Origin of the sequence: Bifidobacterium panos, assembly GCF_012932445.1 — a bacterium.
Taxonomy (GTDB): domain Bacteria; phylum Actinomycetota; class Actinomycetes; order Actinomycetales; family Bifidobacteriaceae; genus Bifidobacterium; species Bifidobacterium panos.
On record NZ_JAAIIJ010000014.1, the window covers coordinates 1 to 57,671 of the forward strand.

Here is a 57,671-nt window from a genome sequence, read left to right on the forward strand (position 1 = left end):
GGACGGCAAGCTGCCCCTGCCGTACAAGCCGGGCTACAAGTTCGACGGCTGGTACGACGAACAGGGCAACCTCATCACCAGCGTGGAGGATGCGATCGGCAAGAAGCTGCACGCCAAGTGGACCAGCATGAACGACGCGTTCGACCCGAACGGCGGCACCCTCCCGTCCGACTGGACCGGTGAGGACGGCAAGCTCCCTGTCCCGACGCGTGACGGCTACACGTTCGACGGCTGGTACGACGACGAGGGCAACCTCATCACCAGCGTCGAGGATGCGATCGGCAAGAAGCTGCACGCCCGCTGGAGCAAGGTCAACGCCCTGGCCTCCACCGGCGCCACCGGCCTTGCCGCCGCCCTGACGGCCCTGGCCCTGGCCGCTACCGGCTTCGCCGCTAGCGCCCTGCGCCGTCGCCGCTCCCACTAAACCGAACAACCGGCTGGCCGGGCTCAACCGCCCGGCCGCCGGCCGGACCGGGCCAGCGCCCGTCCGGCCAACCGGTTGACGGTTTCCGAAAGGCGGGGGACATGGGGCTCGCGCCCCGCGTCCCCCGCCTTTCTCTTCCTATCCCCAATCCCGGTTTTGCGTCCCTTGGCCCCCGCTGGCGGGGGCTGTCGGCCGCAGGCCGACTGGGGTGGTGCGGGCGTGGTCACGTGACTGGCGTGACCACCCCCAGTCGCGCATCCGCGCGACAGCCCCCGCCTGCGGGGGCCTCCGATCCCGATTCATTTGAGAAGACGAGCCGCGACCGCTCCCGTTTCCTGTCATTTCGACCGGAGGCCGCCAGGCCGAAGCGGAGAAATCTTCCAGCCAACGCCAATGTCAGCAAAGCAAGATTTCTCCACTCGCTGCGCTCGGTCGAAATGACAAATAAGTCGAAATGACAACAACCAAATAAGGCCGCGGCCAAAACGATACGCGGCCCTTAGCTCCCCGTGGTGTTGCGCGCTCTTCGCAGCAGCGAGCGGCGACAGCATCGCGAGCCTCGCGCAAGACAACGGGGCCTTCAAAAGTTTTTCAGTTCCCTGCGTATCAGGAAGGACGGCCGACAATGAATGAGCCGCAAAGTTTTACCTCGGGTCAGCGGGCGTATTTGTCGTCGTTGGCGGCGGTGGACATGGTGGACGCGTCCTCGCGCATCCATTACGCGGACTGGTTCCGTATCGAGTGCATGCGCCGCTACCGTGAGGGTGAGAAGCCGGTGGACCTGTTCCGCCAGGCCGGCCTTGATCCCAAGCTCGTGGGCCACAAGCGCATCGAACGCGCCTTCGCCCGCTGGAAACGTTCTCCCGAACCACTCCATCCCAAGCCGCCCAAACCCAAATCCCGCGACACCGTCGACCCATATGACCCGCGCGACCCCCGCGACCGCCTCATCGCCGCCCAAGCCCTGCGTATCCAACAGTTAGAAGAGGAAATCCGCTTCCTCAAGCGAGCGTAACCGCGTTTCTTGTTTTCTGTAAAGGAAGCGTAGAAGATGCCTGCAGGTACAGTAATGAATATGCAGGGCATATTCATCTCTTTTGAGGGCGTCGACGGCGTGGGCAAGACCACGCAGGTCGAGCGGTTGCGCGCGCATCTGGAATCCAAGGGGCGCGAGGTGGTCGTCACGCGCGAACCGGGCGGCACTGAGCTCGGCCAAGCCATTCGCCAACTGCTCTTGCACGGCGTCGGCGGTGAGAAGTCCGACATCTCCCCGCGCGCCGAAGCGCTCCTCTTCGCTGCCGATCGCGCCCAGCATGTCGCCGAGGTGATTCGCCCGGCCATCGAACGCGGCGCGGTGGTCATCACCGATCGTTATCTCGACTCCTCGCTGGCATATCAGGCCGGCGGCCGAGAGCTCACGCTTGAAGAAATCAAAAACTTAAGCCTATGGGCCACGAATAATCTGCTGCCCGATCGCACCTATCTGCTCGACATGGATCCTGCCTTGTCCCACGCGCGCTTGCAACACGAGCAGGATCGCATGGAATCCGCAGGCGAGCATTTTCAGCAACGCACACGTCAGGCCTTCCTCGACCTGGCTGCCGCCGAACCAAGCCGTTTCCGGGTCATCGATGCGAGCCAGGCAGTCGAAGATGTCTGGGCGCAAATCCAATCCGATTTCGATAATCCGACAGTCTTTCGTCAGGTTGCGCGCGACACCCCCAGCCAACAGGAAGGCGGTTCGGCAGCATGAGTGTGTGGGATTCGATTATCGGCCAACAGGCCGTCACCGATATGCTGTCGGCTGTGGCGGCGGGCGACCCGCGCAAAATCACGCAATCGTGGCTGATTTGCGGGCCTCCCGGCTCGGGGCGCTCCAATATGGCGCGCGCATTCGCCGCCGCGCTCGAAAGCCCCGACCACGGCCAAGGCGACGAGCCGACCCGCGCCGCCCGACATGTGCTCGCCGGCACTCACCCCGATGTCACCGTGCTCGCCACCGACAAAGTGACCATCGGCATCGACGAGGTACACGAGCTGATCACCGTTTCCGAACAGATGCCCAGCACGGCACCGTGGCGCATCATCATCATCGAAGACGTCGACCGCATGCTGGAGCGCACCACCAACGTGTTGCTGAAGGAAATCGAGGAACCGGCTGAGCATTGTATCTGGCTGCTGTGCGCCCCCAGCGCCCAGGACGTGCTGCCCACCATCCGCTCGCGCACACGCATCGTGAATTTGGCCGTGCCGCAACCGGCGGCCGTCGCGCAGTTCCTTGAAAACGAGGTCGGCGTGGACGAGCACATTGCCAAACGCGCCGCCCGCCTTGCGCAAGGGCATATCGGCATCGCGAAGCTCTATGCCACCGAGGAGCGGGTGATGAGCGAGCGCGACGAGCTGGTTGTCGGCGTGCTGAACCTCAACCGTGCCTCCGACGCGGTGCTGCTGGCCGGTCAGCTGAACGCTGCGGCCAAAACGCAGGCCGAAGACGACGTGAACCGTCAGGCCGAAGCCGCGCAGGCCGATTTCCGCCGCGTCAACGGGCTGGGCGAAAAAGACCGCATTCCGCCCAAGTTGCGTGCCGCGTACAACGCTCTTGCCAAAAAGGACGATCTCAAGCGCCGCGCCACCCGCCGCAGCCGTGACGTGCTCGACCGCGCGCTCAACTCCATCGCCAGCGTCTATCGCGACGTTTCGGTGTTGCAGAACAACGCTGAGGATTCGGTGGGGCTGATCAATTTGGAGAACCGCAGTGCCATCACCGAACTGGCCGCGCGCGTGCCGCGTTCCTTCGCCGTGCAATGCCTCGACCAGGTGGCGCTGGCCCGCAAGCGCTTGGCCGGCAACGGCAGCCCCGTCCTCGTATTCGAGGCCCTCTTCTGCGCCCTCATTCCCTGAGGCGGTGTGTGCAATTCGCAAATCCGATGTGGCAATGGGCGTCTCGCTTGGGCGCTCGTGTGCCGAGCAAAGCCTCGGCGCGTAAAACTCTATCCATAAAACCAACTGAACCCCAATCTTTCGACCGGGGCTCAGTATATGTATCGCGGCATTCGCCGTCTTGCGTTTTACGATACCACCGATCCCGAGATTCCCGAGCCGATAGCGTCTTTTAGAAAGGTGAAGGACGCAAAGTCAAGAAATATAATTACGATTATGCAAATCGTAATTTGACAAATCGTAATTTTAATAATTACGATTATATATATGACATTCATTGGCAGACGCGATGAACTCTCCTTCTTGCAATCCTGCTATACCAGCAAAAAGGCTCAACTGGCGGTCGTCTACGGGCGTCGGCGCGTCGGCAAAACCGAGCTGCTCTCTCATTTTGCAAAAGACAAGGAATGCGTGTTCTTCGCCGCGCCGTCCGCAACCAAAGAGGAGCAACTGGCGGCTTTTTCCCGCCAGATGTTCGCGGCTGGCGCCCCGGCCTCGAAATACTTGAGGCAATATGCCGACTGGGAAAGCGCCCTGGCCGACATCGTCAATCTGCCGGTCAAAAGCGGCAAACGCAAACTGGTGATCATCGACGAGTTCCCCTACCTGGTGCGCGCGGACAATTCCCTGCCGTCCATCATCCAGAATCTGTGGGATCACAGCCTCAAAAACGAAAATGTCATGCTCGTGCTGTGCGGCAGCGCGATGAGCTTCATCGAAAAGGATGTGCTGTCCGAAAAATCGCCGCTATATGGCCGCGCCACCGGCATACTCAAAGTGTTGCCCATGCCGTATTGGGATGCGGCCGATTTCTTCCCGAACTATACCGCGGCCGATAAAGCCCTTTCCTACGCGGTGCTTGGCGGCATTCCGCACTATCTGGCCGAATTCGACCCGGATGAAAGCTTGGAGAACAATATCAAACAGCATGTGCTGCGCAGAGGGTCCGCGCTGTACAGCGAGGTCGAGTTCCTCATGCACCAGGAATTTCGCGAGCCGGCAACCTATAACGCTATCCTGCAAGCCGTGGCGTTGGGAGCCACAAGGCTGAACGACATCGCGCAACGCACCATGCTGCAGTCTCAAGCCGTCAGCGCCTACCTCAAAAACCTCATTGAGGTCAACATCATCGAACGCGAGTTTCCCGTGGACGCGAAACCGGTGGAGGAATCGAAGTCCATGCGCGGGCTGTATCGACTGTCCGATAATTTCTTCCGCTTTTGGTTCGCGTTCGTGGCATTCAACCGCTCTGCGCTCGAAATGGGCGATATCGACGGCGTTTACCAATATGAGATCGCCGCGAAACTGCATGATTTTGCGGCCATGCCATTTGAACGGATATGCGCGGACTGGGTGCGCTTGCAGAACACAAAACGCAATCTGCCGTTCTATGCGAACGCCATCGGCCGTTGGTGGGACGCGAAGAGCGAAATCGACGTTATCGCAACAAGCAAGACAGGCGAATGCGTGTTGGCGGGGGAGTGCAAGTTCCGCAGCAAGCCGGTCGAGGCGTCCGTATTGCGTGATCTTAAGGAAAAAGCCTTACGAATCAAGGGATCGAAGAAGAACTACATACTGTTCTCGCTCAGCGGCTACAGTGCCGAGCTGGCAAAGCTCACCGACGAGGACGAAACGTTGCGGCTGGTCAGTGTCGAAGAACTGTATTCGGTGGAGTAGGCGCGGGTTGCAATCTTCGGGCGGCGATACACTGGCGGTATGAAGATTTCCGCTGATTTCACGGTCGTGCCAGACGACTTCGCCAAGGCGGCGGCGCAGCAATATCGCGTGGATGGCGTGCCCGTCATCTCCTTTCCGTTTTATATCGATGGTGTGGACTCGCAAGCGCGATACCTGCACTGGGCGTTCACCGACCCGGATTCGATTCCGGTGTGCGGCTTCGAATGGATTCACTGGACGGTGGCCAATCTGCCCATCGACGCGCTGATGTTCGATTTCAACGATTCGTATGCGCTCGCCATTCCGCCGGATTTCTCGCGTCAGATGCCCGCCATGATTCCCGAGGCGCTGCAGGGGCGCAACTCCTCGGCCTCCCAGTTCGTGGGGCGCGACGGCAATCCGGCTGTCACTATGCGATATAACGGCCCGCAGCCGCCGGACAAAGACCATGATTACTGCTTGCATGTGTGGGCCACGACTCAGCCTGTGCCTGGCCTGAACCAAGGTTTTTGGCTCAACGAACTCATGCACGGGTTGCGCGAAAAGGTTCAGCCCGTCGACCAAGGCGGCATGTTCGTCACAGGCAAGGCGTGAGCATTTTGGCTTCTCTCTAGCGGGAAATGACCCGCGAAACGGACGGAGGATGGCTGCCAGGGTCTGAATCGGATTCGCTTGCCGCTTGCCATCGCACCTCCCAGTTACTTCATGAAACCCCCTGTATCGGGGGTGAAACTCAAAAGAAAGGAAACCATGGCCTGCACCACGATTCTGGTTGGCAAGGACGCGAGCTACGACGGTTCGACCATCATCGCGCGCAATGAGGATAGCGCCAACGGCGAGTTCTGCCCCAAGCAGTTCGTCGTCGTCAAGCCCGACGAGCAGCCGCGCACCTACAAAGCCGTCATCTCGCACGTCGAAATCAAGTTGCCCGACAACCCCTTGCAATACACCAGCGTGCCCAACGCCGACCTCAAGGAAGGCCTGTGGGGCGAGGCCGGCGTCAACGAGGCGAACGTGGCCATGAGCGCCACTGAAACCCTCACCACCAACGAGCGAGTGCTCGGTGCCGACCCCTTCGTCGAACTCGTCGCCGCCAAAGGCAAGGAAGGCGAGGCGGGCTACGAACCGGAAGTGCCGGGCGGCATCGGCGAAGAGGACTTCCTCACCATCGTGCTGCCGTATGTGCGCACCGCGCGTGAGGGCGTCGAGCGACTGGGGGCGCTGCTGGAGCAGTATGGCACCTATGAGATGAACGGCGTCGCCTTCTCGGACGTGAACGAAATCTGGTGGATGGAAACCGTGGGCGGGCATCACTGGATTGCCAAGCGCGTACCGGACGAGGCCTATGTCACGATGCCGAACCAACTGGGCATTGACGAGTTCGATTTGGACGACGCGCTGGGGGAGCGACAGAACCACATGTGCTCCGCCGATCTGGGCGAGTTCATCGAGCGCAACCACCTCGATCTGGCCGTCGAGCCTGCCTCGCCGTTCAACCCGCGCGACGCCTTCGGCTCGCACTCCGACTCCGATCATGTCTATAACACTCCGCGCGCGTGGTGGATGCAGCGTTTCCTGAACCCCTACGACGAGGTGTGGGACGGGCCGGACGCCGACCACGGCCCCGAAAGCAACGACATTCCGTGGGCGCGCCAGCCCGAACGTAAGGTGACCATCGAGGACATCAAATACGTGCTGTCCGGCCACTATCAGGGCACGCCGTATGATCCCTACGGCACGCTGGGCGACGAGCACAGCCGCCGCAAGTATCGCCCGATCGGCATCAACCGCCAGAGCCAGCTTGCGGTGTTGCAGATTCGCCCCTACCGCCCGCAGGCGTGCCGCGCGATTCAGTGGATGGCCTACGGTTCCAACCCGTTCAACACACTGGTGCCGTTCTTTGCGAATGTCGACGCCACGCCGGCGTATCTGGCCGACACCACCACGCGCGTGACCACCGAGAACTTCTATTGGGCCAACCGCATTATTGCCGCCCTGTGCGACGGCGCGTTCGCCGACACCGCCAACGCCGTCGAGCGCTATCAGGAGAAGACCGGCGCAATGGGTCATCGCTTAGTCGCGGCCACCGACGAGCAGGCCGCGCGTTTGGTCTTCACTGGGCCGCAATCGGAGTTCGACGCGGATAACGAGAATGGCGACGTGCAGCCGATGGAGCCGAACGGGATCGTCGCCGCCGTGCGCAACGCCGAGGTGCGCCAAGTGCTCGCCGCCGCCAACCAGACCATGGCCAATCAGCTTAAAGAGGAAACCGACAAGCTGCTCGACTCGGTGCTCTACACCCGCAGCATGGCCATGAAAAACGGATTCCACATGTCTGATTTCTAAGCGTGCCGGTTTACGGGTGGTTTGCATGGAGGCGGTGTTCGTTACAATAAATCCGTCTTTCGTCCGCAAAGTTTTCGACTGCAAGGGGAACATGGTATGACTTCCATCGAGAATTTCACCAGCCAGTATGGGCTGGTCGGCAAGATTGATGCGTTCGGCTATCTCGACTATTTGAAGAACACGCCCGACGCCCCGCGCAAGCACGGCAAGGTCGTGCTCGTCACTGCGGACACGCCGCTGAAGGCCAGCCGAGGCGAGGGGAAAACCACCACCACCATCGCCCTGATCGATGCGTTGAACGCCCGTGGCATCGACGCGGCCGCCGTGTTGCGCCAGCCGAGCATGGGCATCACCGCCGCCGGCTCCAAGGGCGGTGCCTCGGGCGGCGGCAAGGCCTCGCTGACCCACCCGGAGTTGATTGATTGGGGCTTGTGTGGCGAGATGGCAGCCATTGCGGCCGCCCAAAATCTGCTCGTTTCCTTCGCGGAGAAAGCCGTTGACGAAGGCAAGCTCGACACGATTCTCGTGCCGCGCGTCTCGGAAGTGCCCTCCCGCTCGCTGCGCCAGATTGCAGTGGATCGCGGCAAGGGCGACGTGCCCGAGCGCGTGGTGCTCACCCCCACCTGCGAGCTGATGCAGATCGTCGTGCTGTCGCGCTCGATGGACGAAATCGCCGAGCGCGTCGCCAGGATGATCGCCGGCACCAAGGGCGGCAAAGGCGTGACTTTCGGCGAATTCGTCGACCTGTGGCGCATCACAAGCATCCTGACCGATGCCGTCAAGCCTGCCAAAACCGAAACGGTGAACGGCTCGCCGGTCTATGTGCATGGCGGCCCGTTCGCCAATGTTTCCATCGGCATCCCCACGCTGGTGTCCGTCGAAATGGCGTGCGCCCTGCATGACGTGGTGATCGTCGAAGCCGGCTATGGCACCGACGCGGGCGCGCAGAAGTGGCTTGACATCGCCTGCCGCGAATACGGCGCGCAGTGGCCTTCCGCCGCCATCGTCGTCACCCGCGCCTCCACCTGGCGCGACGACCCGGATCTTGCGTGGCGCTATCCATTCCACGTCAACCGTTTGGAGAATCTCGACATCCCGACCTTCCCGCTGATCAACCTGTGGGAGGGCGAAGACGACCAGGTTCCGACTTTGCTTGAGACGGCCGAGAAGTTGGAGTTCCGCAAGCCGGTGATTGGCAACCTGTTCCGCGACGGTGGTGCCGCGCTCGCCGACCAGCTCGACCAATTCATCGACGCACTCAAGAACGGCTCCATGCCGGCCGCGCCGCACAGCCATCGCGGCATGTCGGTGATTGAAAATGTCAAGTGGGTCGCCGAGCAGGCTTATGGCGTGCCCGCCGAGCGCGTGGTGCTCAAGGATGGTTTCGCCGCTTCACGTGACGAGGCCGTGGCGCTGTGCGACAGTGTCGGCGTCAATATGGCCGATCTGGCGCTGGTGGCGGTCAAGTCTCCGGCCACGATGACCGACGACGACCGCGCCCCGCAAGACGAGCGCACCGTCACGCTCAAGAAGGTCGAAATCCACGCGGGTGCCGGGCTGGTGCACGTGAACCTCACCACGTCGCTGACCACCCCCATGCCCAAAATCGTGTGAATCGAGGCCAAAAACAGGGGAAGAAACGGCCGGTTTCTCCCTATCTCGCTTATCTGTGGCAGCTATCAAACGAAACCCCGGTTATGGGCCTTGGAATTCCAAGGCCCATAACCGGGGTTTACCACGCCGGGCTGCCACAGATAAGCCAGATAGACCTTCGCACCCTGTCTATCGCGCGTTCCCGGCAAGCAAAGAACGCTAGAAATTGCCCCCATTCCAGCCCCAGTCGGTGGTGGCGGTGTAGCGGATATAGGTGCGGTCTTCAGGCACGCCGAGCTGCTCGCTCAGTGCGGCCATGATGTCGCGCGTCAGCTTCTCCCAAGCCGCTCCCGGCACCGATGTGCCGAACACATTGACCTCCACATAAGCCGCCGGCTTCGAGTCGTCCCCGCCGAAATAAATCGGCATGTTGTCCTCGAACGGGCACATCAGCCAGCCTTCCGATTTGCCGGGCACGGCGGTGATCGCCTTGCCATAAGCGGTCTTCAGCGCCTCGCGCTGTTCGGGCGTGGTCGTGACGGACACATGGGTGTGAATGACGGGCATAATTCCTCCTTGGATAAACGGATAAACGCCGACCGATGCCAATCGCCGGTGTTTTGTACAATCGGTTCGCTTCCAGTGTAGGTGCTCGTTCCGCGCGCTGCCATCACTCAAAGCAAGCGCGTCGGTCAGCCTTATGGTGTTGAATACCATCTGTGAGAAAACTTATCGCGCAGCTTATGAAATTCGGCATCGTGGGTGTTATCGCCTTCATCATCGACTGGGGTATTCTGAACCTCCTTGTCGGCGTGTTCCACATGCATAACGTTATTGCCGCGACCATTTCCTTCATCGTTTCGTTGATTTTCAACTATGTGGCCAGCATGAAGGTGGTGTTCAAGCACCGCGAGGATATGGCCCGCTGGATGGAAATCGTGATTTTCATCGTCGGTGCCGTCATCGGTTTGCTGATGAACGACGCGATCATCTGGGTCTCCACTTACGGCATGAACCACGATGCATTCGTCACGCAGAGCACCGAATATCTGATTCGCACCAACGTGGGCAAGCTGGTCGCCACCGTTGTGGTGATGGTGTGGAACTTCCTGACGCGCAAATGGCTGTTGGATGATACCCACACCAACGCGATGAACCGTCTGCGTTCCAAAGACAACCGCCTGACCGACGAGCAGCTTCAGGCCAAGTGGGAGAACAGTTTCTCCCATAAACTTGGCCTGTGGTCGCTCGAACACACCCCCAACGGCTGGCCGAAATAGCTCACGCGCCCACGCAGCGAACACACCGCGTCATGGGGGGCACCCCGCTGTCCGTCACACGCTCACGGCGGTGAGCAACGGCTGCTCGGTGGATTGCCTGATCTGGCGGAACCCGACGAAAGCCACGGCCAGCGCCACCACGGCCAGCGCCGTCACCACGACGAATCCGCCGTGCGACCCCATGCGGTCGATGAACACGCCCGCGATGGCCGAGCCGCACGAGCCGCCGATGGAGTTCATCGCGCCCATCCATGCCATGCCCTCGGTGAACCGCGCCGGCGGCACCAGATGCAGCATGATCTGGTTGCCGTTCACCCACGTGGGCGCCTGGCACACACCGATGATCAGATAGATGATCATGATCACCCACAGATGCTTGGCGAACAGGAACGTGCCGATGCCCAGATTCACCACGGTCAGGCAGAAATAGAAGCGCTTCCATAGCGGAATCATCCAGTTCTTTGCGCCATACACCAGCGCGCCGATCAGCGAGCTGAACGAGAAGCAGGCGAACACGAAACCCGTGTATTGCTGCATGTTCGCCTCCTTGGCGAATGCCACGATCGAAATGCCCGCGGCGGACTGGAACGCGCCCAAGCCGAACCAAGTCACGCACATGGCGATCAGGCCCGGCCCCCAGATGGATTCGCGCTTGCCCGTCTCGACATTGGCGACGGCCTGGTCGATGGCGGCCTGCACCTCGTCGTCGCTTTTGCCCTCCGCACGCGCGCGGTCGCGGGCGTATTCCACAGCGGCCTCGGCCTGAAGCGCCTTGGCTTTCGCGGCCTCATGCGCACGGTATTGCTTGCGGGTCATGCCGGCTTCGTTCGCCAGCTGCGTCTGCGATTTCGGCTCGGTCGTCAGTTCCGTCAGGAACATCAGCGCCCCGACGACCACGCACATGCCGGTGAACGAAAACGCGAGAATGCCTGAAATCACCGCGAGGAATGAGGCGAGCGGATTGCCGATCACCCACATGCATTCGTCGAACACACCGCACAGCGACAGCGCGCGATTCGTGCGCTCGCCGTCGCCTTTGAGCAACGTGGTCCAGCGCTGGCGGCTCATCGCGCCCCACGGCGGAATGGCGGCCATGAACGGCGTGATGCAAAACAGCACCCACTCCGGCGCATGCGCGGTGATGCACGAAATCAGCGAGCTGGCGGCCACCATCCACACGATGATGACGGGAATCGACACCTGCCGCTGCCCGAACTTGTCGACGAGCTTGCCCAGCACCGGGCTGACGGCGGCCAGCGAAATGGCTTGCACCGCGGACAGCGCCCCGGCCAGCGAATAGTTGCCGTAATAATGTTGCACCGAAATGGTGATGGTCATGCCCACCATCGGGAAGGGCATGCAGGCGATCACCGAGCCGATGGAAAAGCGTGCGGTATGCGGAATGCGCAACAACTCGGCATACCCGCCGAATACCTTACGCCCGACATCCTTCAATCCGGCTATCACTTGGTTGGACACAGTAACACCACGCTCCTTTCCGCTCCCGATTGGATGTCCCTCGTGCGCTTGGCGTCGCGCACGAAGCCCTCATCGAATGATGTGCATTGTCCATGGTCGCGCAAAGTCTGCGTCTGCGTCGCGCATATTTGCGTCAGAGCAACTCTACGTGTTCTTCCACGCGCGACACGCGGGGACGTGTGTTACTGTGGGAACGCCACACAGAATTTTTTACAGTGCGACAGGAGGGTTGCCGTGAGCGCGACCACAATCCATTTCGTCCGTCATGGCAAGGTGTTCAATCCCGACCATCTGTTGTATGAGCGTCTGCCCGGTTTCCATCTGTCCAATCGCGGCCGCCGCATGGCCGAAACGACCGGTCGCTATATCGCCGAGAACCCGCAGACGAACACGGTGAGCGCGGTGTTTTCCTCGCCGCTGGAGCGCACACGCGAAACCGCCGGGGCGATTCTTGAAGCCCTCAACCAAGTGCGTGCGGCGCGCGGGGAAGATTCGCTCGGTTTGGTCACGGACGAACGGCTGATCGAGGCGGGCAACGAGTTCCGCGGCACGCGCATCGGCTATGGCGAGGGCGCGTTGTGGAGGCCCGCCAACTGGAAGCTGATCGCCAACCTCTACAAACCCAGCTGGGGCGAGACCTACCGCCACATCGCGGCGCGTATGGACGATTTCGCCCGCGAGAAAGTGTCCGAATATCCCGGCCAGCAAATCGTTGCGGTGAGCCATGAATCGCCTATTTTCAGCTATCGGCACATGCTGGAGACGGGACACGCGGAGCATTGGATGTTCCTGCGCCGCACGGCGCTCGCCTCCGTCACGTCGGTCACTTACGACAACGAGAGCGGCCGCGTGCTGTCGCTCGCTTATGCGGATCCCGCCGCCGACGTGCAATAACGCCCTGTCGCCACTATGGTGGGGCGTGGAGATTTGTTCGTTTAGAAGCTGTTTCTATAAGGAGCATCATGTCGTTTGCGTTTGATCAGTCGGTTCTCGATTCGCTGGCCGCGCTGCCGTCCATGCGTCAGGCCGCTCAGGCGGGGCTGGATCTTATCGCGCTGTGGCCGTTGGGTGACGCCGTGCAGCTGGACAATGACGCGAAATACACCGAGAACTTGCAGGTGCGCACCACATTGGCGTTCGCCCGCACGCTCACCGGGCTGGACGTGACCATGCCCGACGCCGAATATGTCTATGAGGGTGCCGAAGCCATCCCCGGCCGGCCGCAGGAGATCGTCGACGCGTTGCTTGCCGCCGACGAGGCCTACGACATCATGGGTGATTACGCGGGCTCGCGCGATGCTGATCTGCTTGTGCAAGCCGCCGCGGCGTTGGGGGTCGATTGGTCCGATGCCGTGGCTGGTGCGGTGCGTGAAACGGTTGCGGATATTGAAGCGCAGATTGGGGCGGGGGCTATTGCATCTGTTTCGACTGGTGTGGCTGGGGCGGATGGTGTGGCTGGTGTGGCCAAGCGTTTCGCCGCGGCGCTGAGCGTGTGCGACGCGCTGTTGAAAATCGTCGCAAGTGACGGCGACGCGCATCAGGCCGCCATTGCCGCGCTGCCGGTGATGCTCTATGTCAACGAGTTGCGTGAGGAATGTGCGGTGCCGCGCATCTGCCTAACGGATACGGATATTACGGCGCTGGTCGAGGCTCGCGCGGGCGCATCGGATACGCTTGCCGCCACCGCCGAGATGATCGCGCCGCTGGCCGCCGCCGAATGGGCCAAGCACCGTGAGGATGTGCTGTGGGATCCGAAGGAAGCCAAGGAGCGCGCCAAGCAGGAGGATGAGCAGCGCAACAAGCAGGAGCTCTCCGCCAAGTTCGCCCACATCAAAGACTGAATCTTCGCCCCATGAAAAAACGTACGCTGACGACCACTCAGCGTACGAAGTTTCCGATAACTAGAGCGGTTTTGGGAATTTCGCACACTGAGCGGCCGTTAGCGTACGAAATTCCCAAAAACGACCGATTTATATGAAAAAACGCACGCTGAGTGAGTGTCAGCGCGCGTTTTTTCAGATGCTGCTTACTGCTGGTCCTGCTGCGGTTGCTGCGCATTGTTGTCGGCAGCGGGTTGCTCGGGCTGAGCCGGAGCGGTTGGTGCGGCCGGCGCGACCGGAGCCGCGGCGGGCTGCTCGTAATTCGCGGCCGTAGCGGCCGGCGTCGAGGTGTCAGGGGCCGTAGCGGCCGGCGCGGCATACGCGGAGTTCGGCGCATATCCCGCATAACCCGCATAATCGGCGGCTGGCATGTACGCGCCAGGCGCATAGCCGGGCGCAACTGCACCGGCATCGAAACGGGCGCCTTGCGGATTGCTCGGCAACGCCATGAACACAATGTAGGCAACCCACAATGCCAGCATCAGAATGCCGCAAATCAGCACGCCGGCACCACCTGTGGCCACGGCGCTGAAGAAAACGTTCGGGTTGTCGTACCCATGGCGATAGCTGTAGTAATAGTTGCTCGCGGCACCGGCAACCGCGACGATGACAATGGCAATCATCACGATGGCGAGCAGCGCATGCACACCGTAGTAAATGGCCAGCCACCAGCCCGGCTTGTTGATGTCATGCAGACGGCGAACGCTCAGCGCAAGCGTCGGCACGATGGTGGCGAGCCCCCATAGAGCCATGACGATGTTCTGCAGGGTGCTGAGCGCTGTATTAGAGCCGGCAGTGCCGTTAGTGGTATACACATTGGTGGAATCCAAAGAGAGCGACATGTGCAGCGTTTCCGAATTGCTGCCGGGGAAAATGGCCTGCAGAATGCCAAAGATCATGCCGACGGCAAGGCTGATCAGAACGGACCACAGTATCCACCACCAGAATTCGCTACGGGAGGCGCGGCCTTTGAACGTGGCGTACTTCTTCCAGAAGCGCACGAACGCTTCGGTGAACGGGCAACCATAATACGGCTGGTCCAGCGGCACGGCAACAGTCGGCGTGGTTTGCTGGGCGTATGCACCATCTTGCTGGGCATACGCATCGCCTTGCTGCGCGTATTGCTGGGCGGGCTGTGCGTAGACGGGGGTTTGTGGCACCTGATACTGCGGGGTAGCTTGATAAGCGGGCTGGGTGGTGTCGCCCTGCTGCGCGGCGGGCTGTTCCGGCTCGGGCGTGGGGGCGTTATTGGGATCGGACATCCGGTATCTCCTTATTTCAATTATCGACGAGAAACCTAACGTTAGTCATTCTCTCAGTTCCCATGGAGAAAATAAGCAAAAGAACTGGGAAGTGTCTGAAAGGGTGAGCGCTCGTCCCACTTGCGCGGCACAATGTTGCCTATGAGTGAAGCTGAACACATCAAACCCGAACTGCCCGAACACGTTCGCGTCCGTTTTTGTCCCTCCCCAACCGGCACCCCGCACGTCGGCATGATTCGCACCGCCCTGTTCAACTGGGCCGAGGCGCGTGCCACCGGCGGCAAACTGGTGTTCCGCATCGAAGACACCGACGCGCAACGCGATTCCGAGGACAGCTACAACCAGATCCTCGAATCCCTGCGCTGGCTGGGCATCGACTGGGACGAAGGCATTGATGTGGGCGGCTCGCATGGCCCGTACCGCCAGTCCCAGCGCACCGACATCTACAAGGACGTGGCCGCCAAACTGCTCGAAGCGGGGTATGCCTACGAATCCTTCTCCACTTCGGCGGAAATCGAAGAGCGCAACCTGGCCGCCGGCCGCCCGAAGGCCTTCGGCTACGACGGCTACGACCGCAATCTCACCGAAGAGCAGAAGGCCGCCTTGCGCGCCGAGGGGCGCAAACCGGCCCTGCGCATCCGCATGCCCGACGAGGACATCGCCTTCGACGACCTGATTCGCGGCCGCATCGAGTTCAAGGCCGGCTCCGTGCCGGATTATGTGATCGTGCGACCGAACGGCGATCCGCTGTACACCCTCACCAATCCGGTGGACGACGCGCTGATGGACATCAACGTCGTGCTGCGCGGCGAGGATCTGCTGAGCTCCACCCCGCGCCAGATTGTGTTGTACCGCTATCTGATCGAACTGGGCGTCGCGCATGAGATGCCGCTGTTCGGCCACATGCCGTATGTGATGGGTCAGGGCAACAAGAAGCTCTCCAAGCGCGACCCGGAGTCCAATCTGTTCAACCATCGCGACAACGGCTTCATCCGCGAAGGTCTGCTCAACTACCTCGCCCTGCTCGGCTGGTCCATCGCGCCCGACCGCGACGTGTTCTCGATGGACGAGATGATTGCCAAGTTCGACGTGCGCGATGTGAAAGCCAACCCGGCCCGCTTCGACCTGGACAAGGCCATTGCCATCAACGCCGAGCACATCCGCATGCTTGAGCCGCAGGGCTTCCTGAACCGCGCCGTGCCGTATCTCAAGCGTGACGGCGTGGTATCCGCCGACAGTTGGGAGGCGCTGAGCGACCACGAGCGCGAGGTGCTTTCCGCCGCGGCGCCGCTGGTTCAGCCGCGTGTGCGTGTGCTGGGCGAGGTGAGCGGCATGGTCGGCTCGCTGCTCAGTGGCGAGGGCTATATCGAGCCGGAGGACGAGGCGCGCAAGACGCTGAAGGATTCCGCCGCCGACGTGCTCGACAAGGCGATCGCGGCGCTGGGAGAGGTCGATGAGACCGCCGGGGGTTGGAAGGCCGAGCCGTTGCATGAGTTGCTCAACGTCAAGCTGATCGACGAGGGCGGTTACAAGCCGCGCTTGGCGTTCGGCCCGGTGCGCGTGGCCGTTTCCGGCCGTCGTGTGAGCCCGCCGCTGTTTGAGTCCATGGAGATTCTCGGCAAGGATCTCACGCTCGCCCGCCTGCAAGGTCTGCGCGAGCATCTGTGAGCCGGTCGTCCGCAATGCTTTTGGGATTGCGGACGGCCGCGACACGCCGGACTTGCGCCGATGGTCGCGCTCGCGTAAATTGGCTAGCTGTTGCGCGGTTCATCGCGCAATGAGTGAAAACTGAATATGCCCCCATCGTCTAGCGGTCTAGGACTACGCCCTCTCACGGCGCCAACACCGGTTCAAATCCGGTTGGGGGTACGAAGACGCCGCAACTGTTTTCAGTTGCTACGCCTGCCAATTGGGATGTGGTGTAATTGGCAACACAGCTGATTCTGGTTCAGCCATTCTTGGTTCGAGTCCAGGCATCCCAGCCAAGAACCCTCGCTGTCGCGCGAGGGTTTTTTTATTGATCCGACTATTGCCCCGTGGGCGGGGTCGAGTTGGTGGATGGGGTCATGGACTAGAGTGGTGTGCATGACGGAAATGCAGCATACGACCGAAGGAATGTCCGCGAAGCCCCGAATCAAACCAGCCGAAGAGGGTGACGACCGCCCGCTGTCTGTGTCCGCGCGCTTGGGACGGTTGCAATTCCACCATTCGGGCAAGTTCCGCGTGCTGCAGATCGCCGACATTCAGGATGGGCCGCGAGTCTGCGCAGACACCGTCTCACTGATTGCCGCCTCGCTGGACGCGGTGCGCCCTGATTTGGTGGTGTTCACCGGCAATCAGATCGCCGGCTACGATCGCGCTTTCTCCGGTACTTTCACCAAGCGCCATTGGAGCGGGACGAACTTCGACAACGAGGCGCTGGAACATACGCGCGGGCTGGTGCGCAAGGCCATCAGCCAGTTCCTAAAGCCCCTGACCGACCGCCACGTGCCGTTCGCCGTCACATTCGGCAATCATGATTTCCAATGCGGCTTGAGCAACGCCGAACTCGAGGCCATCTATTGCGAGTTCCCCGGCTGTCTCAATGCCCTCGAAGGGCAGGATGGGTGCGCGTTGCTGCCGAATCAGAGCGTCATGTCATGTGCCCCCGGCACTTTCGCCCTGCCGGTGACGGATGCCGAAAGCGAGAGTGTCGTTCTTGGCTTGGCGTTGCTTGATTCCGGTGATTACGCGCGTGGCGGCGGGTTCGCCTCTCCCAGTGCCGACGCGCTTGATTTCCTCAAAGTCCTTCCCGCGCGGATGGGTGTGAAAAGCTTGGTATTCCAGCATATGCCGTTGCCGCAGTATTATGATTTGCTGCAGCCCGCGGCCCCCACGGTCGCGTTCGCCATGCAGGGATACAGCCGCCATGCGGAGCAATATTATGTGCTGGACGAATCCAAAACCCAGCCCGGCGGCTATTTGGGGGAGGGCATCAGTTGCCCCGACCAGTCCGGTGAGTTCGAGATTCTTCAAAGTGGGTTCATTGGGGTGTGTACGGGCCATGACCACCGCAATGGGTTTGTGGGGACTTCGCAGGGCGTGCTGATGATCGCGACTCCGACGTGCGGGTTCGGCTCCTACGGCCCCGCGCCGGCCAAGCGCGCGACCCGCCTGATTGAGTTTGATATCCGTCACCCATACGAGCCGCGCACACAGCTGCTGCAATTCGGTGACTTGGTGGGCAAGCCCAGCTCGAAGAAGGCTTATATCTATGCGATGAACGCCAAGCCGCCCCAGGAAGGCGAGGGTGACGACCTGTTGCGTCGTCCCAGCCTGTGGGCGCGGTTGAGCAAGTTGTTGCGCAAGTGATAAGTAGCAAGTAGTAAGTAAGGGCAACGAGCAGGCTCAGCGACCCGAAGAAGCCTTGATGAGCGCGTCGGTCAGATAGCGCCCGGCTGCCATCACCAACGGGGCGTAACGGCGGCCCGGCGCGGTTCCCATGCGCCCGGACGGCCCGGAGATGGAAATCGCGGCGATGACCTGGCCGGAAGCGTTGCGAATCGGTGCGGAAATCGAGCACACGCCCTCTTCGCGCTCATTAACCGATTCGGCCCAGCCGCGCTTGCGCACTTGGGCGAGCTTGGCGGCGTTGAACTTCGCTTGACGTAAGCCTTGATGCAGGCGGTCGGAATCCTCCCAAGCCAGCAGGATCTGCGCGGCGGATCCGGCTTCCATCGACAGCATGGCACCGACTGGAATGGAGTCGCGCAAACCGGAGGCGCGCTCCACTGCGGCAATGCACACGCGCTGGTCGCCCTGACGCCGATAAATCTGTGCCGACTCGCCTGTGCGGTCGAGCAGCGTCTGCAGAATCGGCCCGGCTGCCGTAAGCAGACGATCCTCACCAGCGGCGGCGGCCAGTTCCGCGAAACGTGAGCCGAGCACGAAGCGGCCATGCTGGTCGCGCAGCACGAAGCGATGGCGTTCCAGTGCGATGGCCAAGCGGTGGGCGGTGGGGCGCGCCAAGCCGGTGGCGGCGACAAGCTGACCCAGCGTGGAGGGGCCGGATTCGAGCGCGTCGAGAATCTTCACCGTCTTGTCCAGCACGCCAACGCCGGAGTGGATTTGCGCGTTCCGCGTCTCGGCGGCGTCGGCTTGGCTGTCGGATTCAAAATTGCCCCGGGGGGTGTCGGTTTCAGTAGCAGTCATAATACGGCGATTATGCCATCTCATATAGTGAAATGCCAAATTTTGAAAATCAGCGCGGGGGTGACACATCTCAATATCTGGCCGCGAAAGGTTTGCAAAGTGGCACTGACCATAGGCTGGGTGTCACGAATAGGCGCGAGCGGATGATGTCGCGCACAACGTTCAGGAGGATGCCATGTCAACGACACTGGCCGAGAAGGTCTGGGCCGACCATTTGGTGCGTAAGGGGAGCGATGGTGCCCCCGACCTGCTGTATATCGACCTGATGCTGATGCATGAGGTCACCAGCCCGCAGGCGTTCGAGGGATTGCGCTTGGCCGGCCGCAAGCCGCGTCATGTCGATCAGCTCATCGCCACCGAAGATCACAACACGCCCACCGTCGATATCGACCGTCCGAACCCGGACGAGACGAGCGCGTTGCAGCTGACCACGCTGGAGAGGAACTGCAAGGAGTTCGGCGTGCGTCTGCATCCGCTGGGCGACGCCGACCAGGGTGTGGTGCACGCCTTCGCGCCGATGCTCGGGCTCACCCAACCGGGCATGACGATCGTGTGCGGCGATTCGCACACCTCCACCCACGGCGCGTTCGGCGCACTGGCTTTCGGCATCGGCACCTCCGAGGTCGAGCATGTGATGGCCACGCAGACGCTGAGCCTGAAGCCGTTCAAGACCATGGCCGTGAACATCGAGGGCGAGCTGCCCCAAGGGGTGACGGCCAAAGACATCATTCTCGCCATCATCGCCAAGATTGGCACCGGCGGCGGGCAGGGATATGTCATCGAATACCGCGGCGCGGCCATTGAGAAGCTGTCGATGGATGCGCGCATGACCATCTGCAACATGTCCATCGAGGCCGGTGCGCGCGCGGGCATGATTGCCCCCGATGAGGTCACGTTCGAATATCTCAAAGGCCGCCCGCACGCACCCGAAGGTGAGATGTGGGACAAGGCCGTCGCCTATTGGAAGACGCTTCGCACCGACGACGATGCCGTGTTCGACAAGGAGGTCACGCTGGACGTGGCCGACCTCGAACCTTATGTCACTTGGGGCACCAATCCCGGTCAGGGCGCGCCGATTGGTGCGAATGTGCCTGAGCCGGAGTCCATCGCCGACGAGACCGCGCGCAACGCCGCCGAACGAGCCATCGAATACATGGGGCTCAAGCCAGGCACTCCGATCAAGGACATCGCCGTCGACACGGTGTTCATCGGCTCGTGCACCAACGGGCGTCTGGAGGATCTGCGTGTGGCCGCCTCGATTATGAAGGGGCATCACAAGGCCGATTCCATTCACCGCGTGCTGGTCGTTCCGGCTTCCTCACGCGTGCGCCTGCAGGCGGAGAAGGAAGGGCTTGACCGGATTTTCAAGGACTTCGGCGCGGAGTGGCGCAACGCCGGCTGCTCGATGTGCTTGGGTATGAATCCCGACAAGATGGTGGCGCACGAACGTTCCATCTCCACTTCGAACCGCAATTTCGAAGGACGTCAGGGCAAGGGTTCGCGCACGCACTTGGCGTCGCCCGCCGTCGCCGCGGCAACCGCCATTCGCGGCACCATCTCGTCCCCGGCCGATTTGTAGAGTCAGCGGCAGTCAAGAAACATAAGGACTTAAATAGCAATGGAAAAACTCACCACCCTGACCGGCGTCGGCGTTCCGCTACGCCGTTCCAACGTTGATACCGACCAGATCATCCCGGCTGTGTTCTTGAAGCGCGTGACCAAAACCGGCTTCGACGACGCGCTGTTCTACGCTTGGCGACGTGACCCCGATTTCGTGCTGAACAAGCCCGAATACGCGAGCGGGCAGATTCTCGTGGCCGGCCCCGAGTTCGGCATCGGCTCGTCGCGCGAACATGCCGTGTGGGCGTTGCACGACTACGGTTTTCGCGTGGTCATCGCGCCCAGCTTCGCCGATATCTTCTATGGCAACACCGCGAAGAACGGCGTGCTGGCCGCGATTATGCCGCCGGAATCCGTCGAGCTGCTGTGGAAGATGCTTGAAGCCGAGCCGGGTCTTGAGATGACGGTGGACTTAGGAAGCCGCGTCGTCACCTGCGCAGATGTGACATTGCCGTTCGAGGTGGGCGATTACGTGCGCTGGCGTCTGATGAACGGTTACGACGACATCGACCTGACGCTGCAGCATGAAGGTGACATCGCCGCCTACGAGGCGATGCGCGCCGAGAAGTTCCCGTTCAAGCCGAAGACCCTGCCAATCAAAGCCGAGCCGAACGAGCAGGTCGTCTCCGCCCGCGACGTCGAATACCCGAATTGGGACGGTCCTCTCGCCGACAAAAGCACTATCTGAAAGCCGGTGAAAGTCGCCGGTTTCGCTTAGACTACCTAACTGGCGTAAAACGCCCGCGGATCCAGAGCGCTTCAAGCACAAGGCTTGAGGCACCGCGCAACGAACCATAAGGAGGATGCCGTGGCACTGACGGCTGACGAGAAGACTCAGATCATCAAAGAATACGCGACGCACGAAGGCGACACCGGCTCCCCGGAGGTTCAGGTCGCTCTGCTGTCCAAGCGCATCTCCGACTTGACGGAGCATCTGAAGGAACACAAGCACGACCATCACTCTCGTCGCGGCATGCAGATGATGATCGGTTCGCGCCGCAGTCTGCTGGACTACCTCAAGCGCACTGACATCAACCGTTACCGTGCGCTGATCGAGAGGCTCGGTCTGCGTCGATAATATAAGACTTCCGCCCGGGTGCCGCATGGTGCTCGGGCGTTTTACATACGCTGCCAACGGGGCAACATCACTTAGAGGCATGAGAGGACAGGCCGAAAGGTTCGGCCTAAACAAACAACAGGCCCGAAGCGAGGGGTTGACACGAGGAGCACGGCCAAGGGGCCGTAAAGAGGCGAATGTAAGAGCTGGCCCGGCTGAAGAGGGCGGTTTGTAGGAAAGAAATATAGCAATTAAGGAGAAACCCTATGGAGGGTCCCGAAATCAAAGCAGTCGAAGCCGTTATCGACAACGGTTTGTTCGGCAAGCGCACGCTGCGCTTTGAAACTGGCCGTCTCGCCCAGCAGGCGGACGGCGCCGTCGCCGCCTACTTGGACGACGACACGATGATTCTGTCCACCACCACCGCCGGTTCCAGCCCGAAGGAGAACTACGACTTCTTCCCGCTGACGGTGGATGTGGAGGAGAAGATGTACGCCGCGGGCAAGATTCCCGGCTCGTTCTTCCGCCGCGAAGGCCGCCCGAGCTCCGAAGCGATTCTGGCGTGTCGCATTATCGACCGCCCGCTGCGCCCGCTGTTCCCGCACACGCTGCGCAACGAGGTGCAGGTCGTCGAGACGATTCTCGCCGTCAATCCGCAGGATGCTTACGATGTGGTGGCTCTGAACGCCGCCTCCGCTTCCACCATGATTTCCGGCCTGCCGTTCTCCGGCCCGGTCTCCGGTGTGCGTTTGGCGCTGATCGACGGCCAGTGGGTCGCCTTCCCGACGTGGGATGAGCGCGAACGCGCCGTGTTCGAGATCGTGGTGGCTGGCCGTGTGATTGAAAACGGCGACGTCGCCATCGCCATGATCGAGGCGGGCGCGGGCAAGAACGCCTGGCACCTCATCTATGACGAGGGCCAGACCAAGCCGGACGAGACGGTTGTCGCCGGTGGCCTTGAGGCCGCCAAGCCGTTCATCAAGGTCATCTGCGAAGCGCAGAACGAACTCAAGGCCAAGGCCGCCAAGGAAACCAAGGAATTCCAGCTCTTCCCGGAATACACCGAGGATCTGTACGCCCGCATCGACCAGATCGCCCACAACGATCTCGACCAGGCCCTGACCATCGCGGAGAAGCTGCCGCGCCAGGATCGCATCAAGGAGATCAAGGAAGGCGTCAAGGCCACGCTCGCCTCTGAGTTCACCGATATGGACGAGGCTGAGAAAGACAAGGAAATCGGCAACGCCTTCAAGGAGCTGCAGCGCCAGATCGTGCGTCGTCGCATCCTGACGGAAGACTACCGCATCGACGGTCGTGGCCTGCGGGACATCCGCACCCTGAGCGCCGAAGTGGACATCGTTCCGCGTGTGCACGGTTCCGCCCTGTTCCAGCGCGGCGAAACCCAGATTCTGGGTGTCACTACGCTGAACATGCTCAAGATGGAGCAGCAGCTCGACTCGTTGTCGGGCCCGCAGTCCAAGCGTTACATGCACAATTACGAGATGCCGCCGTATTCCACCGGTGAAACCGGCCGCGTCGGCTCCCCGAAGCGTCGCGAAATCGGTCACGGCGCGCTGGCCGAGAAGGCTTTGGTGCCTGTGCTGCCCGGTCGCGAGGAGTTCCCCTATGCCATCCGCCAGGTCTCCGAGGCCATCGGCTCCAACGGCTCAACCTCGATGGGCTCCGTGTGCGCCTCCACGCTTTCGCTGCTTGCCGCCGGTGTGCCGCTGAAGGCGCCGGTCGCGGGCATCGCCATGGGCTTGGTGTCCGGCGAGGTGGACGGCCAGCATATCTTCAAGACCCTGACCGATATCCTCGGTGCCGAAGATGCCTTCGGCGACATGGACTTCAAGGTGGCCGGCACTGCCGAGTTCATCACAGCCCTGCAGCTCGACACCAAGCTCGACGGCATTCCCGCCGACATTCTGGCGGCCGCCCTGCAGCAGGCCAAGGAAGCCCGCAGCACCATCCTCGAAGTCATCAACGAGTGCATCGATGGCCCGGCTGAGATGAGCGAGTTCGCCCCGCGCATCATCACCACCACTGTGCCTGTTGACAAGATCGGCGAGGTCATCGGCCCGAAGGGCAAGATGATCAACCAGATCCAGGAAGAGACCGGCGCCGAAATCGCCATCGAGGACGACGGCACGGTCTATATCGCCTCCGAAGGTGGCGAGGCCGCCGAGAAGGCCAAGGAGATCATCGACCAGATCGCCAACCCGCATGTGCCCGAAGCTGGTGAAACCTACAACGGCACGGTTGTCAAGACCACGTCGTTCGGTGCGTTCGTGAACCTCACCCCGGGCACTGACGGTCTGTTGCACATCTCGCAGATTCGCAATCTGACCAACGGTGAGCGCATCGATGCCGTTGAAGACGTGCTCAAGGAAGGCGACAGCGTTGAGGTCGTCGTGCAGGGCGTCGATGACCGGGGCAAGATTTCGCTGGTCATTCCCGGCTTCGAGAATCAGCTCCCCGAGCGTGACGAGCATCGTAGCAGCCGTGGCCGTCGTGACGACCGTCGCTTGCGTGATGATCGTGATTATGATGATCGCCCGCGTCGCCGTCGTTCCGATCGTGATGACGACCGCGACTACGATGAGCGCCCGCGCCGTCGCCGCTCCTATGACGATCGTGATGATCGTGATTATGATGACCGTCCGCGCCGTCGTCGTTCCGATCGCGACGATCGCGACGACCGCGATTACGAGCGTGACGACCGTCGTTCGCGCGATGATCGCCGTGGTTCCCGTCGTTCCGAGCGCAATCCGCGTTACGCCACCGACGACAACTACGATGATTACCGTTCCGAGCGCGAAGAGCGCACCGAGCGCCCGCGTCGCCGCATCCGTCGCGACTTCGATCCCTTTGAGGACTGATATAGCGCAGTGCGCTGTCACTAACAGCGAGCAGCGATAGCGTCGCGAGCGTGCGGACGTGCCTTTCGGTAAGTCCAAAGGAATCGTGATTCGGTGTTCGTGGGTTAAATGCACGTCACTAACAGTGAGCGCCGTCAGCACAACAGCTGGCGGCGCTCACTTGTATATAGCGTTTCCGCTTGGAAAAACGGGCTAGTTCAGGAAAATCTGCGGTGCCTTGGCGAAGTTCGCGGCGCAGTGGTCGCCGCAGAAGTAATAGGTCTTGCCGTCGTGTTCGCGTGTGATGGCATCTGCGCCCACCGTCACGCTCATGCCACACACGGGGTCGGTGGCGGTTTCGCCGTTGCCAGCCGGGGCGGTGTTCATATTCGTATGATGCATACTGTTCTCCTTGTTATTGGCGTTGTTGCCGTCCCCCGTATTAAGTGTGGTGTTTTCATCCACAATAATCGTAGGCTTGCAGGCAATGATACCCGCCGACATGGGGGTATTGCGCCCATCGACTGTCGTATTGCTTAAGCGCACATGATTGAGACGGTTCGCATTGAGAACCAGGCACACCGAACTCAGCGCCATGGCAAGCCCGGCGATCATGGGGCTGAGCAACCAACCGGTGAACGGATACAGCAAGCCGGCGGCAATCGGAATGCCAATCACGTTGTATCCGAACGCCCAACCGAGGTTTTGACGGATATTGCGCATCGTGGCATGGGAGAGATTGATGGTGGTGATTACGCCCCGCAGATCGCCGCTCATCAGCGTCACGTCCGCCGACTGCATGGCAACGTCGGTGCCGCTTCCGATGGCGAAACCCAAGTCCGCCTGCGCGATGGCCGGAGCGTCGTTGATGCCGTCTCCCACCATGGCGACGAGTGATTTCGTATCGCGTTCATCTTGCAAGCGCTTGATCCAATATGCCTTGCCGTCCGGCTTGACCTGCGCGATGACGGTGTCGATGCCGACTTCGCGCGCGATCTCGCCGGCCACGTCGGCCTTGTCTCCTGAGAGCATCACGGTGCGAATGCCCGCCTTACGCAACGTGGCGATGGCCTCTTTCGAGCCGGGTTTGATGGAGTCGTGCTCATAGCTGGGTTTGGCCCAGTCCATCGAGTCGGTGTCGGCCACACCGCGCGTGATGGTGCCGGTTTTGTCGAACACCACCGTGCCGATATCGCATGCCTGTTCCAGCGCCTTTGCGCTGGCGACCAGCACGCCCTTTGTGGCACCCACGCCGGTCGCCGCCGTCACCGACAGCGGCGTGGCCAAGCCCAACGCGCACGGGCAGGCGATAATAAGCACACTGACGGCGCTGACCAGCGCATGCGCGAGCACAGGGGAGGGGCCAAACGCCGCCCACACGGCGAACGTCCACACCGCCACGATAATCACGACCGGCACGAACACGCGCGCGATATGGTCGGCCAAGCGTTGCACCGGTGCCTTCGTGGCTTGGGCGCGCGCCACAATCGCCATGATCTGCGCAAGCACGGTGTCGCCGCCGACGCGCGTGGCGCGCATCAGCAGATTGCCTTTGCTCAGCATCGTCGCGCCGGTCAAGGCACTGCCCGCCATCTTCTCGACGGGCACCGATTCGCCGGTGATCATCGACTCGTCCACACTGCCGGTGCCTTCGAGCACCATGCCGTCGACGGGCACGCGCTCGCCGCCACGCACGACGATGACATCTCCCTCGTGCACGTCGTCGATGTCCGTATCGATATATGTGGCCGGATTGAGCCACTCGGAGCCACTACAGATCACGCCGTCGCGCACCACATGCACCACGCGCGGTCTCAACTTGATCAGACCGCGCACCGCCTCGCCGGTACCCTCACGCGCCTTCGTCTCCAAAAGCCGGCCGAGCAGCACTAGCGTGATCACCACGCCCACCGATTCAAAATACGGCTCGCGCGAACCTTCCGGCAGCATCCACGGCATCGCGCACACCAACAGACTGTACACATACGCGGCACCCGTGCCCAACGACACCAGGGAATTCATGTCGGGCGCCCGGTGAATCAAGGCGGGCAATCCGACGCGGTGAATCGGCGCGCCGCAGACGAACATCACCGGGGTGATGAGGATGGCCTGCCACCAAGGGTTCATCAACCACTTGGGGATGAGCATGTGGTTGGCCATATGCACCATCATCACGACGAACACAGGCAGCGTAAGCACCGCGCTGATGACGACGAGCCTGAGCAGGCGGCGAATCTCCTCGCGCCGCTCCTCGGCCTCGCGCTGTTCGGTGGCCGCGTAGTCCGTGCCGCTGGTGGTGGCCGGAAGTTGCCTGGCGGCACTCATATCGGCTGCGGGCACCTCCGCCTCGCCTTCGACACGCAGCAGCCCGTGCACCATGTTCATGCCGCACGCGAAAGGATATTCCCCGGCCTTTAAGGCGGGTAGCTTCACTTCGGTGGCAGTGTTGCCGGGCAGCATGGCATCCAACCCCAAGTCGGCGAACACCACATGCGAGGTGCATTCGCCCGTCTCGCGGCGGTCGAAGGTCAGCGTGATGGGCACGCCCGCGCGCATCGTCACCTCGGCCGGCGAATAGCCTCCCTGCACGGTGATGGTCGCGCGCTGCTCGCCGTCGGCCATATCGCCGCTCACCGTCTTGTGCGCCCCGAAAAAGAACCGCACGATTCCCCATGTCAGTGCGACGGCCGCCAACGCGGCGGCGACAATCTGAAACATGCCTATCCTTCGTCTCGTGAGAATTGCCCTCACTATCATCGTACCGTTGTCAAAGCCCGTTCGTCCCTTCCCCCTTCGGCTTAAATTGCGGGTTTGACTCGATGAACACGCCGCTCGGCACGGATGGTTTATACTGGTGGATGCGTCGGGCCGTGCTTAAGCCCCGGGCTCCATTTTTTGCCGCTGCGAGCGGCCCTTGCGCCGACAGGCGCTTTCACGGTTCGGCGCACACTTTTTATTTTTAAGCATCTGCTTATCAACATTGATTCCCTGCCATGAGGGGAGTGCTATAGTCACCTAGCGTTTCTTGGACTTGCGGCCTTTGAAATAGATATCGAAGACAATCCAGCAGCTCAGGACGAACGCCACCACATAGCCCATGAAACCGACGATGGGAATGCCGAACACCACCGGCTTGATGCCCGCGAAATAGACGATCGATGAGCCGACGAACAAACCCACCACAATCAGCGCCATCGTAAGCCTGTTGACCATGTCCGACAACAGCCGGAACGGTTCTTCGGAGCCGACCAGCTCCATATTCACGCGCAACTGGCCGCGGGTGAGCATGCGCGCGGCGTTCTTCAGTTCGGCCAGCGCGCCCAACGCACCATGTAGCGCCTGGTGACTTTCGATGCCCAGTGCCTTGGCTTCGTCGCGAATCGCGCCGTCGATGGTTTTGGAGCGGGAGATGTGTTCGGAGATGATCTGGATCATGTTCACGTTCGGGATGAACTCGTCCAGCAATCCTTCCAACGTGACCAGTGCGCGGCCAACCGTGGTGACGGTGCTGGGAATCTCGATGCCGTGGCGCGAGGCCATCTGCGTGAGGGAAGTCAGGAAAGCGGCGATATCCAGTTCGGCCAGGTCGACGGTGCCGAACTCCTTGACAATCACATCGAGATCGGCCAGCAGGGACGGATAATCCTCCGCGTTGGCATCGGCGCCGGCGAAACGCAGCAGCGCGTCGGCGAGCGCCGGGGAATCCTGGCTGGCGACGGCGAAGATCATCTCTTTGAGCACGTGGCGGGTGCGCTGGTCAAGCCGGCCCGTCATGCCTAAGTCAATGAGCACGATTTGCCCGTCGCGCACAATGATGTTGCCCGGATGCGGATCCGCGTGGAAGAAGCCTTCGTCCAGAATCTGAGTGGCGTAGTTGTCGACCAGCTTGGTGCCGATTTCCTTTAAGTCATAACCCGCTTCGATGAGCTTGCCCGGATGGGAGACGGAGATGCCGTCGACGTATTCCATCACGACCACATGCTCGGTGCACAGGTCGGGATAGGGCTTCGGGCAGTCCATATAGTTGAACGCCTCGGCGAATCGCTTGAATTCGGCCAGATTGCGCGCTTCGACAAGGAAGTCGGTTTCCGATTCAAAGGTGCTCCACAGCTCCTCGACCACGCCTTTGAGGTCGACGACTTGGGAGGTGCGAATCATTCTGGACGCGCTTTTGGCGATGGAGCGCATGATGGCGACGTCCTGCGCCATCGTCTCGCGCACGCCGGGGCGTTGCACCTTGATGGCCACGTCTTCGCCGGTGACCAATGTGGCGCGATGCACTTGGGCCAGCGACGCCGAGCCGAGCGGTTTGGCATCGATGTGCGAGAAGATTTCGTCGACTGGACGGCCATATTCGTCAGACAGCGTGTCGAGCACCACCTGATAGGGCATCGGGTCGGCGTCGGCGCGCAACTTGGCCAGCTCGTCGCAGAAACTGGCGGGCAGCATTTCGGAGCGCATCGACAGAATCTGACCGGCCTTGACGAAAGTGGGGCCGAGCGCCTCGAACATCAGGCGCATCTTGACCGGGGTCAGACCGTGAAATATGTCGAACTGATGGGCAATACGGATGATTTGCCCGAGGCGTTTGAGTTTGCCGCGTCGCGTCAGGTGATAGCGCGCGGAGAAGCTATCCCTGCGGGAGCCGAACAGGGCGATGGTTTCGCTGCCGCGCTGTTCGCCGGCTTCTTTCTGTTCGGCTCCCGTAAGGTTTGGCGTGAGGTCAGGCACTTAGGACTTCTTGCTGTCGGAATCGGCCGTCTGCTCGGCTGTCTGCTCGGTGTACTGTTCGGCCGTCTGCTCAGTATCTTGCTCAGCCGTCTGCTTGGCCGTCTGCTTGGCATCGTCTATGGTCTTGGCCACCTTGCGCTTAAGCTCGGTGTTCAGGGCCTTGCCTTGTTCGACGGTGAGCTCGCCCTTCTTGACGAGTCCGTCGACGATCTCGCTGCCCTTCTCATAGGTGTTGGCCAAAGCGCCGACGCCGGCCAGCATGACCTTGCGCAGCCCCTCACCCAAATTGAAATCAGCCATAATATCCTCCTTGATTTGCAGGTTCGATGCGGCATGAACCGCCGCGTCGCGTACTCACCTAGCCTACCGCGTTGTCGTTGCGGGCGCATCCTCACATATATGATTTGCTTCCCTGACAATAGAAGAGCGACAACTACCCACTACCTATCTTCAGTCGCTGTCTTCGTTGTTATTGCCGATGAGCTTGGCGGATTCCTTCTGCTCCTCGTTGAAGCGGTCGGCGGTGGCTTGTTCGCGCTTGTCTTTGGCGGTCTCCTTGGGCTTGTTCTGCTCATGGGTGATGGACTGCTGGTATGGAGCGATGTCGTAACGCGACATCAACAGCTTCACCTCGCGCTTCAAGTCGCGCTCCAGTTGCACGCGGTTCTGTTCGGCGCAGGTGGCGACGATACGCACCGTGGTGGCCGAATCGGAAAGCGCCACCACGCCCTTGTAGAACGGGCCGGACACGATGGACGGCAAACGCTTTTTGACATTCGGCAACTCGTTGTGCAGCATGTTCTCCAAATACGGCAGCGACTCGCCGTTGATGAGGTTGAACTCGACGGACGCATAGGAGTCCATCTTCGTCTTGTTCATCACATTGCTGATCTGGCTGTTGCGCAACACCAGCACATTGCCCAGCCCATCGTTGATCTTCGTGGTGCGCACGCCGATCTCGATGACGGTGCCGCCCATCGTGCCGACTTGGATCATGTCGCCCACGCGGAACTCGCCCTCGAAGATGATGAACAAGCCGGACAGAATATCGGAGACGAGCGCCTGCGCACCGAAGCCGATGGCCAACGTGAGCAGGCCGGCGGAAGCGAGCAGCGTGGCGGTGTCCACACCCAGCAGCGATAGCGAGTAATACAGCACGCCGATTACGGAACCGTATTTGATGATGCTGCACAGCAGGCGGATGATCGTCTCGCCGCGCGCACCCACCACGCCGCTCAACAGGCGCAGCAGCTCGTTCGCGGCGGAGGCGACGGTGGCGATCACACAGGCCGTCATCAGCGCGGCGGTGACGGCGAAGATGTTCATGCCCTTGCTCCAGCCGCCGCCGAGAATGTAGGAGAACACGGACTGGCTGCCGAAGATCGTGTCCTTGAACACCACGCCGACGAACACCAGCACCACAAACAGGCCGAACAGCCAGCGCAGCACCGTGCCCAGCTTGCCTTCGGGGGTTTTCTCGTCCCACTTGAACGATTGGCGCAACCAACGGCTGGCTGCCGATTGGGTTTTCATCGTGCGGTTGGTGCCGGGGCGCTGGATGTCGAAGATGCGCTGATCCGCGGGGTTGGCAACTACTGGTTGCGCTTTGCCCGCGTCCCCGGAGCCGCCACCGGAACCCTCGCCACCGCCATTGTTATTCGCGCCAGCCGCGCTCTCCGCTTCCGCCTGCACCGCAGCCGCTTTCTTGCGCAAATCGAACGACAGCAGCAGGAAGATGACCACCAGGCACACGAACGCCTCAATCCCGGTGTCAATCGTCAGCCGCACGCGCTGGTCCATCAGCTCGGAATCGCCTCGGGTGACGTACAGGTAATAGTCTTCCGTTTCCACGGACGAGACGTAATACTGCGTGCCGTCGATGGTCAGATAGTTGCAGTACCCGCCCTTGATCTGATCGTCCTTCAATCCCACGTCAGTGGCCTTCTTGCCTTGCACCAAGCTGTCCGGGAAATAGGCGATCTTGCCGGTTTCCTTGTCGATGGCGAACGCGAAGCCGTTGCCGCCCACCTTCACGCCGTCGAGCACGCGGTCGATCTTGACCGAAGAGAGCAGCTCCTCAAGCATCTTCGGACTGACGGCAATCTGCACCAGGCCGTCCGTCAGGCCCTGCTCGTCGGTGGTGGTGACGCCGATGTATTGGCGCATGGTGCCGTTTTCGTCCTCGCGCGCCTCCTGCACCAGCGAGCCGGAGCTTTGCAGCAGCTTGCGGAATGCGTAGGACTGGCTCTTCGTGTCGTCGCTGAGCGTGAACGAGGGGGACGGGTCGGTGGAGGCGGTGCGCACGCCGTCGATGTTGAACACGTTGATGACATCGACCTTGAGCACCTTGGCGAGTTCGAGCAGGCTGGCGCGGTTCTCCAGTTCGGGGTTCTGGTCGAGGATATAGGCCGTGATCTTCGCCTTGCTCAGGTAGCGTGTGTCGCCTTCCTTGCGCAGCGCCTCGGCGCGTTTGCTGGTATTCGCCGTCGTCTGCGCAATCGAGTTGGCGCGGTCGGTGTTGACCAGCGACTCGTTCGACAGCGCGAAGAGCGTCTGCATATAGAACGACACGATGATCACCACCACCAGGCCCACAACGGACAGCACCGCCGCCTTGGAGCCGATCTTCTTGGAATACAGCACCGGGCCGAACGGGGCGTAATCCTCCTCGATGTGCCCCTGGCGCTCGTCGTCGCGCAACACGAAAACGCCATACAGCACCACGGCCGCCATCACCACGCCGAATGCGAACAGCACCACGCCCACGGTGATGTTGCGCGAGGCGGTGAGCGTCTTCTCCAGCACCGAGGAAATGTAATACGTTTTGCCGATTTTGGTGACCCCGCTATACAGGCGCGTGCCGTTGAAGGTCATATGGAAGAAGTGCCCGTCCTCCAAGTCGTCGACGCTTAAGCCGTCATCGAGCGCGTCGGTGCCGATGAGGCTCGAATCCGGATGGTATTGCACCGTGTAGTCCTGCGCGGAAACGGCCATCACATAGCCATGCTGGCCGACGGTGATGTCCTTGAGCGTGGCCTTGAGCGAGCTGTTGTCCTCGATGATGTCGTCCAGGCGCTTGGGGCTGACTTCGAGCACGGCCATCGTCTCGTCGTCGATTTTGGACGAATAGTAGCGCTCGTTCCACTCCTGGCTGGACACCGTCACTTCCATGGCGGTGGTGGGATTCTCCTCGCTGAACACGGTGCGCAGCTGGTTGAAGCGCGCGTGAGTGAAGTCGGCTTTGGTGTCTTGCGCTTTGGCGAGGATCTGGCCGTCCTTGGAAACGACGAGCACATCGTCGACGTCGAACAGCTGCTTGTATTCGGACATTTTGGTGTCGCTGACTTCAAAGCCCGCGTTGTTGTGGGCCATGAAGGAAATCGAATCGGCCTTGGCCTGGAAGATTTCGTCGAAGCTGCTCGTGGACTCCTCGGTTTCCTTGTCCGCCTGTTCCAGCGTGGTTTTGAGCTGTTCGTTCTGGTGGCGCATCTCCTCGGTGTAGCTGGAGACGGATAGCTTGGTCTGCACGCTGGAGAGCAGCAGGCCGGTGCCGACGAAACAGACGATCACCACGGCGACCAGCGCCGCGATCTTGAGTTTCAGCCGGGTGGACATGGCTTCGACTTCGTGTGGCATGATGTGCGCTCTCTTCCCTGGCCTTTTCGGGCTGCTGTGGTTGCTTGTTCGGGTTTATTGGGTTTATCGGTTTTATTGGCTCGGTTGGCCGCCGGCTCAGTCCCATTTGTCGATGAAGCGGTTGATGGTGCCGTCATCGAGCATGTTTTGGATGGTGGTTGTCACGGTTGCGCTCAGCGCCGAGTCTTTCTTGGTGGCCACGCCGTATTCCTCGGGATTGATGCTGAAGTCGGACAGGGTGGAACGCTCGTCGTTCAGATAGGTTTTGGCGATGGCGCTGTCGAGGGCGATGGCGCCGACGGCCCCTGATTCCAACGCGTCGGACAGCTCCTGATAGGACGGGTATTGCAACAGGTGGAAGTTGTCGAACTGGACGTCGCTGTTATCGTCGTTGGCTTGAAGCGGGTTGCCGTCGCTGAAGCCGATTTCGGCGAGTTTCTTGACCAGGATCGCCGCAGTGTCGGTGCCGGCTCGCGTGCCGATGTAGCGGCCCTTGAGACCGTTGATGTCGGTGATCAGCGAACTGTTCTCCACCATCATCTGCACGGTGCTGGTGTAATAGGCCGGGGAGAAATCGACGTTCTCCTTGCGGTGATCGGAAATCGAATAGCATGCTACCAGCGCGTCGACTTGGCCGTTTTGTAGCATCTCCTTGCGGGTGTCGGGAGTGACGGTGACGAACTTGACGTCGGAATATCCCATACGGTCGGCCATCTCGTTGGCCAAATCGATCTCCATCCCGTAATACTTGTGCGTTTTCTCGTTGTAGTAACCGAAACCCATGACGTCGGCGCGCACGCCCACCGTCAGCGTGCCGTTGCCGCCGGTGAGGGAAGGCATGCCGCAACCGCCCGCAAGGGCGACGAAGACGAACGCGAGCAATGCGGCCACAGCGGCGGCCAGCCAGCGGTTTCGCCTTATTGCCATAGCGTTTCGTCTGTTCATCATGGACGCGCCTCTCTTCCCCGTCGCATTAGCTGGTGCCTCTGTTTCGAGACTACTCTGCACGGGGGAACTTAACTCCCCGCACAATTCGCGCGTGGAATGGATGCCGGAGGAGACCCGTTTGCCGTTCTTGGATTCAGAAAAACGTTACGAGAGCGCGTTCAAAATTAGGAAAAACGTTACAGAATCGTATTCAGAACCAAGAAAAACGTTACAAAAGTCCATCCAAAATTAAGAAAAACGTTGCAGATGGTATATTGAAAATAGCGAAAAACGTTACAGAATAGAGGCGAAATGCTGAAACGCAAGGCTTGGGACAGGCTTGTTTCTTGGAAAAACAGCCAAAACCGCAAAGCCCTCATGCTCACCGGCGCACGACAGATCGGCAAGACCACGCTGGTGCGTCAGTTCGGCGCGCAATATTACGACAGCTTCGCCGAGCTCAATTTCCTGATGGACAGCACGGCCTGCGCCATCTTCGACGGCCCGCTGGACGCGAATACCGTCATCACCAACCTCACGGCATATCTGAACATGTCCTTGCAACCGGGCCGCACCTTGATTCTGCTGGACGAGATACAGGAGTGCCCGCGTGCGCGCACCGCCATCAAGTTCCTGGTGGAAGACGGCAGATTCGACTACATCGAGACGGGCTCGTTGCTCAGCGTCAAGACCAAGCAAGTGCCCTCATATCCGGTGGGCTTCGAGGAGCAATACCGCATGTATCCGTTGGATTTCGAGGAGTACTGCCTCGCCAATGGCGTGCAGCAATCCACCATCGACATGTTGCGAGAGCATTTCGACGAGAAAAAACCCGTGAGCGACGCCGTGCACCAGACCATGATGCGGCTGTTCCAAAGCTATATTGTGGTTGGCGGCATGCCGGAAGTCGTGCAGAAATACGCCGACACCCACGATATTGCGCAGGTCACGAGGTTGCAACGGGATTTGCTTGCGCTCTACCGCCAGGACATCGCCAAATACGCGGAGGGCAACGAACGCGAGAAAATCCGCGCGATCTTCGATGCCGTCCCCTCGCAGCTCGACGACAAGAACCGGCGCTTCATGCTGGCCGACCTGTCCAAAACGGCTCGGCAGAACCGGTACGCCAGCAGCTTTCTGTGGCTGGCCGACGCGGGTGTGACGCTGCCCTGCTACAACGTTCGCGCACCCGAAGCCCCATTGGAAAGCAACGGCAAACGCAATCTGTTCAAACTGTTTATGAATGACGTCGGGCTGTTATGCGCCGACTCCAACGCGCAATTCGACATTCTAGGCGGTGGGTTGCAAGTCAATATGGGGTCGATTGTGGAAAACTTTGTTGCGCAGGAGCTCAAGGCGCATGGATTCGGCCTGCACTATTTCAACGGCAAACGCTACGGCGAGGTTGATTTCGTTGTGCAGAGTGGCAATGACGTGCTGCCCATCGAAGTCAAATCGGGAAACGACTGGGCCAAGCACAAGGCGCTCGACAACATCATGAACGTCGACGAATGGAATCTGGGGCAAGCATATGTGCTTTGCAAAGGCAACGTCGCTCAGGATGGGAAGATCGCCTATTTGCCGCTGTATATGAGCATGTTCCTGGAGCCGGTGCAGTTGCCCGAGCGGCTGCCTTATGAAGTGGATCTCAGCGCGCTCGAGGATTGATCCTTTCCATATTTGCTCGGGATTAAGTGCAGCCGATGATTCACCATTTTTTGCCGAAAGGCGGTAGTGTAGCTGGTGATTGCGAAATGCGACATGTGTTTCGCCTCGTATGCCAAAGAAAGGTCTGTTATGGATTTTCGTAAGTATATTGCCGAGTTCATCGGCACGCTGATTCTCGTGCTGGTCGGTTGCGGCACCGTCGTCGGTTTCACCACACTCGCCGGCGAGCTGGGTCTGGGCGGTTCGACCCTGACCCTCGTCTCCGTGGTGATCGCTCTGGCGTTCGGCATCTCCGTCATCATCGCCGCCTACTCCGTGGGCAACGTTTCCGGCGCGCACCTCAACCCGGCCGTGTCGCTGGCCATGCTCATCGACGGCCGCATGAGCGTGATTGACTTCATCGGCTACGTGGTGGCTCAGGTGCTCGGCGCCATTGTCGCCGCGGGTATGCTGGTTGTCTTCACCGGCTCCAGAGCCTCCCTCGGTACCAACGGCTATGGCGAGGCTTCTGCTATGGGCACTCAGGTGGGCCCGGCGTTTCTCATCGAAGTCGTGCTCACTTTCGTGTTCGTGCTGGTGATTCTGGGCGTGACCGCCAAGGCCGAATTTGCCAACATCGCCGGCCTTGTGATCGGTCTGTCGCTGATGGCCGTCGTGATTGTCGGTCTGCCGTTCACCGGCACCTCCGTGAACCCGGCTCGTTCGCTTGGCCCGGCTCTGCTGGCTGGCGGCGAAGCGCTTGCTCAGGTGTGGCTGTTCATCCTCGCCCCGCTGGTCGGTGGCGCGCTGGCCGCGCTTGTGCACCGTTTCGTGCTCGCTCCGGGCTATCTGTCCGACAAGAAGTGACAAATACTTAAACATCGAAGAAGCCCCGCCCGTATTGCAAGGCGGGGCTTCTTCGTATTCAGCGCGGGCGAGAGGCCGCGACGGCGCGGGCTTGGGCTGCGAGTTGATCGAGGTGGTTCAGCTCGTCGCACTGCTGTGGAGTTTGGTTTGCCGCGCTGAATGCGCCGTAGCGGCGTTCGACTGCGGTGCGAATGAGGAAATCGCTGATGGCCGGGTTCTTCGGCAACAACGAGCCGTGCATGTAGGTGCCGATGACATTATTCACGCGCGCGCCCTCGGTGTGGTCCTCGCCATTGTTGCCGCGTCCCTCTTCGGTGACATGCCCGAGCGGGTGTGTGCCCTCGCGTAGGAAGGTCTGGCCGGAGTGGTTCTCATAGCCGATGATGTCGCCGAACTCGTCGGAATGTTCCACCAGATTGCCGATGCGGCGCACGTCGCTGCCCACCGAATAGGCGCCGATAATGCCGATGCCATCAAGCCGGGAGCCATCGACGGTCTCAAAATACTCGCCGAACAACTGATACAAGCCGCAGATCATCAGCATTGGCAGGCCGTCGGTGGCAAGCGAACGCAGCACATCAGCGCGGGAGAACAGGTCGTCGATGATTTTCTTCTGGCCGGTGTCCTGCCCGCCGCCGCCAAGCACCAGATCCACCTGCTCGGGCCATTCGTCGCCTTGGTTGACGGTGTGAATGCGCGGCTCGTAACCATACAACCCCGCTCGGCGCGTGACGGCGAGCACGTTGCCCGTGTCTCCATAGATGTTCATGTCCTTCGGATACAGGGACACGATGTCGATCACCTTGCTCATCTGCCCACCCCCGCGTCCTGGACATCGGCGATATGCCCCAAGGCGGCGCGCACCTTGAGCATGGCCGTATACGTGCAATAGATATGTTTCGCCGTACCGGGATTGGCGTTCACGAACGCACTCAGCGCGGCGTGCAGGTCGGTGTCCACCGAAGCGACCGGCACCTGATCGTAGCCGAGACGCAACGCCATATCCCACGCGCGCACGCCGGACACCATCGCCACGCCCGTGTCGCGCAGCGAAGTGAAATCCACGTCCCACAGCCAGCTCATATCGCGGCCGTCGGCGTATTCGTCGTTGATAGCGATCATCGTGTCGCACCCCCGCGACTCGAACGAGGCGAGCGCGAGCCGGAATCCCATCGGGTTCTTGACCAGCAGCAACTCGACCGGCGAGCCGTTCACGTCGATCACTTCGCCTCGCCCGAACGCGGGCGTGACGCGCGAGACGGCGGCAATCAGTGATGCGGCATCCGAGCGCATGCGTTGTGCGGCGCTTTCATCGGCGGCCACCGCACGCACCAGCGCGAGTGCGGCGGCGGCGTTATAGAGGTTATAGACGCCTTCGAGCTTGACGGAGGTGTGGTGTTCGGTGCCGTCCATCAGAAAAGTGGCCGCATGGTCTGACACCGCCGTCAGCGTGACATCGGCGTCGGCATTATGGTTCGATTCCGCCGATACGGTTCGTGCCGTTGAAGGCGCTTCAGTGGCGCCGCCCATCTGTTCCGCATCGAGCGTGGTGGACATGTCGTCGTCGGAGGGGAAGAAACGTTTGAGCGAATCGGACAAGCCGAAATAGCGCACTTGGGTGCCGCTCGGTGCCAGCGAGGCGAGTGCGGCGATACGCGGATCCTCGCGGTTGAGCACCACCGTGCCGCTCGTCGCCTCGGCCACATGGCCCAGCAGGCGCGCGGTATTGTCGATTTCGCCGAAGCGGTCGAGCTGGTCGCGCATCACGTTCAGCAGCAGGGAGTAACGCGGCTTGACCTGACGCACGAAATGCACGGCATAGGCCTCGTCCAGCTCCAGCACGGCGATGTCGGCATCGAGCCGCCCGCCAAGAGAGACCTCGCTGAGCAGCGACGATACGACGCCGCGCGTGAAATTCGAGCCGGTGGGGTTGGTGAACACGCGCAATCCCAAGTCGGAAAGCATCGAGGCGACCATGCGCGTGGTGGTGGTTTTGCCGTTCGTGCCGGAGACGAGCACCACGCCGAGCGGCAGTTGCGCCAACGTGCGGGCAAGGAACCCTGAGTCGATGCGCTCGATGACCTTGCCGGGCAATGCGCTGCCGCCGTGCCGGGTGAGGCGCAACGCGGCGCGTACCAGCTTGCCGATGGCCGGGGTGAGGAACATGGGCAATCACACCCCCTGGGCGTATTCCTGCGGCATGTCCTTGAACTTCGATGTGGAGCCAAGGAAGGCCAGATGGAAGGTTTCGGTGGGGCCGTTGCGATGCTTGGCCATGATGATGTCGGCCTCGCCGGGGCGATCCTCCTTGTCGTAGAAATCGGGGCGGTGCACGAGGAACACCACATCGGCATCCTGCTCGATCGAGCCGGATTCACGCAGGTCGGACAGCTGCGGCTTCTTGTCGTTGCGCATTTCGGGGCCGCGGTTGAGCTGGCTCAACGCCACCACCGGCACCTCAAGCTCCTTGGCGAGCAGCTTCAGCGCGCGCGAGAACTCCGAGACCTCCTGCTGGCGGCTCTCGACCTGCTTGCCGGAGGACATCAGCTGCAGGTAGTCGATCACCACGAGCTTCAAATCGTTGGTCTGCTTCAGGCGGCGGCATTTCGCGCGAATCTCCATCAGCGACATATTCGGCGAATCGTCGATGAACAGCGGCGCGTCCTGAAGTTTCGACCAGAAGTTGTTCAGTGTGCTCCAACGATCGGGCGTGATCTCCTCGGCGCGGCGCAGCACGCCGAGCGGGATGTTCGTTTCGGCGGAGATGATGCGCTGGGCGAGTTCCACTTTGCTCATTTCCAAGCTGAATACGATGGAGGTCATGTTGTGATGTAGCGCGGCGGCGCGCGCGAAGTCGATGCCGAGCGTGGACTTGCCCATGGCCGGGCGGCCTGCGACGACGACCATTTGGCCGGGTTGCAGGCCCTGGGTGAGTTCGTCGATGTCGCGGAAGCCGGTGGGCACGCCCTTGTTGACCAAGCCCTGTTGCAGTTTGTCGAGCTGGTCGAGTGTGTCGTGCACCACCGGGCCGATGGCGGCGTAATCCTGACGCACCTTGCCCACGGACATCTCGTAGACCTCGGACTGCGCGAGGTTGACCACGTCCTCGGCCTGCGAGCCTTCGGCTGAATAGCCCAGCTGGGCGATCTTCGTGCCGGCGGCGATCACATTGCGCAGGATCGCGCGTTGATGCACGATTTCGGCGTAATAAGTGGCATTTGCGGCGGTGGGCACCGAGGCGACCAACGAGTGCAGATAGTCGGGGCCGCCCACCTTGTCCAAATCGTCTTTTTTGAGCAGCTCGTTGGCCACCAGCACCGCATCCACCGGTTGCGAGGCGGAGAACAGGTTGATGATCGCCTCATAGATGGTCTGGTGCTTGGGCTGATAGAAATCGGTGACGTCGATCATCTGGCTGACTTCGCCGATGGCGTCCTTGCTCATCAGCATGCCGCCGAGCACGGCCATCTCCGCATCGTCGTCGTGCGGCGGCACGCGGTCGAACAAGGCATCCCTCACCGGCGTGCCGGTGGCACCGCGCACATAGTTGCTCCCGCCCGTGCGAGCGCCGTCTTCCCAAGGTTCTTCAGCCATAGCACCCCAGTATAAGAGGGGCGCAGGAGCTTAAAGCCGCCGCATTCGAACGGTCACAATGTCGGCAGCCAGTCAAGTGCATTGACGATCTCCACGCCGTCCACAAAGCCCAATCCCAGCCGATCCAAAGTCACCACCAACTTGCGCCCCGACTCGCCGGTGAGCTTGCGGAACGCGCGCAGCTCGCGTTCTCGCGTCTGCGGCTCCATCACGCTGGCGCTGACCTGAACATACAGTCGCTCTCTGGTCATATCGCCACGGATGCGCTCGGCCACGAAGTCGATCTCATACGAATCGGCTTTCCCGACGCGCACCTCGTAGCCGGCGCCGACCAGCTCGTTGTGGACGAGGTTCTCCAGAGCGAACCCATAGTCGCCGTCCGGGAAGCCCAGCAGCATGTTCCGAATGCCCAGATCCGCGGGATAATACTTGCTCAGCCCCTGCAGCAGCTCGCCCCCGCGAAGTTCCTGCCTTCTGGCGCGGCGGAACAGATAGGCGTCCACCAGCCCCTGAATGTATCGTTCCACGGTGATGCCGCTGGTTTTGCGGTGTGCGCTTTTCAAGCGTTGCTCGATATTGGTCACGCTCACCGACGAGCCGGCCGTGCTGGCGAGATAGCGGGATATGTCGTTGAGGGCGGTGGTGTCGCGCACTTGGATGTGGCGGGTCACGTCGCGCACGAGCACCGTGTCGTAGATGCCTGAAAGCACCGTCTTCGCCAGGGGTTGATTCGTTCCCTGGTCGACCACCGGAGGCAAGCCGCCGTATCGCACGAAGCGATCGAATGTTTGCTCGTCGTTCTGGCAGCCGGTGTAGCTCAGAAATTCCGCGTAGGAGAGCGGATACATGTTGATGTCGACGGTGCGGCCTGACAGCAGCGTTGCCAGCTCGCCGGACAGCAGGTGTGCGTTCGATCCGGTGATGGTGATGTCCACGTCGCAGTCGACGCGCAGGCCGTTGATCACGCGCTCCCAGCCGTCGACGAGCTGAATCTCGTCCAACAGCAGATACCAGTGGCCCGTTTTGGGGGCGCGTTGCGTAATGGCTTCATGGAGCTGCTGCGCGGTGAAGTCGGCAAACTCATATGACTCAAGGTTCATATGGACGATGTGCGTCTGTGCCGTGCCGCTGTTTGCGAGGTGCTGTTTGAACAGCTCCATCAATGTGGATTTGCCGCAACGGCGCATGCCGGTGATGACTTTGATCATGCCGTTGTCTTGAGCCTGAACCAGTAGTTGCAGGTATCGAGGGCGGGGCCTTAAATCTTTGCTGGTGCTGTCGGTTGCAGCGTTCATAGTGCCAACTTTACTTAATATAGTTTATATATCGCTTCTATATACCCTATCATATAAAGTATACTTTACATTCTCTCATAAATTGTAGAACTTTTATAATCATACTATAAAATAGATTTCTTCGGTCGAAAGCGACTGTTCTCTATATGGGGTGAGTGCCATATACACCTACAGCACGGCAAAAACCTACTGCCAGCGTGTCGATGCGCGCGGGCGGGTGTGTGGATAAGAAAATTAGTTATCCACATTTGAGGCGTGTCGGCGTGGTTAATCCCCTGAGTTATCCACACTGTGGGGATAACTCGGTGTATAACTTGGGGATAAATCGATATGTCCCCAAAGGTGATTTGCGGCTTTACTAGGAACATGGTACGGGGCCGTTTGGTGCAAAACCCCACGGTTGCGACTCTCGCATGGCCCCTTTTAATAGGTGTTTTATAGGTTTTATAGGTGGTATCGCGCGGCCACCACCATCTGACGCACCAGATTCTCGCGCCATTTGCTCCAGCCATATTGCTTGGTGATTGCCTCGCCTGACGTGGCCCCCAGCGACGAGCCGTCGGCGCGAGTCAGGTCATACAGCATGTCGAGCATGACGGCGTCGTGGTCGAGCCGGCCCGCCAGCTCCTCGCCCACAGTCGGATCGTTGGGATTCTTGCCTGTCGCGAAATCGGAAAGCGTCAGATGCTCACGCACGAGCACGGTGACCCACCACACGATGTCGGAATCGTAGCCCATGCGTTTCAGGATCGCCGACGCATGACGCGCCCCCTCGGCGGCATGGTCGCGCACGCCGGGGCGCTTGCCGATGTCATGCAGAATGCCGGCCAGCAGCAGCGCATGATAATGTTCCTCGTCGTATTGCGCCGTCCGCCGCAACGACGAGGCCCCGCCGTCGTCCCGCCCGAGCCGGGAGACCACCTCCACCATGTGACGGTCGATGGTGTAGCGATGCGCCGCCGAAGCCGAAGGGCGGTTGCGCACGGCCAGCCATTCCGGCATCCAACGCCCCGGAATGTCAGCGAAATCCATCTCTTCCCACACGCGCATCAGATTCGGCCCGCACGCGAGCAAACGCACGAACAGGTCGCGCGATTCCTGGTTCCATTGATTGCTGTGGATGGGACAGTGGCGCAGATTGTTCAACGTGCCGGGGTTGATCGGCTGTCCCTTCTCGCCCGCGGCCACGGCCACGCGCAACGCCAACGTGGCATCGGCCGTGGGGTCGCAATCGGGGGCGAGCACGATTTCACCCTCATGCTCGGCCACGCCGGGGGCCACGAGTTCGAACGTGGGTGCCTCGCGCTGACCGCGTGAGCGCGGCCGGGCCAGCTGGAAGAAGGCGAAACGCGGCTTTTCGTGTGTCAGTGAATGCTTGGCGCGCGATGCCGTGGAATCGAGGGAAAACGCTATCTGGCGCCCGATGCGCGCCAACAGCGTCTGCAAATCGTCAATCGACTTGGCCTCGCGCTCGCCACCGGCGGGCAATGTCGGGTCCGCCAGGCCAAGCATCGCCGCGGCCTTGTCCTGATAGGCGGACAGCAACAGATTGGTGTCCTTATTGGCCGCCAAATGGATGCAGTCGCGCACGTCGAGCAGACGCTCCACCGCCTCGTCATAAGTGCCATGCGGACGGTCGGCCAGCCACGACGCCGCCAGCGCGGCCACCAGCACCGAATCACGCAAACCGCCGCGCGCCTCTTTGATGTTCGGCTGGTTCAGGTATTGCAGGCGGCCGAACTCGTCCAGCCGCGACCGGGCGGAATCAAGCAGTTCGGGCAGACGTTTGCGCGCCGCTTTCCGCCAACGTTTCAGAATCGAATCGGCGGTGTCTTCGATCAAAGAGGTGTCGCCCGCCACGGGTGCCACATCAAGCCAACCCATCGCAGCCGGCAGATCATGGTCGGTGACGGCCTCGCACTGCGCTCGCGTGCGCACCGAGTGATCGAGATCGAGACCGGAATCCCACAGCGGATACCACAGCTTGTTCGCCAATTCGTTCAGACGCGAATCATCCAGCACATGATTGTCGTAGATGAGCACCAAATCAAGATCCGAACTGGGGCCGATCTGCCCGCGCGCCAACGAGCCGACAGCAGCCAGGCCGATGCCACACGAGGGGACTTCAAAGGACACGCTTTCGCACGCCTCGTTCCACAGCCTCTTCAGACACGACATGGCGAGTTCCGTGCGCATCTTGCGTTTGCTCGCCCCGTCGCGATACACGCCGTCCGCGTCCGGTTGGCTCAGCTCCATAAATCGCTGCTTCAGACCCTCCATTGCGTTGGTCATTTGGTTGTCACCGTCTTTCATATCTCATCAGCCGACTCGCTGCCTTGTCTGCCGTTCGCGCAATCCTTTGACCTTTATTCTTTACGCAGATGCGAAAAATCCATGGGGGCGTGACCGCTCGCCCGAAATGGCAAAGGTATGACTGCGGCTCGTCGCAAGGTGGCATGGGCTATCGTCTGTTCACTTCACCCACCATGACAGAAAACATGGTGTCGTCCCAACACCCCTCGTAGCGAAATCCCCGCATGAGGCGAAAGGCGCACATGCGGGGATTCGTGTCTATTGATGGCCCAACCCTTTAAGGGGCTGGGCATTTGTCAGATAGCGGCGGAACCGGATTCGCCGGTGCGCACGCGGGTCACGGAATCAAGCGGGGCGACCCAGACCTTGCCGTCACCGATGGTGCCGGTGCCGGCGGCCTTGACGATCACGTCAACCAGCGTTTCGGTATCGGCATCGTCGGCAAGCACCTCGACGCGGATCTTCGGAATCAGGTCGACGGTGTATTCGGCGCCGCGGTAGACCTCGGTGTGCCCGCGCTGGCGGCCGTAGCCGTTCGCCTCGGACACCGTCAGGCCGTGCACGCCGGCCGCCGCGAGAGACTCCTTGACATCGTCAAGTTTGTGCGGCTGGATGATAGCGGTAATGAGCTTCATCTCACTTCACCTCCTTCAGGACGGAGCTGGCAGTGCCAGCGAAATCATAGGCGCGCTCGCCCTGGTCGGCCAAGTCGATGCCGCCGACCTCTTGGGCTTCGGTGACGCGCCAACCAATGGTCTTCTCAAGCGCGAAGGCGATGATGCCCGTAATCACGGCGGACCAAACGATGGCCACCAGCGCGACGAGCAGCTGCACAACCAGCTGACGCCAATCGCCCCCGGCCAACAGGCCCGTGCCCTCACCGAACAGGCCGATGAGCAGGGTGCCGGTGAAACCACCAACGCCATGCACGCCGACGACATCGAGCGAGTCGTCATAGCCAAACTTGAACTTCAGGCCGCAAGCGAGGCAGCACAGCACACCGGCGATGGCGCCGAGCACCATGGCCCACAGCGGGGAAACCACATCGGCGGCCGGGGTGATGGCGACCAAACCGGCGACGATGCCCGAAGCGGCACCCATCGCGGTGTAGTGGCCGGTGCGAATCTTCTCGGTGAAGCCCCAAGCCAGCATTGCGGCGGCGGTGGCGGCGGAAGTGGACACCCAGGCATAGCCGGCGGTGCCGTTCGCGGCGAAGGCGGAACCGGCGTTGAAACCGAACCAGCCGAACCACAGCAGGAACGCACCGAGCATGACGAACGGAACATTGTGCGGACGGAACGGCTGCGTGCCGAAGCCCTTGCGGTTGCCGATGATGAGCACGATGACCATCGCGGCGACTGCGGCGTTGATATGCACCACTGTGCCGCCTGCAAAGTCGTGGGCGGAAGCGCCGATGGCCTGGGAAATCGCGCCGTCTGCGGAGAGCAGACCGCCGTTCCACACCATGTGGGCCATCGGGGCGTAATCGAAGGTGAGCCACAGAGCCACGAAAATCATCCACGTGCTGTACTTCACGCGCTCGGCGATGGCGCCGCAGATCAGAGCGACGGTGATCATGGCGAAGGCGGCTTGGAAGGCGACATCGACGCTGACAGGGTAATTGTTGCCGTTCAGGCCGGTGGAGGTGAACACGCCGTCCTCGGCAACCATGGAGTCTTTCAGCAGGAAGCCGGAGGCGGGATCACCGAAGACACCTCCAATGGAGTTGCCGGCGTAAGCAATCGACCAGCCCCAGAACACCCAAATCACCATAGTGACGGACAGCGCGGCCGCCTCCATGATCATCATGTTCAGCACGGCCTTTGCGCGAACCATGCCTCCGTAGAAAAACGCCACACCAGGCGTCATGAGGAACACTAAGGACGCGGAAGTCAATATCCATGCGGTATTTCCGGAATCCATGTCTACCTCCCTCTCTATGTTTTGATGCCCCACCGCGGCTCGGTTGGAACCAAGGGGCCTTGCATGAAACCCACCTTGTGGAGGGCTAACGGTTCGACAGTGAACTCCGCGCTCGTTTTGGCAACGTTACGACAAGTTACGCGCTTGTTAAATGGATGGTTGCGCCCGCTTTGCGCTCCTTTACGCAGTTTCCCCGCTTTTCCGGGGGATTTTGCCACGGGAAAACGGGGAAACGTAATCGACGGGAATGTTACGCGAGCTTCTAGGCGAGAATGCCGTCGACGAAATCCTCGGGGTCGAATGGGGCGAGGTCGTCCGGGCCTTCGCCGAGGCCGACGAGTTTGACCGGCACGCCGAGCTCCTTTTGCACGGAGATGACGATGCCGCCCTTGGCCGAACCGTCGAGCTTGGAGAGCACCACGCCGGTGATGCCGATCGCCTCGGCGAACACCTTGGCCTGGGCCATGCCGTTCTGGCCGGTGGTGGCGTCGAGCACCAGCAGCACCTCGTCAACAGGCAGATTTTTTTCGATGACGCGGCGAATCTTGCCCAGCTCGTCCATCAGATTGGACTTGTTCTGCAAACGACCCGCGGTGTCGACGATGAGCACGTCGGCGTTTTCGTCCTTGGCGCGGGCGCTGGCCTCGAAAGCGACGGAGGCCGGGTCGGCGCCGTCCTTGTCGGAGCGCACGACGGGCACGTTGACGCGCGCCCCCCAGGTTTCGAGCTGATCGGCGGCGGCGGCGCGGAAGGTGTCGGCCGCGCCCATCACCACGTTCTTGCCCTCGGCGACGAACAGGCGCGCGAGTTTGCCGGCGGTGGTGGTTTTGCCGGTGCCGTTGACGCCCACCATGATGATGACGCTGGGCTTGGCCGCGCCCTCTTTGTTCGCGTTCAGGCGGCGGTCGGCGTCGCGTCCCACCAAGTCGAGCAGCTTGTCTTTGAGTGCCTCGCGCACTTCGGCCGGGTCGGCGGTGCCGGTGACGCGGGCATCGGTTTTGAGCTCGTTCACCAACTGTTCGCTGGCCTCGGCGCCGACATCGGCGAGCAACAGCGTGTCTTCGACATCCTCCCAGTCGGATTCGGCGAGGTTGTCTTTGGCGAGGATATTGAACAGCGCCTTGCCGAACGGGTTGGCGCTGCCGGCGAGTTTCGATTTCAGGCGCGTCAGGCGCGAGCCGACCGATTCGGGGGATTCGGCGGGCTTGGCAACCTCGGCGGCCGGAGTGACTGGGGTGTCCGGTGTGGCCGGCGCTGCCGTTGTTTCGGTAGGCAAAGACGCTTCTGTGGTTTCGCCGGCGGGACGCGCGGATCCGGTGTCATCGGAATCCTTGGCACTCTTGGCTTCAACGCCGCCCAGCGCCTTATCCAGATCCCTCTTGCGCGACTTCGACAGCCACACGCCCAACGCGACAATCGCAATAGCCAACACCACAACGCCGATAACGGCCAGCACAATATTCAAATCCATAACCCCCAAGTCTACCGATGCCCCGAACCTTCAATCCCATGTCGTCGCCCATGCATCGCATCCGCTATCCAGTGGACGTGAAACACTTGAAGATATGGCCAATGCATCGAGAATGTCGTCCTTGCAGCGACGCAAGCAGCTCATCGAAGTGGGCCGTTCGCTGTTCGCATCCAAGGGCTTCGAGGCGGTGAGCGTGGAGGAGATCGCGGCGCACGCCAAGGTTTCCAAGCCGATTGTCTACGAGCATTTCGGCGGCAAGGAAGGCCTGTACGCGGTGATTGTGGACCGTGAGATGCAGTCGATGACCAACGCGCTGACCGATGCGCTGTCGGATCCGGATGCGCACCCGCGCCAGATCGTCGAACGCGCCGCGCTGGCATTGCTTACCTATATCGAGCAGAACGCGGAAGGGTTTCAGGTATTGGTGCGCGATTCGCCGACCGCCGACCCGTCCGGCTCGTTTAGCTCGTTGCTGGGCGACATTTCCCTGCGCGTCGAGGATTTGCTCACCGCCACGTTCAAGCGGCAGAAGCTGTCGGCCAAGGGCGTGCCGTACTATGCGCAGATGCTCGTGGGCATGACAGTGTTCACCGGGCAGTATTGGGCCGATCGGCCGAAGGTGAGCAAGGAGCAGTTGGCCGCCTATTTGGTCGATTTGGCGTGGCATGGGCTGAGCCGTCTCGACTCCAAGCCGCAACTGCTGTTCGAAAGCGCGAAAGCGAAGAAAAACGCAGCGCGGACGAATAAGGAGCCGTCCCATGGCGCGGTGGATGATAAAGGCGCGGGTGCATCCGACAGTGCCAACCAGAGCGACGACGGTGCACTGTGACGCAGATTATATAAGGAAGCCCCCGGCCAACCGCAGAAAGTGCTACCGTGGAACAGCGAACCATCGCCTGAATGAATAGGACTATAGGACGGACACCAATGGCTCAACCGGCAAAAACGATCACGTTCGTGATTCCCGCATACAATATGCAGTCCTATCTCGAGCGTTGCGTAAGTTCGTTGCTCGCCGCGCGTGACACCTCGGACATTGAAGTGCTGATTGTGGATGACGGCTCCAAGGACGGCACTCTCGCGCATGCGCAGGAGCTAGAACATCGGCATCCCGGCATCGTGCGCGCCATCCATCAGGAGAACAAGGGCCACGGCGGCGCGGTGAACACGGGGATTGCGGCGGCTTGCGGTGCCTATGTGAAGGTCGTGGACGCCGACGATTGGGTGGGGCCGGAGTCGCTTGAGCTGGTGATGGCCACGCTTCGTGCCGAGGTGGGTGGCGACGACCCGATCGACATGCTGGTGACGAATTATGTGTATGACAAGGTGGACAAGCGCACCAAGCATGTGGTGAATTTCCGCCATGCGATGAAGGCCGGCGAGCGCCTCGGTTGGGATGATCTGGGGCATTTCGGGCTGGCGGAATACATTCTCATGCATGCGCTGGTGTTCCGCACCGAGGTGGTGCGCGCTTCGGGCATGCAGTTGCCGGAGCATACGTTCTATGTCGACTTTATTTACGCCTACCAGCCGTTCCCGTGGGTGAAAACGATCAAATATCTGGACACGCCGTTCTACCACTATTTCATCGGGCGCGAGGGGCAGAGCGTGCAGACGCAGGTGATGGTCAAGCGCGTCGACCAGCTGCGGCTCGTCAACCAGCGCATGGTTGAGGCGACGCCGGAGCGCGGAACCGTGCCGGACGGGCTGTACCGCTATATGATCCACTTTTTGGCGATTGAAAGTTCGGTGGCGAGCGTGTTCATGATTCTGTCGCGTGACCCCGCCAATTATGCCAAGAAGCGGCAGATGTGGGCTGACATCGAGGCGTATTCGCCGTCCATTTATCATGATGTGCGCAAGCGGCCCATGTCGGTTGCGCTGAATCTGCCGGGGTCGGCCGGGCGGTTCATCATCCGCCATGGATACACCGTCGCCAAGTATTTCATTGGTTTCAACTGACCCGTTTCCAGACGCTGCGTGCTTGCTGCCGGCTTGGTCCTATGTAATCGGCGGGCTGGCGCGGTCGACGCAGTCGGCTCGCGCCACTGGCGTGTCGGCAGGTTTCGATGTTATGATGTCTAGCTGTTGCCCCTCTAGCTCAACGGTTAGAGCAGCGTCCTTTTAAGTCGTGGGTTCAGGGTTCGAATCCCTGGGGGGGCACAACTAAATCCCCGCCGTTGGCGGGGATTTTTGTTGTGCCCCACTGAGCCGTTAAGCAAACAGCCCAGTGGGCTGTTTGTAGGCTCAGCAGCAACTAGTGCGGCCAAGGGCCGCTCTCTACACCCCAGTCCAAATCTCGGCAATGTCTCAAATTCGTCCCCCGCCTTTGGCGGGCATCATTTGCGCGCCCCATCTAAATCGTCAAGCGGCCCATTTCGCAGCTATCTCGCTTACGTGTGGCAGCATTTTCCCGATATCGCAGGTATGACCGTTGCGACTTCGGCAATTATACTTGCGTTGTCCGCGATTGAGTGCCACACGTAAGCGAGATAGCAGCAGCGCAGCCTCGTCGCATGCGGTTGGGCGAGGAGGAATCGATGTGCTGTTGGAGCACGGGTATCGTCCCGTGACCATCAAACGCGATATCGATAACGCTTGATGGCCGCCGTCGTATTCACTGCCATGTGGCGGCGTCGGGGTCGATGCCTTGGGTGCGGGCGTTCGCTTCGATGACCTGCCGCAGCCATGCGGTCAGCCCAGGTTCCCGCTGGTCATAATGCTTGCGGAAGCGTTCGTCCTGCTCGTACATACGCGCCAGGCACACGTGCATGGGAAGGGTCACGTGATACCACACTAGCGAGTCCCTGTGCTCTTCGGCCAGCGCGTTCGCCTCTGGCGAGCCGGGCGTCACGCCGTCGCGCTTGGCCTGTGCCAGGCGTTCTTCGACATCTTCCATATGCTGCATGTCCTTTTCGCGCTGGTTATCGTCGTTGGTCGCTTGGTATTCGACGGACTCCATCCACTGCTGGCTGTCCTGCCAACGTTCTTTCGCCTCGCTGTGCCACTGGTTGTCTATCATGGCGTCTTCTCCTTTCCTTGCGAGATCGATCAGTCGGTCCGCATCGTGCAACGCTTGCTCCAGACGGGCAATGCGCTCGATGAGAATCAGCCGTTGTTTCTCCAGATCCTCCAACACCCCGGACGCGGGCGCGTCCAACAGTTGGCTGATTCGTGTGGATGTCACCCCCAACTCGCGGTAGAGTAGCACGCGCTTCAGGCGCGCGATGTCTTCCGGCATGTACGACCGGTATCCGTTGGCCACGCGGACAGGGCGGATCAGTCCGCTTTTGTCCCAGTGTCGTAGCATTCGCGTGCTCACGCCGAATTGTTGCGACACCTCGCCGACCGACAGCCCTGCTGGGGGTAGCGAGGACGCCGCTAATGCCAGCAGACGCTTTATATCGCGTTCGTTCATGTCATTCACATTACGTGAGACTAAACCTTCACAACATGTCAAGGTCAACATGTCTTTGCTTTTGCATACAGCTTTTCGCGCAGTGTGTCGTGAATTCGTCACCGCTGTCGTTCTGCCGGATATTGGTTGGGTGGCCAGCCTGACGAACCGTTGCCAATCCATCTCCTGACGGGCAGTCTCTCGGACAGGTCGTCTATTCTGAGGTATTTGCGCGCTATCGACGCCACTGATTCGCCGTTCATCCTCATACGGCGGATAGACTGTATTTGGGGCATACTGATCATCTGCCTTCCGGCCTTTTCTGGTGGAGATATACGGGCCGGCGCCTTGTTCCCTCCGATGTTTCGACCGGTATATCCGATTCCTGAGAGAACGATGGCGGCGGCCCGAACCTCTGCAATAGTGGCGGAGCGCCCCCTCATGTAATAATACTCTCCACCGCCACCGTTGTCGACCGTGTCTTCACCGAGTGTCCCATATCCCGTCTTGCTCGAACCGAATGCCGCCCCGTCGAACGGCAGCGCAACCTCTTGTATTCCAAATCTCAACAGGCAACTGCCCCGCGCCCTCACCTGCTCCAGGATGTCTATGGGTGGGTCGGCCAGATCGGGAAGATTGATATAGCCAAAGGCGATGGCGAGCCGTTCCAGCCGCATACTCCTATCAGCAGCCTGATGGCACCCCTTTGTCCTTCGGGAGAGAGCATAAGAATCATTGCTCGCGATAAAGTGCCATCGTCCGACGAACGCCATGTGTGCGTCCTCCATGTTGTCGGTTCCGGTCAGTTCCATGAGCAGCCCGTTCATGTGCTCCTGAGCTTCGGCCTCGCCATGGCGCGAGTGATCACCGACAAATCCTGGCGCTACGACATTTAAACAACGAAGAGCCCAGTGGACGAAGAACCCGGTGGGTTCTTCGTTTCGCCTTCAACGGGCAGCGTCATTTTGCGGTGGTAGTCCGTCCCGTGTCCTCTGTAGCCCCACGCCGATGCAGCGAAGTCGTTCCCTGCGTGTTTGAGTCGCAGTGTCCGTTGCTATATTCTCGGTCTATCTCAAATCGCAGTGCCCATCGTTCCCGTTCTCAGTGTGCATATCGCCACTTGTTTGCATATCGCCATTTCGTTCTCAGTGTGCGTTTTGCTGTTCCGCTTTGGTTTGCGTGTTGTTTGGCTATTGCGGTGTTTGGCGGCGGATGTTGCCGTGTTCGACACCCCGGACGAACAGCCCAGTGGGCTGTTCGTTTCGATATCAACGGACGGCGTCATTTTGCGGTAATAGATCATTCCCGTGTCCTCTGTAGACCCGTGCCGACGCGGCGAACTCGTTTCCTGTGTGCTTGAGGTCACAGTGTCCGTTGTTATCGTTCTCGGTCTGTCTTGAGTCGCAGTGCCTGTTTTTGCTGTTCTCAGTGTGTGTCCCCGCCATTTCGTTCTCAGTGTGCGTTTCGTCGTTCTGTTTTTGGATTCCTGTGTTGCTTGGCTATTGCGGTGTCTGGCGGCGGATGTTGCCGTGTTCGACACCCTCCGGGCCGGTAGGCCAAGTCTTACGTCTCACACAGCAACATCCGCCTAAGTCATTGGGCCGTAGCCGGTGCGTTGACTCGGGGGAATGATTGCCCCCTTGGTTGTGTTGCGGGTGTGTGTTTTGAGTGGGATGGGCTTTGGTTTGAAGCCTGTTTTTCCGCGGGATTGCAAGGGGTTTTGGGCGGCTGGTTTGACGGTGGTTGGAGTGTGCTGTAGGGGGTCAGTTTTGTCCTGGGGGGGGGTAGTTTTCGAGGCTATTGGTGACCCCCGTTCTTCCGGGACGGCCGGATGGTTCGGTTGGCCGGTGTGCGTGGGGTTTCCTCCTCCCCCGAACGGGAAGGCGTCTTTGCGCGCGGGTTTCCGCGTGCGGGAATGCGTCGTTTTGTGTTGGGGGAGGGTTTGGTAGAAGAAAAAGAAATTTTAGGAGTTTCTTATGGTGAGATTTTCATCTCAAACCGGCATGGGGCGCGGGTTGCCGCGTTGGCTGGCGGCCATGGTGTCGGCCATAGTGTCGGCGCTGGTGGTGCTGGCGATGGCCGTGCCCGGCGCCTGGGCCGCAGGCTCGGTGTCGGTGTCCTCATGGGCCGACGCGCTGAGCGCGTTGACTACGGCGGATACGGTCACGTACACGGTGTCCAAGAACGAAATCCCGGGCGCGACGTTGACTGTGCCTGACGGCAAGACGTTGATCGTCACGGGTTCGGGTTCTCTGACGGGTGGCACGTCGGGTAGCCCGTTGTTCAGTGTTGCGGAGAATGGTCATTTGGTGTTGGACGGGGTCACGATCCAGAACAACACCGTCGGCAGCGAGGGTGCGGTGTCCGTCGCCAAGGGCGGCACCCTGGACTTGGGTTCCGACACCGAGGCCAGTCCCTCCGCCCCGTCGATCACGCGCAACACCACCGCGCAGGGCGACGCCCGTAACCTGGTGGTCGCGGAGAGCGCGACCGTGCGTTTGAACGCCGAACCGGTTAATCCGATCGGCCTGTCCTACGCCGGCACGCTTGAAAGTCCAGTCTCAATGATCGCCAGCCGCACCTACACAGTCCAGGACACCGACCTGGCTGCCGGCAGAATCACCGCGGACGACAGCAGCCTGACGACAGTGGTGGCGAACAACCAGGTCATCCTGCGCAACGCGAACGCGAAAATCCTATACTGGTCGCCAAACGGTTGGTTCGGTAAGAGCTACGATGAGTCGCAGTTGATTGCTCGGCAGGATAGTAATTGGGATGTGACCAAGAACAGGTTCTATGGTATTGGTGATATCACCATGATTAAGGGTACTAAGACCGTGAGGCAGACTTTTGTTGGTGCTTCCGAGTTGAACGGTTTGTCTCTTGACCAGTTTGATTTCATTTACATCGAGCCGAGCCAGACGCAGGTGAGCGGCAAATATTACACGCAGGACGAGATCGATGTCTTGACGGCGTATCTGGACAAGGGCGGGCGTATCTTCATCCAATGCGAGGACACGAACTTCTCCGTGGACAACGCGTCAGCTTCGGAGTTGGCGGGGGATTTGGGCACCGGATTCGAGGTGCTGAACAAGCCCATGATTCCTAATGATAGCGTTGTAACCAGCAGGAAAGATTCGTTGACGGCGACGGATCTGACGAATGACCTAGCGGATACGTGGAAAGTGTACCAAGCGAGTCCTATCAGCTATGACGTCAGTAAGGCCAATGCTGTTTTCACTTCCGTGGTGTCGGGTACGGAGTATGCGTTGTGTGTTGATTTGCAGGCTGGTTCCTCTGAGGATGGTGGGACTGCGTGGGGTAATGTCACGGTCATGTCCGACGGAGACATCTGGCAAGGTCTGTGGAATGGTCGTGACGGCGGCACAAACCTCACTTATACTGCTCAGTTTGCGAAGAATTTGTTGAATGCGACTATGGAGTCTCGTGCTGTTGCTGCGACTGGTGCGAATCCGAATGAGGATCGCTATGAGGTGACGTTCAGTGTGGGTACTGAGGCTGCTGATGCTGGTGTTGTTGCGCCTGAGTCGAAGAGCGTGTACAAGGGTAGTAAGTTCTCGGCTCCTACGGCTCCGGCGTATGAGGGTCATGCGCTGGTGGGCTGGTATTACACGGATGATCAGGGCGAGGAGCAGCAGTGGGATTTCAACACTGATGTGATGCTGGGTGAGAATCTGACGTTGACTGCGCATTGGACGGATAAGGCGTCGTATACGGTGGAGCATTATCGGTTGAATGTGGATGGTTCGACTCCTTTGACGCCTTCCGATTCGGTCCCGATGGATCCCGTCAAGATTGGCAGTGAGATTACTGCTGATGATGTTGTGACGATGCCGTTGACTGGTGAGTACGAGGGTTTCGAGGTCGACAGCATCAATACCCCGGTGACGGTCGCGGCCGATGGTTCGACGAAGGTGTTCGTCTATTACGCGCCCAGGGTGAACGAGGTGTCGTTCTCGGTGGACGCGGCGAAGGGTTCGCTGGACGATGGGACCGTGACCAGTCCGTTGAAGGTGAAGACGGGTGCGCCGTTGAGCGAGGACGAGGACAAGGCGTATGTGAAGGATCCGACTGTGACGCCGAAGGCTGGTTGGAAGTTCCTGGGCTGGCGCCAGCAAGCCGAGTCCGATGAGGATGCTGAGGATTTGCCGGTGTATTCGCCGGCCGAGATGGCGACCCAGACCGTGAAGTCCAAGACGACGTTCGACGCGGTGTTCGAGGCGTTGCCTGATGTGACGGTGGTGTTCGATTATAACGGCGGTACGTTGGCTGGTGATGAGTCCAAGGCGTCGTTTAAGTCGTTGACGGGCGCGCAGGGCACTTCGTATGCGGCTGACATGCCGGACAAGTTGAAGCTGACGCGCACGGGTTACACGTTGGACGCGGACAAGACGTGGCAGTCGTCGTCTAAGGACGTGACGCCGGATGAAGCCACGTTTACGGCTGCTGCGACGTTCACGGCCGTGTGGACGGCGAACGAGAACACGGTCACGTTCGATGAGGGTGATCACGGTACGATTGCCGCTGGTGCTGTGACGTCGTATGCGGTGAGCACTGACGCGAAGGTGGGCACCGGTGTGGATGCTTCCAAGGCGCAGTTCACGGCGCCTCCGTCGGTGACGGATGATGCGGGTTGGACGTTCTCGGGTTGGCGGTGCAGTGAGGACAACAAGCTGTACGCGTCCAAGGACGTGAAGGATTATGTCGTGAAGGGCCTTGACGAGAAGAACAAGAAGGTCACGTTCACCGCGGAGTATGTGGCGAACGCCGGCGCGACGGTGGTGTTCAATCCGAATGGCGGCCAGATCGACAAGAAGGACGACAGCACGGTTCTCACGGGCCTGGCTGGCGAGTCGTACGCCGCTGATGTGCCTGCCGATGAGGTTATGTCGCGTGACGGCTACACGTTCGGCGGCTGGCAGGATTCGGCCGGCAAGGCTCCGTCCGGCACGTTCGTGGAGGGCGTGACGGTGTATACGGCCCAGTGGAACGCGACGTCCAACGAGATCAAGTTCATCGTGGAGGACGGTGACGGCACGCAGACCGCTGGCGCGTCCACGTTGGAGGTGCCGACGGGCAGCGCGTTGGGCGATGCCGAGGGTTATCCCACGGAGACCGGTCCGGTGGTGACGCCGGTTGCGGGCAAGGTGTTCAAGGGTTGGAAGTGCAACGGCGTGACGTATCAGCCGGATCAGATCGCCGGTTTGTTGTCCAGGCCGGGCATGACGTTCACGGCGGTGTGCGAGGATCTGCCCGAGGTGACGGTGACGTTCGACTACAACGGCGGCACTTTGGCCGGCAACACCTCCTCGGAGGTCACGGAGAGGCAGAACACCACGCAGGCGGTGCCTCAGCCGACCCGTAGCGGTTACACGTTGGATGGTTGGAAGGCGGTTCCCTCGTCCGCGGGCGACCTGGAGTCGACCGACAAGACGGTGACGTTGACGACGGATGCGGTGTACACGGCCCAGTGGAAGGCGGGCAACAACGCGGTCAGGTTCTACGTGAAGGACCACGGCACGCTGGACAAGAAGGCGCATGAGACGCTGAACGTGGCGACCGGCCAGAGGATGGACACTTCCAGGGAGTCGTATGCGGAGCCGTCGGTGGATGCCGAGGCTGGTTGGAAGTTCCTGTACTGGCAGTCCTACGTGAATGGCAAGGCGGGCGCGTCGTACCAGCCGTCGCAGATCGGGGACGTGCTGGCCGAGCCTGGTCTGTCGTTCGAGGCGGTGTATCAGGAGTTGGGCGCGGTGACCGCCACGCTGAACTACAACGGCGGCCATAACGCGGCGGGCGATTCGTCCGTGCAGTTGTCCGGCAAGGAGAACACCGCGTACTCGGACGCCGACAAGGCGAAGGCCGCGGAGGTTCCGACGCGTGACGGCTACACGTTCGCGGGTTGGGACACCGATCCGTCGGGCAAGTACGAGAACGCGTCGTATATCGCGCGGTGGACCGCGAACGAGAACACGGTCACGTTCGTCACGGACGAGCGCGGCACCCTGTCGGGCACCACGCAGTACGGGAAGGTGAAGACCGGCAGTGCCGTGAGTGGCAAGCCGGACGAGCCGAAGGCGAATGACGGGTATCGGTTCACGGGTTGGCGGTGCGACGAGGACGGCAGGCTGTACTCGCACGACAGCGTCGACAAGTACGTCGTGACGGGCGCGAACACCGGCGACAAGGCCAAGACGGTCACGTTCACCGCGGAGTACGTGGATTTGGACGACGTGCAGGTGTATTTCAACTACAACGGCGGCAGGGTCGGCAACGAGACGTCCGGCACATTGAGCGGCCAGGCGGGCAAGTCGTATGCCGAGGCCGACGTGCCCACGCCGACGCGCACGGGCTACACGTTCGATAAGTGGGACGAGACCCCGTCGTTGAAGTACGAGTCGGTGATGTACACGGCCAAGTGGAACGTGGTGGAGAACACGGTCACGTTCGACAAGGGCGATCACGGCACGCTGCAGGGCACCACGGAGTACAAGGTCAACTCGGGCGACAAGGTGTCGGGCGAGCCGACCGCGAAGCCTGTGGACGGCTGGACGTTCGTCGGCTGGAAGTGCGACGCGGACCAGAAGGTCTACGCGGCCGACGGCGTGAAGGACAAGTACGTGGTGACGGGCGTTGACGGCGGCAAGGCGCAGCAGGTCACGTTCACGGCGTTGTACGAGAAGAACGACGGCGCGAAGGTGGTGTTCAACGCGAACGGCGGCCTGGTCGGCACGGAGCCGGTCGTGACCCTGACGGGCACGAAGGGCACCGCGTACACCACGCCGGACAAGCCGGAGCGCGACGGCTACGACTTCGTCAAGTGGGTGGACGCGGACGACAAGGAGCCGACCAAGACGTTCGACACGGACACGACGGTCCTGTACACGGCCCAGTGGACCGCGAAGTCCAACACGTTGTCGTTCGAGCGTGGCGAGAACAACGGCCAGATTTCGGGCAGCCTGTCCTATCAGGTGGACACGGACGCGAAACTGGCCGGCGTGACCGCCCCGTCGGCCACGCCGAACGCGGGTTATTCGTTCGCGGGCTGGCAGTCCGACGAGTTCGGCCTGGTCGCCTCGGACCAGCTGGCCAGCCTGGTCATGCCCGCCCATGACGTGACCATGACGGCCGTGTGGAACGCGAACCCGACCGGCACGGTGGTGTTCAACTTCAACGGCGGCCACAACGCGAACAACGAGTCGTCCGCGAAGGTGTCCGGCCCGTTGAACACCAAGTACGAGA

Annotated in this window: 41 protein-coding genes and 3 tRNA genes (1 of these 44 running past the window's edge); 25 read left to right on the top strand and 19 right to left on the bottom strand. The window is 60.8% G+C overall.

Annotation, left to right across the window (positions count from 1 at the left end; translation table 11 throughout):
• From G1C94_RS03760 to G1C94_RS03795, 8 genes are all read left to right on the top strand, one after another.
• The coding region (locus tag G1C94_RS03760; protein WP_172144833.1) for an InlB B-repeat-containing protein at positions 1–424 on the top strand (424 nt) is incomplete at its 5' end.
• Between the two features lie 625 nt (positions 425–1,049).
• The gene (locus G1C94_RS03765) at positions 1,050–1,439 is read left to right on the top strand and encodes a hypothetical protein (RefSeq protein WP_172144836.1); all 390 of its coding nucleotides are present in this window, start codon (positions 1,050–1,052) and stop codon (positions 1,437–1,439) included.
• Positions 1,440–1,499: 60 nt separating this feature from the next.
• Positions 1,500–2,177, top strand: a complete 678-nt coding sequence (tmk, locus tag G1C94_RS03770) for a dTMP kinase (protein ID WP_172144928.1) — start codon at positions 1,500–1,502, stop codon at positions 2,175–2,177.
• Complete coding sequence (locus G1C94_RS03775; protein WP_172144839.1) at positions 2,174–3,325, top strand: DNA polymerase III subunit delta'; 1,152 nt, start codon at positions 2,174–2,176, stop codon at positions 3,323–3,325. The genes tmk and G1C94_RS03775 overlap by 4 nt, the downstream gene beginning before the upstream one ends.
• Before the next feature lie 306 nt (positions 3,326–3,631).
• Positions 3,632–5,041 (top strand): ATP-binding protein, encoded by a 1,410-nt coding sequence (locus G1C94_RS03780; protein WP_172144842.1) that lies wholly within the window; start codon positions 3,632–3,634, stop codon positions 5,039–5,041.
• 39 nt (positions 5,042–5,080) lie between these two features.
• Entirely contained in the window at positions 5,081–5,635 is a 555-nt protein-coding gene (locus tag G1C94_RS03785; protein WP_172144845.1) for a YbhB/YbcL family Raf kinase inhibitor-like protein, read from the top strand.
• Between the two features lie 156 nt (positions 5,636–5,791).
• Positions 5,792–7,387: a C69 family dipeptidase gene (locus G1C94_RS03790; RefSeq protein ID WP_172144848.1), complete on the top strand. Its 1,596-nt coding sequence runs from the start codon at positions 5,792–5,794 to the stop codon at positions 7,385–7,387.
• Between the two features lie 96 nt (positions 7,388–7,483).
• A complete protein-coding gene (locus tag G1C94_RS03795; protein WP_172144851.1) occupies positions 7,484–9,001 on the top strand; it encodes a formate--tetrahydrofolate ligase in 1,518 nt (505 codons plus the stop codon).
• A 198-nt stretch (positions 9,002–9,199) separates the two neighbouring features.
• On the opposite strand, the gene G1C94_RS03800 is transcribed toward G1C94_RS03795, so the two are convergent.
• Complete coding sequence (locus G1C94_RS03800) at positions 9,200–9,547, bottom strand: tautomerase family protein (protein WP_172144854.1); 348 nt, start codon at positions 9,545–9,547, stop codon at positions 9,200–9,202.
• Between the two features lie 176 nt (positions 9,548–9,723).
• On the opposite strand from G1C94_RS03800, the gene G1C94_RS03805 reads away from it, so the two are divergent.
• Entirely contained in the window at positions 9,724–10,260 is a 537-nt protein-coding gene (locus G1C94_RS03805; RefSeq protein ID WP_172144857.1) for a GtrA family protein, read from the top strand.
• Between the two features lie 54 nt (positions 10,261–10,314).
• Here the strand turns inward: G1C94_RS03805 and G1C94_RS03810 are convergent, their stop codons facing one another.
• Positions 10,315–11,739 carry an MFS transporter gene (locus G1C94_RS03810; RefSeq protein WP_172144860.1) on the bottom strand — a complete coding sequence of 475 codons (1,425 nt, stop codon included), beginning with the start codon at positions 11,737–11,739 and terminating at the stop codon, positions 10,315–10,317.
• A 234-nt stretch (positions 11,740–11,973) separates the two neighbouring features.
• On the opposite strand from G1C94_RS03810, the gene G1C94_RS03815 reads away from it, so the two are divergent.
• Both G1C94_RS03815 and G1C94_RS03820 read left to right on the top strand, forming a co-directional pair.
• Positions 11,974–12,633: a histidine phosphatase family protein gene (locus G1C94_RS03815; RefSeq protein ID WP_172144863.1), complete on the top strand. Its 660-nt coding sequence runs from the start codon at positions 11,974–11,976 to the stop codon at positions 12,631–12,633.
• A gap of 68 nt (positions 12,634–12,701) precedes the next feature.
• The gene (locus G1C94_RS03820) at positions 12,702–13,580 is read left to right on the top strand and encodes a hypothetical protein (protein ID WP_172144866.1); all 879 of its coding nucleotides are present in this window, start codon (positions 12,702–12,704) and stop codon (positions 13,578–13,580) included.
• A gap of 185 nt (positions 13,581–13,765) precedes the next feature.
• Here G1C94_RS03820 and G1C94_RS03825 read toward each other — a convergent pair whose 3' ends face one another.
• Positions 13,766–14,881 (bottom strand): DUF805 domain-containing protein, encoded by a 1,116-nt coding sequence (locus G1C94_RS03825; RefSeq protein WP_172144868.1) that lies wholly within the window; start codon positions 14,879–14,881, stop codon positions 13,766–13,768.
• A gap of 141 nt (positions 14,882–15,022) precedes the next feature.
• Here G1C94_RS03825 and gltX point away from each other — a divergent pair, with 141 nt between their 5' ends.
• From gltX to G1C94_RS03845, 4 genes are all read left to right on the top strand, one after another.
• Positions 15,023–16,549: a glutamate--tRNA ligase gene (gene gltX / locus G1C94_RS03830; RefSeq protein ID WP_172144871.1), complete on the top strand. Its 1,527-nt coding sequence runs from the start codon at positions 15,023–15,025 to the stop codon at positions 16,547–16,549.
• Positions 16,550–16,677: 128 nt separating this feature from the next.
• Positions 16,678–16,750, top strand: a tRNA-Glu gene (locus G1C94_RS03835).
• 41 nt (positions 16,751–16,791) lie between these two features.
• A tRNA-Gln gene (locus G1C94_RS03840) sits at positions 16,792–16,866 on the top strand.
• 100 nt (positions 16,867–16,966) lie between these two features.
• Positions 16,967–18,232 (top strand): metallophosphoesterase, encoded by a 1,266-nt coding sequence (locus G1C94_RS03845; protein ID WP_172144874.1) that lies wholly within the window; start codon positions 16,967–16,969, stop codon positions 18,230–18,232.
• A gap of 36 nt (positions 18,233–18,268) precedes the next feature.
• Here G1C94_RS03845 and G1C94_RS03850 read toward each other — a convergent pair whose 3' ends face one another.
• A complete protein-coding gene (locus G1C94_RS03850) occupies positions 18,269–19,072 on the bottom strand; it encodes an IclR family transcriptional regulator (RefSeq protein WP_253902299.1) in 804 nt (267 codons plus the stop codon).
• A 175-nt stretch (positions 19,073–19,247) separates the two neighbouring features.
• On the opposite strand from G1C94_RS03850, the gene leuC reads away from it, so the two are divergent.
• The 4 genes from leuC to G1C94_RS03870 all read left to right on the top strand — a co-directional run bounded on the left by leuC (position 19,248) and on the right by G1C94_RS03870 (position 24,628).
• A complete protein-coding gene (leuC, locus tag G1C94_RS03855; protein WP_172144877.1) occupies positions 19,248–20,651 on the top strand; it encodes a 3-isopropylmalate dehydratase large subunit in 1,404 nt (467 codons plus the stop codon).
• Positions 20,652–20,690: 39 nt separating this feature from the next.
• Positions 20,691–21,380: a 3-isopropylmalate dehydratase small subunit gene (leuD, locus tag G1C94_RS03860; RefSeq protein WP_172144880.1), complete on the top strand. Its 690-nt coding sequence runs from the start codon at positions 20,691–20,693 to the stop codon at positions 21,378–21,380.
• Positions 21,381–21,500: 120 nt separating this feature from the next.
• On the top strand, positions 21,501–21,770 hold the full coding sequence (gene rpsO / locus G1C94_RS03865) for a 30S ribosomal protein S15 (protein WP_172144884.1): 270 nt from the start codon (positions 21,501–21,503) through the stop codon (positions 21,768–21,770).
• Between the two features lie 245 nt (positions 21,771–22,015).
• Entirely contained in the window at positions 22,016–24,628 is a 2,613-nt protein-coding gene (locus G1C94_RS03870) for a polyribonucleotide nucleotidyltransferase (protein WP_172144886.1), read from the top strand.
• Between the two features lie 192 nt (positions 24,629–24,820).
• Here G1C94_RS03870 and G1C94_RS03875 read toward each other — a convergent pair whose 3' ends face one another.
• The 5 genes from G1C94_RS03875 to G1C94_RS03895 all read right to left on the bottom strand — a co-directional run bounded on the left by G1C94_RS03875 (position 24,821) and on the right by G1C94_RS03895 (position 33,901).
• A complete protein-coding gene (locus G1C94_RS03875; RefSeq protein ID WP_172144889.1) occupies positions 24,821–27,325 on the bottom strand; it encodes an HAD-IC family P-type ATPase in 2,505 nt (834 codons plus the stop codon).
• 297 nt (positions 27,326–27,622) lie between these two features.
• Positions 27,623–29,266, bottom strand: a complete 1,644-nt coding sequence (locus G1C94_RS03880; protein WP_335341211.1) for an ABC1 kinase family protein — start codon at positions 29,264–29,266, stop codon at positions 27,623–27,625.
• A 72-nt stretch (positions 29,267–29,338) separates the two neighbouring features.
• Positions 29,339–29,638 carry a phasin family protein gene (locus G1C94_RS03885; protein WP_172144895.1) on the bottom strand — a complete coding sequence of 100 codons (300 nt, stop codon included), beginning with the start codon at positions 29,636–29,638 and terminating at the stop codon, positions 29,339–29,341.
• Between the two features lie 150 nt (positions 29,639–29,788).
• Positions 29,789–32,974 carry a mechanosensitive ion channel domain-containing protein gene (locus G1C94_RS03890; protein ID WP_216656831.1) on the bottom strand — a complete coding sequence of 1,062 codons (3,186 nt, stop codon included), beginning with the start codon at positions 32,972–32,974 and terminating at the stop codon, positions 29,789–29,791.
• 96 nt (positions 32,975–33,070) lie between these two features.
• Entirely contained in the window at positions 33,071–33,901 is an 831-nt protein-coding gene (locus G1C94_RS03895) for a transporter substrate-binding domain-containing protein (protein WP_172144898.1), read from the bottom strand.
• A gap of 312 nt (positions 33,902–34,213) precedes the next feature.
• Here G1C94_RS03895 and G1C94_RS03900 point away from each other — a divergent pair, with 312 nt between their 5' ends.
• Together G1C94_RS03900 and G1C94_RS03905 are read left to right on the top strand one after the other, a co-directional pair.
• A complete protein-coding gene (locus G1C94_RS03900) occupies positions 34,214–35,569 on the top strand; it encodes an ATP-binding protein (RefSeq protein WP_172144901.1) in 1,356 nt (451 codons plus the stop codon).
• A gap of 129 nt (positions 35,570–35,698) precedes the next feature.
• Positions 35,699–36,415: an aquaporin gene (locus G1C94_RS03905; RefSeq protein WP_172144904.1), complete on the top strand. Its 717-nt coding sequence runs from the start codon at positions 35,699–35,701 to the stop codon at positions 36,413–36,415.
• Positions 36,416–36,473: 58 nt separating this feature from the next.
• Here G1C94_RS03905 and G1C94_RS03910 read toward each other — a convergent pair whose 3' ends face one another.
• The 8 genes from G1C94_RS03910 to ftsY form a co-directional block, all read right to left on the bottom strand.
• Complete coding sequence (locus G1C94_RS03910) at positions 36,474–37,226, bottom strand: type 1 glutamine amidotransferase (protein ID WP_172144907.1); 753 nt, start codon at positions 37,224–37,226, stop codon at positions 36,474–36,476.
• Positions 37,223–38,581 (bottom strand): Mur ligase family protein, encoded by a 1,359-nt coding sequence (locus G1C94_RS03915; protein WP_172144910.1) that lies wholly within the window; start codon positions 38,579–38,581, stop codon positions 37,223–37,225. Before G1C94_RS03915 ends, G1C94_RS03910 begins: the two co-directional genes overlap by 4 nt.
• A gap of 6 nt (positions 38,582–38,587) precedes the next feature.
• Entirely contained in the window at positions 38,588–40,009 is a 1,422-nt protein-coding gene (dnaB, locus tag G1C94_RS03920; RefSeq protein WP_216656833.1) for a replicative DNA helicase, read from the bottom strand.
• Between the two features lie 53 nt (positions 40,010–40,062).
• Positions 40,063–41,304: an ATP-binding protein gene (locus tag G1C94_RS03925; RefSeq protein WP_172144912.1), complete on the bottom strand. Its 1,242-nt coding sequence runs from the start codon at positions 41,302–41,304 to the stop codon at positions 40,063–40,065.
• A gap of 444 nt (positions 41,305–41,748) precedes the next feature.
• A complete protein-coding gene (locus G1C94_RS03930; RefSeq protein WP_172144914.1) occupies positions 41,749–43,596 on the bottom strand; it encodes a nucleotidyltransferase domain-containing protein in 1,848 nt (615 codons plus the stop codon).
• Between the two features lie 317 nt (positions 43,597–43,913).
• Positions 43,914–44,252 (bottom strand): P-II family nitrogen regulator, encoded by a 339-nt coding sequence (locus G1C94_RS03935; RefSeq protein ID WP_172144916.1) that lies wholly within the window; start codon positions 44,250–44,252, stop codon positions 43,914–43,916.
• Position 44,253: 1 nt separating this feature from the next.
• Positions 44,254–45,540, bottom strand: a complete 1,287-nt coding sequence (locus tag G1C94_RS03940; protein WP_172144918.1) for an ammonium transporter — start codon at positions 45,538–45,540, stop codon at positions 44,254–44,256.
• Positions 45,541–45,802: 262 nt separating this feature from the next.
• On the bottom strand, positions 45,803–47,011 hold the full coding sequence (ftsY, locus tag G1C94_RS03945; RefSeq protein WP_172144920.1) for a signal recognition particle-docking protein FtsY: 1,209 nt from the start codon (positions 47,009–47,011) through the stop codon (positions 45,803–45,805).
• Positions 47,012–47,123: 112 nt separating this feature from the next.
• Between ftsY and G1C94_RS03950 the strand changes: the two genes are divergently transcribed.
• From G1C94_RS03950 to G1C94_RS03960, 3 genes are all read left to right on the top strand, one after another.
• Positions 47,124–47,840, top strand: coding sequence for a TetR/AcrR family transcriptional regulator (locus G1C94_RS03950; RefSeq protein WP_172144940.1), 717 nt, complete (start codon positions 47,124–47,126; stop codon positions 47,838–47,840).
• Between the two features lie 98 nt (positions 47,841–47,938).
• Positions 47,939–48,973 (top strand): glycosyltransferase family 2 protein, encoded by a 1,035-nt coding sequence (locus G1C94_RS03955; RefSeq protein ID WP_172144921.1) that lies wholly within the window; start codon positions 47,939–47,941, stop codon positions 48,971–48,973.
• Between the two features lie 128 nt (positions 48,974–49,101).
• Positions 49,102–49,174 (top strand) — tRNA-Lys (locus tag G1C94_RS03960).
• 454 nt (positions 49,175–49,628) lie between these two features.
• Here the strand turns inward: G1C94_RS03960 and G1C94_RS03965 are convergent.
• Together G1C94_RS03965 and G1C94_RS03970 are read right to left on the bottom strand one after the other, a co-directional pair.
• A complete protein-coding gene (locus tag G1C94_RS03965; protein ID WP_172144923.1) occupies positions 49,629–50,429 on the bottom strand; it encodes a MerR family transcriptional regulator in 801 nt (266 codons plus the stop codon).
• A gap of 98 nt (positions 50,430–50,527) precedes the next feature.
• Positions 50,528–51,235: a hypothetical protein gene (locus tag G1C94_RS03970; RefSeq protein ID WP_172144830.1), complete on the bottom strand. Its 708-nt coding sequence runs from the start codon at positions 51,233–51,235 to the stop codon at positions 50,528–50,530.
• A 1,149-nt stretch (positions 51,236–52,384) separates the two neighbouring features.
• Here G1C94_RS03970 and G1C94_RS03975 point away from each other — a divergent pair.
• Positions 52,385–57,671, top strand: part of the annotated coding region (locus G1C94_RS03975; protein WP_172144925.1) for an InlB B-repeat-containing protein (this coding region is incomplete at its 3' end). The annotated region continues 1,386 nt past the right edge of the window; 5,287 of its 6,673 annotated nt are in view.

Bases quoted from the DNA above. Each gene is read 5' to 3' on its own strand.
- G1C94_RS03875 (WP_172144889.1), bottom strand. From the start codon at position 27,325: ATGTTTCAGATTGTCGCCGCCGCGTTGGCGGCCGTCGCACTGACATGG.
- G1C94_RS03925 (WP_172144912.1), bottom strand. From the start codon at position 41,304: ATGAACGCTGCAACCGACAGCACCAGCAAAGATTTAAGGCCCCGCCCT.
- G1C94_RS03885 (WP_172144895.1), bottom strand. From the start codon at position 29,638: ATGGCTGATTTCAATTTGGGTGAGGGGCTGCGCAAGGTCATGCTGGCC.
- leuD (WP_172144880.1), top strand. From the start codon at position 20,691: ATGGAAAAACTCACCACCCTGACCGGCGTCGGCGTTCCGCTACGCCGT.
- G1C94_RS03890 (WP_216656831.1), bottom strand. From the start codon at position 32,974: ATGCCACACGAAGTCGAAGCCATGTCCACCCGGCTGAAACTCAAGATC.
- G1C94_RS03785 (WP_172144845.1), top strand. From the start codon at position 5,081: ATGAAGATTTCCGCTGATTTCACGGTCGTGCCAGACGACTTCGCCAAG.
- G1C94_RS03915 (WP_172144910.1), bottom strand. From the start codon at position 38,581: ATGTTCCTCACCCCGGCCATCGGCAAGCTGGTACGCGCCGCGTTGCGC.
- G1C94_RS03765 (WP_172144836.1), top strand. From the start codon at position 1,050: ATGAATGAGCCGCAAAGTTTTACCTCGGGTCAGCGGGCGTATTTGTCG.
- G1C94_RS03940 (WP_172144918.1), bottom strand. From the start codon at position 45,540: ATGGATTCCGGAAATACCGCATGGATATTGACTTCCGCGTCCTTAGTG.
- ftsY (WP_172144920.1), bottom strand. From the start codon at position 47,011: ATGGATTTGAATATTGTGCTGGCCGTTATCGGCGTTGTGGTGTTGGCT.
- G1C94_RS03800 (WP_172144854.1), bottom strand. From the start codon at position 9,547: ATGCCCGTCATTCACACCCATGTGTCCGTCACGACCACGCCCGAACAG.
- tmk (WP_172144928.1), top strand. From the start codon at position 1,500: ATGCAGGGCATATTCATCTCTTTTGAGGGCGTCGACGGCGTGGGCAAG.
- gltX (WP_172144871.1), top strand. From the start codon at position 15,023: ATGAGTGAAGCTGAACACATCAAACCCGAACTGCCCGAACACGTTCGC.
- G1C94_RS03970 (WP_172144830.1), bottom strand. From the start codon at position 51,235: ATGAACGGGCTGCTCATGGAACTGACCGGAACCGACAACATGGAGGAC.
- dnaB (WP_216656833.1), bottom strand. From the start codon at position 40,009: ATGGCTGAAGAACCTTGGGAAGACGGCGCTCGCACGGGCGGGAGCAAC.
- G1C94_RS03775 (WP_172144839.1), top strand. From the start codon at position 2,174: ATGAGTGTGTGGGATTCGATTATCGGCCAACAGGCCGTCACCGATATG.
- G1C94_RS03790 (WP_172144848.1), top strand. From the start codon at position 5,792: ATGGCCTGCACCACGATTCTGGTTGGCAAGGACGCGAGCTACGACGGT.
- G1C94_RS03870 (WP_172144886.1), top strand. From the start codon at position 22,016: ATGGAGGGTCCCGAAATCAAAGCAGTCGAAGCCGTTATCGACAACGGT.
- G1C94_RS03820 (WP_172144866.1), top strand. From the start codon at position 12,702: ATGTCGTTTGCGTTTGATCAGTCGGTTCTCGATTCGCTGGCCGCGCTG.
- G1C94_RS03950 (WP_172144940.1), top strand. From the start codon at position 47,124: ATGTCGTCCTTGCAGCGACGCAAGCAGCTCATCGAAGTGGGCCGTTCG.
- G1C94_RS03910 (WP_172144907.1), bottom strand. From the start codon at position 37,226: ATGAGCAAGGTGATCGACATCGTGTCCCTGTATCCGAAGGACATGAAC.
- G1C94_RS03905 (WP_172144904.1), top strand. From the start codon at position 35,699: ATGGATTTTCGTAAGTATATTGCCGAGTTCATCGGCACGCTGATTCTC.
- G1C94_RS03845 (WP_172144874.1), top strand. From the start codon at position 16,967: ATGACGGAAATGCAGCATACGACCGAAGGAATGTCCGCGAAGCCCCGA.
- leuC (WP_172144877.1), top strand. From the start codon at position 19,248: ATGTCAACGACACTGGCCGAGAAGGTCTGGGCCGACCATTTGGTGCGT.
- G1C94_RS03895 (WP_172144898.1), bottom strand. From the start codon at position 33,901: ATGGCAATAAGGCGAAACCGCTGGCTGGCCGCCGCTGTGGCCGCATTG.
- G1C94_RS03935 (WP_172144916.1), bottom strand. From the start codon at position 44,252: ATGAAGCTCATTACCGCTATCATCCAGCCGCACAAACTTGACGATGTC.
- G1C94_RS03955 (WP_172144921.1), top strand. From the start codon at position 47,939: ATGGCTCAACCGGCAAAAACGATCACGTTCGTGATTCCCGCATACAAT.
- G1C94_RS03850 (WP_253902299.1), bottom strand. From the start codon at position 19,072: ATGACTGCTACTGAAACCGACACCCCCCGGGGCAATTTTGAATCCGAC.
- G1C94_RS03805 (WP_172144857.1), top strand. From the start codon at position 9,724: ATGAAATTCGGCATCGTGGGTGTTATCGCCTTCATCATCGACTGGGGT.
- G1C94_RS03780 (WP_172144842.1), top strand. From the start codon at position 3,632: ATGACATTCATTGGCAGACGCGATGAACTCTCCTTCTTGCAATCCTGC.
- G1C94_RS03795 (WP_172144851.1), top strand. From the start codon at position 7,484: ATGACTTCCATCGAGAATTTCACCAGCCAGTATGGGCTGGTCGGCAAG.
- G1C94_RS03900 (WP_172144901.1), top strand. From the start codon at position 34,214: ATGCTGAAACGCAAGGCTTGGGACAGGCTTGTTTCTTGGAAAAACAGC.
- G1C94_RS03965 (WP_172144923.1), bottom strand. From the start codon at position 50,429: ATGAACGAACGCGATATAAAGCGTCTGCTGGCATTAGCGGCGTCCTCG.
- G1C94_RS03825 (WP_172144868.1), bottom strand. From the start codon at position 14,881: ATGTCCGATCCCAATAACGCCCCCACGCCCGAGCCGGAACAGCCCGCC.
- G1C94_RS03930 (WP_172144914.1), bottom strand. From the start codon at position 43,596: ATGACCAACGCAATGGAGGGTCTGAAGCAGCGATTTATGGAGCTGAGC.